At 72.7% G+C, this 55,953-nt stretch carries 49 protein-coding genes and 3 pseudogenes; 25 read left to right on the forward strand and 27 right to left on the reverse strand.

What is annotated here, in order from left to right:
• Positions 1–390 precede the first annotated feature (390 nt).
• Entirely contained in the window at positions 391–3,195 is a 2,805-nt protein-coding gene (locus IH61_RS0125635; RefSeq protein ID WP_031073840.1) for a hypothetical protein, read from the forward strand.
• A 9-nt stretch (positions 3,196–3,204) separates the two neighbouring features.
• Here IH61_RS0125635 and IH61_RS43185 read toward each other — a convergent pair whose 3' ends face one another.
• The 4 genes from IH61_RS43185 to IH61_RS0125655 form a co-directional block, all read right to left on the reverse strand.
• A complete protein-coding gene (locus tag IH61_RS43185) occupies positions 3,205–5,265 on the reverse strand; it encodes a caspase, EACC1-associated type (RefSeq protein WP_158845282.1) in 2,061 nt (686 codons plus the stop codon).
• Positions 5,258–5,602 (reverse strand): effector-associated constant component EACC1, encoded by a 345-nt coding sequence (locus tag IH61_RS0125645; RefSeq protein WP_051837966.1) that lies wholly within the window; start codon positions 5,600–5,602, stop codon positions 5,258–5,260. The genes IH61_RS43185 and IH61_RS0125645 overlap by 8 nt, the downstream gene beginning before the upstream one ends.
• Positions 5,603–5,789: 187 nt before the next feature.
• Positions 5,790–8,465, reverse strand: a complete 2,676-nt coding sequence (locus tag IH61_RS0125650) for a S1 family peptidase (RefSeq protein WP_158845285.1) — start codon at positions 8,463–8,465, stop codon at positions 5,790–5,792.
• A gap of 161 nt (positions 8,466–8,626) precedes the next feature.
• Positions 8,627–8,950: a hypothetical protein gene (locus IH61_RS0125655; RefSeq protein WP_031073844.1), complete on the reverse strand. Its 324-nt coding sequence runs from the start codon at positions 8,948–8,950 to the stop codon at positions 8,627–8,629.
• A 331-nt stretch (positions 8,951–9,281) separates the two neighbouring features.
• On the opposite strand from IH61_RS0125655, the gene IH61_RS0125660 reads away from it, so the two are divergent.
• The 4 genes from IH61_RS0125660 to IH61_RS0125675 all read left to right on the forward strand — a co-directional run bounded on the left by IH61_RS0125660 (position 9,282) and on the right by IH61_RS0125675 (position 13,871).
• Positions 9,282–10,208, forward strand: coding sequence for a SigB/SigF/SigG family RNA polymerase sigma factor (locus tag IH61_RS0125660; protein WP_234327331.1), 927 nt, complete (start codon positions 9,282–9,284; stop codon positions 10,206–10,208).
• A gap of 132 nt (positions 10,209–10,340) precedes the next feature.
• Positions 10,341–11,597 carry a GAF and ANTAR domain-containing protein gene (locus IH61_RS0125665; RefSeq protein ID WP_031073848.1) on the forward strand — a complete coding sequence of 419 codons (1,257 nt, stop codon included), beginning with the start codon at positions 10,341–10,343 and terminating at the stop codon, positions 11,595–11,597.
• A 205-nt stretch (positions 11,598–11,802) separates the two neighbouring features.
• On the forward strand, positions 11,803–13,479 hold the full coding sequence (ctaD, locus tag IH61_RS0125670; RefSeq protein WP_037973351.1) for a cytochrome c oxidase subunit I: 1,677 nt from the start codon (positions 11,803–11,805) through the stop codon (positions 13,477–13,479).
• A complete protein-coding gene (locus IH61_RS0125675; protein WP_031073852.1) occupies positions 13,476–13,871 on the forward strand; it encodes a cytochrome c oxidase subunit 4 in 396 nt (131 codons plus the stop codon). The genes ctaD and IH61_RS0125675 overlap by 4 nt, the downstream gene beginning before the upstream one ends.
• Here IH61_RS0125675 and IH61_RS0125680 read toward each other — a convergent pair.
• Together IH61_RS0125680 and IH61_RS0125685 are read right to left on the reverse strand one after the other, a co-directional pair.
• A complete protein-coding gene (locus tag IH61_RS0125680) occupies positions 13,837–15,564 on the reverse strand; it encodes a cytochrome b (RefSeq protein ID WP_234327332.1) in 1,728 nt (575 codons plus the stop codon). The two genes, IH61_RS0125675 and IH61_RS0125680, sit on opposite strands and share 35 nt — an antisense overlap.
• 163 nt (positions 15,565–15,727) lie before the next feature.
• On the reverse strand, positions 15,728–15,898 hold the full coding sequence (locus IH61_RS0125685; protein ID WP_031073857.1) for a hypothetical protein: 171 nt from the start codon (positions 15,896–15,898) through the stop codon (positions 15,728–15,730).
• Positions 15,899–16,363: 465 nt separating this feature from the next.
• On the opposite strand from IH61_RS0125685, the gene IH61_RS0125695 reads away from it, so the two are divergent.
• A complete protein-coding gene (locus IH61_RS0125695) occupies positions 16,364–16,717 on the forward strand; it encodes a helix-turn-helix transcriptional regulator (RefSeq protein WP_031073861.1) in 354 nt (117 codons plus the stop codon).
• Between the two features lie 30 nt (positions 16,718–16,747).
• Here IH61_RS0125695 and IH61_RS41400 read toward each other — a convergent pair.
• Positions 16,748–17,757: pseudogene (locus IH61_RS41400) on the reverse strand (NADH-quinone oxidoreductase subunit D); the annotation flags it as partial.
• Between the two features lie 278 nt (positions 17,758–18,035).
• Here IH61_RS41400 and IH61_RS0125705 point away from each other — a divergent pair.
• Positions 18,036–18,263, forward strand: a complete 228-nt coding sequence (locus tag IH61_RS0125705) for an alpha/beta hydrolase (RefSeq protein WP_031073863.1) — start codon at positions 18,036–18,038, stop codon at positions 18,261–18,263.
• Between the two features lie 26 nt (positions 18,264–18,289).
• Here the strand turns inward: IH61_RS0125705 and IH61_RS0125710 are convergent, their stop codons facing one another.
• The 3 genes from IH61_RS0125710 to IH61_RS0125720 form a co-directional block, all read right to left on the reverse strand.
• A complete protein-coding gene (locus IH61_RS0125710) occupies positions 18,290–19,090 on the reverse strand; it encodes an NAD-dependent epimerase/dehydratase family protein (protein ID WP_031073865.1) in 801 nt (266 codons plus the stop codon).
• A 133-nt stretch (positions 19,091–19,223) separates the two neighbouring features.
• Positions 19,224–19,733: a hypothetical protein gene (locus IH61_RS0125715; RefSeq protein WP_031073867.1), complete on the reverse strand. Its 510-nt coding sequence runs from the start codon at positions 19,731–19,733 to the stop codon at positions 19,224–19,226.
• 341 nt (positions 19,734–20,074) lie between these two features.
• Positions 20,075–21,715, reverse strand: a complete 1,641-nt coding sequence (locus IH61_RS0125720; protein WP_031073869.1) for an alkaline phosphatase family protein — start codon at positions 21,713–21,715, stop codon at positions 20,075–20,077.
• A gap of 409 nt (positions 21,716–22,124) precedes the next feature.
• Here IH61_RS0125720 and IH61_RS0125725 point away from each other — a divergent pair, with 409 nt between their 5' ends.
• Positions 22,125–24,197, forward strand: a complete 2,073-nt coding sequence (locus tag IH61_RS0125725; RefSeq protein WP_078911396.1) for a dynamin family protein — start codon at positions 22,125–22,127, stop codon at positions 24,195–24,197.
• A 249-nt stretch (positions 24,198–24,446) separates the two neighbouring features.
• Here IH61_RS0125725 and IH61_RS0125730 read toward each other — a convergent pair whose 3' ends face one another.
• Both IH61_RS0125730 and IH61_RS0125735 read right to left on the reverse strand, forming a co-directional pair.
• Positions 24,447–25,328, reverse strand: coding sequence for a hypothetical protein (locus IH61_RS0125730; RefSeq protein WP_031073874.1), 882 nt, complete (start codon positions 25,326–25,328; stop codon positions 24,447–24,449).
• A gap of 11 nt (positions 25,329–25,339) precedes the next feature.
• Positions 25,340–25,903 (reverse strand): papain-like cysteine protease family protein, encoded by a 564-nt coding sequence (locus IH61_RS0125735; protein ID WP_031073876.1) that lies wholly within the window; start codon positions 25,901–25,903, stop codon positions 25,340–25,342.
• Between the two features lie 511 nt (positions 25,904–26,414).
• Between IH61_RS0125735 and IH61_RS0125740 the strand changes: the two genes are divergently transcribed.
• Complete coding sequence (locus tag IH61_RS0125740) at positions 26,415–28,403, forward strand: LamG-like jellyroll fold domain-containing protein (protein ID WP_031073878.1); 1,989 nt, start codon at positions 26,415–26,417, stop codon at positions 28,401–28,403.
• A gap of 223 nt (positions 28,404–28,626) precedes the next feature.
• Here the strand turns inward: IH61_RS0125740 and IH61_RS0125745 are convergent, their stop codons facing one another.
• The gene (locus tag IH61_RS0125745) at positions 28,627–29,622 is read right to left on the reverse strand and encodes an alpha/beta fold hydrolase (protein ID WP_031073880.1); all 996 of its coding nucleotides are present in this window, start codon (positions 29,620–29,622) and stop codon (positions 28,627–28,629) included.
• A gap of 280 nt (positions 29,623–29,902) precedes the next feature.
• On the opposite strand from IH61_RS0125745, the gene IH61_RS0125750 reads away from it, so the two are divergent.
• The 7 genes and pseudogenes from IH61_RS0125750 (at position 29,903) to IH61_RS0125775 (ending at position 36,493) form a co-directional block, all read left to right on the forward strand.
• Positions 29,903–30,748 carry an S-methyl-5'-thioadenosine phosphorylase gene (locus IH61_RS0125750; RefSeq protein WP_031073882.1) on the forward strand — a complete coding sequence of 282 codons (846 nt, stop codon included), beginning with the start codon at positions 29,903–29,905 and terminating at the stop codon, positions 30,746–30,748.
• Between the two features lie 3 nt (positions 30,749–30,751).
• Positions 30,752–32,119 carry a glycosyltransferase 87 family protein gene (locus tag IH61_RS0125755; RefSeq protein ID WP_051837967.1) on the forward strand — a complete coding sequence of 456 codons (1,368 nt, stop codon included), beginning with the start codon at positions 30,752–30,754 and terminating at the stop codon, positions 32,117–32,119.
• 54 nt (positions 32,120–32,173) lie between these two features.
• Positions 32,174–32,887, forward strand: a complete 714-nt coding sequence (locus IH61_RS0125760) for a molybdopterin-dependent oxidoreductase (RefSeq protein WP_031073886.1) — start codon at positions 32,174–32,176, stop codon at positions 32,885–32,887.
• A complete protein-coding gene (locus IH61_RS0125765; RefSeq protein WP_031073887.1) occupies positions 32,871–33,482 on the forward strand; it encodes a cytochrome b/b6 domain-containing protein in 612 nt (203 codons plus the stop codon). Before IH61_RS0125760 ends, IH61_RS0125765 begins: the two co-directional genes overlap by 17 nt.
• A 385-nt stretch (positions 33,483–33,867) precedes the next feature.
• Positions 33,868–33,972: pseudogene (locus IH61_RS48820) on the forward strand (hypothetical protein); the annotation flags it as partial.
• 160 nt (positions 33,973–34,132) lie between these two features.
• A complete protein-coding gene (locus tag IH61_RS48825; RefSeq protein WP_031073894.1) occupies positions 34,133–34,360 on the forward strand; it encodes a DUF2264 domain-containing protein in 228 nt (75 codons plus the stop codon).
• A gap of 330 nt (positions 34,361–34,690) precedes the next feature.
• Positions 34,691–36,493, forward strand: coding sequence for a phospholipase C (locus IH61_RS0125775; RefSeq protein ID WP_031073895.1), 1,803 nt, complete (start codon positions 34,691–34,693; stop codon positions 36,491–36,493).
• A gap of 432 nt (positions 36,494–36,925) precedes the next feature.
• Here the strand turns inward: IH61_RS0125775 and IH61_RS0125785 are convergent, their stop codons facing one another.
• The 3 genes and pseudogenes from IH61_RS0125785 to IH61_RS47855 form a co-directional block, all read right to left on the reverse strand.
• On the reverse strand, positions 36,926–37,582 hold the full coding sequence (locus IH61_RS0125785) for a class I SAM-dependent methyltransferase (protein ID WP_037973352.1): 657 nt from the start codon (positions 37,580–37,582) through the stop codon (positions 36,926–36,928).
• Complete coding sequence (locus IH61_RS47850) at positions 37,579–38,211, reverse strand: TIGR04282 family arsenosugar biosynthesis glycosyltransferase (RefSeq protein WP_420714001.1); 633 nt, start codon at positions 38,209–38,211, stop codon at positions 37,579–37,581. Before IH61_RS47850 ends, IH61_RS0125785 begins: the two co-directional genes overlap by 4 nt.
• Positions 38,206–38,916: pseudogene (locus IH61_RS47855) on the reverse strand (glycosyltransferase family 2 protein); the annotation flags it as partial. The gene IH61_RS47850 and the pseudogene IH61_RS47855, both read right to left, overlap by 6 nt.
• A gap of 152 nt (positions 38,917–39,068) precedes the next feature.
• Here IH61_RS47855 and IH61_RS0125795 point away from each other — a divergent pair.
• Entirely contained in the window at positions 39,069–39,875 is an 807-nt protein-coding gene (locus IH61_RS0125795; protein WP_199823382.1) for a response regulator transcription factor, read from the forward strand.
• Positions 39,872–41,029, forward strand: a complete 1,158-nt coding sequence (locus IH61_RS0125800; RefSeq protein ID WP_031073907.1) for a sensor histidine kinase — start codon at positions 39,872–39,874, stop codon at positions 41,027–41,029. Before IH61_RS0125795 ends, IH61_RS0125800 begins: the two co-directional genes overlap by 4 nt.
• Before the next feature lie 57 nt (positions 41,030–41,086).
• Here the strand turns inward: IH61_RS0125800 and IH61_RS0125805 are convergent, their stop codons facing one another.
• A complete protein-coding gene (locus IH61_RS0125805; RefSeq protein WP_031073908.1) occupies positions 41,087–42,142 on the reverse strand; it encodes an NAD-dependent epimerase/dehydratase family protein in 1,056 nt (351 codons plus the stop codon).
• A 240-nt stretch (positions 42,143–42,382) separates the two neighbouring features.
• Between IH61_RS0125805 and IH61_RS0125810 the strand changes: the two genes are divergently transcribed.
• From IH61_RS0125810 to IH61_RS0125825, 4 genes are all read left to right on the forward strand, one after another.
• On the forward strand, positions 42,383–43,822 hold the full coding sequence (locus tag IH61_RS0125810; protein WP_078911399.1) for a molybdopterin-dependent oxidoreductase: 1,440 nt from the start codon (positions 42,383–42,385) through the stop codon (positions 43,820–43,822).
• Between the two features lie 2 nt (positions 43,823–43,824).
• Positions 43,825–44,319: a hypothetical protein gene (locus IH61_RS0125815; RefSeq protein ID WP_037973353.1), complete on the forward strand. Its 495-nt coding sequence runs from the start codon at positions 43,825–43,827 to the stop codon at positions 44,317–44,319.
• 168 nt (positions 44,320–44,487) lie between these two features.
• On the forward strand, positions 44,488–46,014 hold the full coding sequence (locus IH61_RS0125820) for an alkaline phosphatase family protein (RefSeq protein ID WP_031073913.1): 1,527 nt from the start codon (positions 44,488–44,490) through the stop codon (positions 46,012–46,014).
• A 205-nt stretch (positions 46,015–46,219) separates the two neighbouring features.
• Positions 46,220–47,113, forward strand: coding sequence for a hypothetical protein (locus IH61_RS0125825; protein ID WP_158845288.1), 894 nt, complete (start codon positions 46,220–46,222; stop codon positions 47,111–47,113).
• Here the strand turns inward: IH61_RS0125825 and IH61_RS0125830 are convergent.
• The 7 genes from IH61_RS0125830 to IH61_RS43190 all read right to left on the reverse strand — a co-directional run bounded on the left by IH61_RS0125830 (position 47,094) and on the right by IH61_RS43190 (position 51,859).
• Positions 47,094–47,627, reverse strand: coding sequence for a DUF2165 domain-containing protein (locus tag IH61_RS0125830; protein ID WP_031073917.1), 534 nt, complete (start codon positions 47,625–47,627; stop codon positions 47,094–47,096). The genes IH61_RS0125825 and IH61_RS0125830 overlap by 20 nt on opposite strands.
• Positions 47,628–47,637: 10 nt before the next feature.
• Positions 47,638–49,044: an Asp-tRNA(Asn)/Glu-tRNA(Gln) amidotransferase GatCAB subunit A gene (locus IH61_RS0125835; RefSeq protein WP_031073925.1), complete on the reverse strand. Its 1,407-nt coding sequence runs from the start codon at positions 49,042–49,044 to the stop codon at positions 47,638–47,640.
• On the reverse strand, positions 49,031–49,252 hold the full coding sequence (locus IH61_RS0125840) for a hypothetical protein (RefSeq protein WP_031073927.1): 222 nt from the start codon (positions 49,250–49,252) through the stop codon (positions 49,031–49,033). The genes IH61_RS0125835 and IH61_RS0125840 overlap by 14 nt, the downstream gene beginning before the upstream one ends.
• A gap of 66 nt (positions 49,253–49,318) precedes the next feature.
• Positions 49,319–50,254 (reverse strand): MBL fold metallo-hydrolase, encoded by a 936-nt coding sequence (locus IH61_RS0125845; protein ID WP_051837970.1) that lies wholly within the window; start codon positions 50,252–50,254, stop codon positions 49,319–49,321.
• A gap of 125 nt (positions 50,255–50,379) precedes the next feature.
• Entirely contained in the window at positions 50,380–50,970 is a 591-nt protein-coding gene (locus IH61_RS41405; RefSeq protein WP_031073930.1) for a TetR/AcrR family transcriptional regulator, read from the reverse strand.
• Positions 50,971–51,085: 115 nt separating this feature from the next.
• On the reverse strand, positions 51,086–51,295 hold the full coding sequence (locus IH61_RS0125855) for a hypothetical protein (protein ID WP_031073933.1): 210 nt from the start codon (positions 51,293–51,295) through the stop codon (positions 51,086–51,088).
• A gap of 27 nt (positions 51,296–51,322) precedes the next feature.
• On the reverse strand, positions 51,323–51,859 hold the full coding sequence (locus tag IH61_RS43190; protein WP_051837972.1) for an STAS domain-containing protein: 537 nt from the start codon (positions 51,857–51,859) through the stop codon (positions 51,323–51,325).
• Between the two features lie 129 nt (positions 51,860–51,988).
• Here IH61_RS43190 and IH61_RS0125865 point away from each other — a divergent pair, with 129 nt between their 5' ends.
• Positions 51,989–52,363, forward strand: a complete 375-nt coding sequence (locus IH61_RS0125865; protein ID WP_078911400.1) for a helix-turn-helix transcriptional regulator — start codon at positions 51,989–51,991, stop codon at positions 52,361–52,363.
• 80 nt (positions 52,364–52,443) lie between these two features.
• On the forward strand, positions 52,444–53,844 hold the full coding sequence (locus IH61_RS50370; RefSeq protein WP_420714000.1) for a SigB/SigF/SigG family RNA polymerase sigma factor: 1,401 nt from the start codon (positions 52,444–52,446) through the stop codon (positions 53,842–53,844).
• Positions 53,845–53,850: 6 nt separating this feature from the next.
• Here IH61_RS50370 and IH61_RS44830 read toward each other — a convergent pair whose 3' ends face one another.
• Together IH61_RS44830 and IH61_RS0125880 are read right to left on the reverse strand one after the other, a co-directional pair.
• The gene (locus IH61_RS44830; protein ID WP_031073941.1) at positions 53,851–54,024 is read right to left on the reverse strand and encodes a CsbD family protein; all 174 of its coding nucleotides are present in this window, start codon (positions 54,022–54,024) and stop codon (positions 53,851–53,853) included.
• A gap of 105 nt (positions 54,025–54,129) precedes the next feature.
• Positions 54,130–55,086 (reverse strand): TIGR03557 family F420-dependent LLM class oxidoreductase, encoded by a 957-nt coding sequence (locus IH61_RS0125880; RefSeq protein WP_031073942.1) that lies wholly within the window; start codon positions 55,084–55,086, stop codon positions 54,130–54,132.
• A gap of 174 nt (positions 55,087–55,260) precedes the next feature.
• On the opposite strand from IH61_RS0125880, the gene IH61_RS0125885 reads away from it, so the two are divergent.
• Complete coding sequence (locus IH61_RS0125885) at positions 55,261–55,719, forward strand: SRPBCC family protein (protein WP_031073945.1); 459 nt, start codon at positions 55,261–55,263, stop codon at positions 55,717–55,719.
• Here the strand turns inward: IH61_RS0125885 and IH61_RS47150 are convergent.
• Positions 55,706–55,861 carry a hypothetical protein gene (locus tag IH61_RS47150; RefSeq protein WP_158845291.1) on the reverse strand — a complete coding sequence of 52 codons (156 nt, stop codon included), beginning with the start codon at positions 55,859–55,861 and terminating at the stop codon, positions 55,706–55,708. The two genes, IH61_RS0125885 and IH61_RS47150, sit on opposite strands and share 14 nt — an antisense overlap.
• Between the last annotated feature and the right edge of the window lie 92 nt (positions 55,862–55,953).

Here is a 55,953-nt window from a genome sequence, read left to right on the forward strand (position 1 = left end):
CCCCCAACCCCCAACCCCCGAGATCACGACCCCCGAGATCACGACCACCAGACGGATGCGGTGAACGGATACGCCCGCCTCTCCGGTTCAGTATCCCGGGCGGGGAATTCGTGAAAGGAGAAGTCCCCAGGTCGGAAGGGGTGTGAGGCGGCCTCACCCGTGATGTGTCCATGGCCGTTCCCTGAATTTCCGTCGGCGGACCCGAGGGCAATTCGGGGAATTCGCAGATTGCACACGTGATTCGCGTAAGTCCCTTCCTTTCCCGGACCGAATCTGACAGCATCGTCCGCTATCCGGCGACCGGGGGTGACCGATCGGGCCGGGAGGCAATCGGGGGAGGAACTCGTGGCTCGGCTTCGTCGTGCGCAGGCTGCGCCAGGTGCAGGGGACGTGACCGCCGAGGCAGCTGAGACGGGTACGCCCGCCCACGGCCCCGCGCGGTGGGTCCGCACCAGGCTGCTGGCGAGCCCGTCGGCCGCGCTGCTCATGGCGGCGCTCGCCTTCGTCACCGTCTTCCTGGCGGCGGCCTTCCCCCGCGTCGCGGACCGGGGCGCGGACACGGCGTTCCAGGACTTCGTCAGCCGACGGGGCGTCAACCAGAGCAGCCTGCTCGTCACCTCCAAGACGCAGAACGGCGACAACGCCCCCGTCCTCGACCGCGTCCAGGAGCACCTCACCGGGATGGTCGGCCGCCGGCTGACGGTCAGCCGGACGGGCCAGGTCTACGGCACCCGCGCCCTCACCGACCACGGCATGGCCAACCCGGAGTACGTCCGGTTCGCCGAGAAGCACACCGACCCCACCCTCGGCCTGCTCTACCTGCACGACCTGGCCTCCCGCGCCACCCTCACCGACGGCACCTGGCCCACCCCCGGCGACGGCTCCGGCCCGCTGCCGATCGTGATCAGCAAGCAGGCCGCCGAGAGCATCCACATCAAGCTCGGCGACGTCATCGACAACGGCGTCGAGGGCTCGGGCAGGAAGCGCACCACCGTCGTCGTCGGCCTCTACCAGGTCAACGACCCCCGCGACCCGGCCTGGGAGGACCTCGGCTGCCCGGCCCGCGCCTGCCTGAGGACCGACCCCGAGCACGAGCACTGGGCGACCAGCGGATTCGTCGACGGCGCCAGCCTGCCCGCGCTCGCCCGCTGGGGCTCCGTCGCCGAGGACTTCTGGCGCCTGCCCGTCGACACCGCCTCCCTGCACGCCGACCGGCTCGACGGCCTGCGCGCCACCGTCACCTCCTTCCTGACCGGGCGCGACGCCACCGCCCTCGCTGACGAGACCGGGCGCCGCGACCTGCACGCCACCTCCAACCTGCCCGAGGTCCTCACCCGCGCCGACGAGCGCTACCGCGCCTCGCTGCCGCTGAGCACCATCGGCCCGGCCGGAGTCGCGGGCGTCGCCGCCGTGGTGCTGTTCCTGGCCGCCGCCCTCACCACCGACCGGCGCGCCGCCGAGATCAGGCTGCTCCGCGCCCGCGGCGGCTCACTCGCCGGGGTGCTGCGACGCCTGATCGGCGAGGGTGCCGTCACCGTCCTGCCCGCCGCTGCGCTCGGGACGGCCCTGGCGCTCGTCCTGCTGCCCACCCCGCGCTGGGGCCAGCCGGTGCTGGCGGCCCTGGTCGCGGCGCTGACCGCCGTGCTCGCCTTCCCGGCACGCGCCGCCCTGCTGTGGGCGCGCCCGCGCGCCGCCGGCAACCGGCGCCGACTGGTCGGCGAACTCACCGTCCTGGCGGTCACCGCGGCGGCGGTCGCGGAGGTACGGCGCCGGGGCGTCGGCACCGGCACCGGACTCGACCCGCTGCTGATCGCCGCCCCGCTCCTCCTCGCCGTCCTCGGCGGGCTGCTGCTCGCCCGCACCGAGCCCGTGGTGGTCCGGTGGCTGGCCGCGCTCGCCGGCCGGGGTCGCGGCCTGATCGGCTTCCTCGGCCTCGCCCGCGCCGCCCGCGACAGCTCGGGCCACCGAAAGCCCTCCGTCCTGCCGCTGCTCGCCCTGCTGATCGCCGTCACCACCACCGGCTTCGGCGCCACCGTGCTCGACACCGTCGACCACGTCCGCACCCGCGCCGCCCGCATCACCACCGGCGGGGACCTCGGCGTCTCCGTCCCCAACTACACCACCCTCACCGAGCCGTTCACCCAGGCCGCCGGCGCCCTGCCGGGCGTCCGGGCCTCCACCGCCGTCTGGGTCGAGCCCCAGGCCCGCATCCTCGGCGCCGACCAGACCTACACCGAGGCGTACCTGGTGATGGTCGTCGACCCGGCCGCCTACGCCGAGATCGCCCGCACCCTCGGCGCCGGCGAGTTCGACGCCGCGAAGCTGGCCACACCCCCCGGCGGCGGCCGGGACACCCCGGTGCCCGCACTCGTCAGCAGCGGCTTCGCCAAGCGCCTCACCACCGGGGCGTCCCAGGTGCGCACCCCCAGCGGCAACGACCTGCACCTCACCGTCGCCGCCGCCGTCGGCGCCACCCCCGCCTTGCCCGACCCGGGCAAGCCGTTCGTCGTCGTCCCCGCCGCAGCGGCCTGGGAGCGCCTGCCGGACGCGAAGCGGGTCAACAAGTGGTTCGCCGTCGGCGACACCGACCCCGAGGCCGTCCGGACGGCCCTGCGCGACAACGGCGGTGTCCAGCCCGTCGGCCTCGCCAAGATGATCGCCGACGACGCCGCCGCCGTCGGCAAGGACACCCACGACCTGCCCGCCGGCTACATCGTCCACAGCAGCCGGGAGACCGCCGCGGCCCTCGGCGACGACCCCCTCCAGCACGCCGCCGGGCGGCTGTTCTGGTACGCGGCGGCCGCCGGCGCCGGGTACGCCCTGCTCGCCGTGCTGCTGACGCTCTTCCGGGCCGCCCCCGACCGTACGGCGCTGCTCGCCCGGCTGCGCACCATGGGCCTGCGGCCCCGTCAGGGCCTGGCGCTGATCGTCACCGAGGCGCTGCCGCAGACCCTCGCGGCGGCGGTGGGCGGCGGGCTGGTGGCGGTTGCGGCCGTCGCGCTGCTGGGCGGGGCCTTCGACATCTCGACGCTCGTCGGCGCCAAGGTCGGGGACGCCATCACCCCCGTGCTGCTGCCGGTCCTGCTGCCGACGGCGGGCCTCGCGCTGCTGGTCGCCCTCGGCGTGGTGGCGGAGACCCTGGTCGCGGGGCGGCGCCAGATCGCCACCGAACTGCGGGCGGGGGAGCAGGCGTGAGGGCGCGTCTCACGGCAGGCTTGCGATCTTCTTCCGGAGCTCCCTGAGCTCCTCGTCGTCGGGATTGTGCTCGACCGCCTGGTGGATGAGCAGGCGGGCGCGGACCGTGTCCCTGCTGTTGGTGCACGCGATGGCGTGGGAGGAGTAGACGACACCGAGCTCCTGGCGAAGCGTCACGCGGGCCCTGGCGGATCTCGCCACCTGCAGCGCCTCCTCCAGGAGCCCGGCGGCGTCCTCGTAGCGCCTGGCGAGGTAGCGCTCGGCGGCCTCGGCGCGCCAGAGGCTCACCATCAGCTTGCGGATGTCCTCGCCGTCGTCGTAGGACCTGGCCCTGCCGATCACCTCGGCTCGTTCGGAGAACGGACGGTCCCGGAGGTCGTCCGCCACGTGGTTGGCCAGCATGACCGCCACCCTGCGCGGGGCCTCCCGCCGGCCGTCGCCGGTGAACTCGCGGTCCGCCGACAGCGCGGCGGCCATCCGGCTCAGCGCCGGCCCACGCCGGTCGGCCAGCGCGGCGGACCGGGCGAGCAGCCGCATGGTGTGCGCGTAGCCGTCCGTGTAGTCGTCCAGGCCGGGGTCGAGCGCGATCAGTTCCTGCCACAGCCCGGCTTCCTCCGGGGCCGGTTCCAGCGCCCGCTCCAGCAGGACGACCAGATCCTCCTGACCGTCGGCGCCATGGACCAGGGCCCGCGCCTCGCCCGTGACCGCTCCGGTGGGCCCCGTTTCCGCCGACTCCATCAACGTCCGGACCTGCTTCCGGAGGAGGCGCAGTTCCAGGGTGGCGATGTCGATGTCCGCCTGGCTGCCCTCGAGTTGGGGCGCGAGCCCCTGGTCCTCGGGCCGTTCCTGCAGGAGGCGGCGGGTCTCCTCGGCCGCCGCGAGCAGGCGCGCCATGCGGGCGACCTCCCCCGCGGCGAGCGCCCGCTCCGCCACACGCGTGTGCTGCACGGCCGCCAGCTGCCGGTTCACGTCCCCCACCAGCAGGCGCAGTTCCCTGATCGTCTCCTCCAGGTGGACGATCCGTTCGGCGGCGAGCGGGCTGGTGCGCTGCGCCTCACGGCGAAGCGCGTGCAGGGCGGCGCGCGCCTCCTCGTCCAGTCCGTGGCCGTGGGCGTCCAGGAGGTCGAGGAGCCCGTCGAGGAACTCCCTGGGGGCGGCCCGCTTCCCGAGGAGGTACCCGGTGACGACCTGCGGCGGTTGCCCCAGTGCCTCGGCGAGCCGCACCGCCGTGACCCCCCGCTGCGCGAGGACCGCGTTCAGCTGTACGGCGTAGGGCGAGTGCGGCGCGGGCCGGTGGGCGGCGTTGCGGGTGAAGCCGAACAGCTCGGCGGTGTCGCTGTTGCGCTGGTTGGGGTCGGGCAGTCCGAGCTGCTCCAGGCGCCCCCGGAGGTGCGGGTACAGGTCGCCGAGCGTGAGCCACTCCGGCGCGTCGGTGACTCCGTCGCGGATGAGGCCCAGCAGTTCGCGGGTGAAGGACGTGGCCGTCTCCGCCTGCTCGGCGAGCGGGACGACGTGGGCGGCCCGGTCGCTGGCGGTCAGGGTGTAGGCGCCGCGGATCTGGGTGGTGCCCGCCAGGTCGGCCGCGGGCGCGAGGGCCTCGATCGCCCGGCCCGCGTAGCAGCAGTCGAGGATGACGATCTTGACCCTCGCCCGGCTGTCCAGGAGTGCCTCGCGAATGCGCACGTAGTCCAGGCCCGTCACGTCCGCGTGCTCGGGCAGGGTGTCGGTCAGTGCGAGGCACAGCTGGCCCCGGGGCAGGATGAGCCCGTGCCCGACGAAGTAGACCAGCAGGACGTCCTCGGTCTCGCGCGCCAGACGACGCAACTCCTGGACGAGGACGGGCATGCCCGTGGGGTCCAGGAGCGTGGTGACCCGCTCCCGGGGCCAGCCGCACAGCTGCGGGTCGATGAGGACCTCCCGCATGCCCGTGAGGCTGTTGGCCGCCGCCGGGAGCTGCGGGAGATCCTCGGACCGGTAGGTGCCCGTGCCGATCAGGATCGCCCGCGATCTCGAGTAATCGGGCAGCCTCGAGTAGTCGGGCAGCATCGAGCAGTCGGGCAGTTCAGACACCGCTCCCGCCTTCGCCCTCGCCCAGCACCTCCCGGATCATCGGTACGACGTCGTCCGGCTTCACGTTGTGGGCGTTCACCTTGACCGAACCGGCGTCCGTCGTCACCGTGACCGAGACGTCCGCGCGCCGCGTCCGCAACCACGCGGTCAGCGAGCCGGCCAGGACGGCCCCCGCGCCGCCGGTGCCGAGCGCCACCACGAGCACATCCGTGACCCCGCCCATCTCGCCCTCGGCCGGAGGCCGCGACTCGGCCCGCACCAGCCCGGCCAGCCCCCGCTCGCCGCGCAGCCACGTCCACAGCGTGGCCGTCTCCCGCAGCTCGTCACCGCCGGTCACCCGAATCCGAGCGTCCAACCCACACCCCCAAGGTGCGCCAACTGTCCTACCCGCAACCGAAATCCGGGCCTCACCGGGGATGATGCCAGGTAATCGCCCCGCCGCGCGCCACGTACCGGATCAGATGCCGGGGAGCGCCGCCGCGGTTGCGGCGAACCCGGTCGCTGCTGCCGAGCGCACGCTTCGTTCAGGCCGGCCGCCGGTTGATCCTCCTGCGGAGCCCGGCCTGCGGCGGCGAACCGATCGGGAGGGCGCCCGCGCGATCGGTGACTTCGCGGTACTCCCCGAGCGCCGCCTCGCTTTCCTCCTGCCGTCCGAGGTCGTCCAGCTGAATGTGCAGGAGGTACAGCGCACGGCCGAGGCTCGGCCCGTAGGCCGGATTCGACCGCGCGAGCCGACGATAGATGCCGACCGACTCCTGCGCGGCCTTCACGCTGTCCTCGGGCCGGGACCGGCCGAGGCGGAGCGACAGGTCGTACAGCGCCAGCGCGAGGTAGGACGCGTCGGTCGTCGGATCGGTGCGTGCGAGCCGGCGCTCGACGGCGATGGTCTCCTTGAGCGAGGCCAGTGCCTCGGGCCGACCCGTCCTCGAATAGAGGATGAAGAGGTTGTGCAGCACGGTGGCCAGGGTGCGTTCGGCGAATCCGGGGTTCGTCGGCGCGTGTCGCCGCACGATGGCCAACGCTTCCTCGAATGTCCTCTGAGCCTCGGTGCTTCCTCCGTCCCGGTACTGGTCGGCCGCGAGGTCGTTCAGTGCCAGGGCGAGTTCGGTTTCGGTCTCGTGGTCACCGGGGTTCGCGGCGGCCAGCGCACGGAAGGAGGCGACGATGTCCAGGTGCAGGCGCCGGCTGATGGCCGACAGGGGGTGCTTGGGGGAGGAGGGGATCATCGCTGCGGCGGCTCGCATGACCCGGTGGCTGGTCCGTCCCGTGTCCAGTGCGGCGTTGAGGGCGTCCAGGATCTCGGAGACCGCGGCGGTCCTCCTGGCCGAGGCGTGCGCGGAGGTGGCGCGGGCCAGGACGACGAAGGCCCGGAGCTGCTGGTTGTCTCCGGCGATGCGCCACAGGGTCGTCAGGAACTCGGGGCCGGGGTGGGTGAGTTCGGCCGTGGCGTGGTACTCGGCGAGCCGGTCGGGTTGCAGTGAGCCCCAGTAGCGTCCGGTCGACGGCGGGTAGAGCGCCCGCAGCCATTCGGCGACGTCCCATTCCCGGCCGGGTGGCAGTCCCGGTACGGCCAGGGTGGTGGTGAGGGCCTCCGCCTGGGTGGCGGCCCCGCAGAGCGCCGCGACGGCCACCGCGCGCCGCAGGGTGGCCGGTCGTACGTCACCGAGTCGGAACATCGGGGAGGCGGCGGTTCCCTCCCAGTAGCGTGCCTCGTGGCTGAGCAGGAGGGCCTCGACGTCCTGGCCGGGGGCGGAGCCGACGGGGTCCGGGCCGTGCTGCAGGAGGGTGACGAGTGCGGTCATCTGCAGCGACAGGGCGGAGATGTGGCGGGCGCCGTTCAGGCTGCCGGGCGCCCCGGTGCGCGCGGCGATGGCCGGCCAGTCGGCTCGTGGGAGGCCGGGAACGTGTGCGAGGAGCCCGGCGAGGTCCCGCGTGGCGCCGGCGAAGGCGGCGGCGCGGGCCTCGGGGGAGGCGTCCCGGGGGAGGAGGGGGCCCAGCAGGGTGATCGGAGCGGTGGCCAGGATCGCCCGGGTGTCGGGCCCGGCGCCCAGCGTGTCGCTCATCCACTCGCCCTTGCCTCTGGCGATCAGCAGCAGGCGGGTCCGGTGCCTGGCGTGGCGCAGGTGCTCGATCAGTCGGCGGAGCTGGTGGGGCAGTGTCTCTGCGTAGTCGACGACGAGCAGCAGCGGAAGCGAGGTGTCCAGGAGGCTCCAGTCGGGGCCCGTGTCCCCCGGGGCGTCGGCCATGTCCGCGCGCAGCTGTGCCGCCACCCACCCGGCCTCGCGCAGGATCGCGGTGACGTGCCGCGCCAGGCGGCTCTTGCCCTGGCCGCCCGGGCCCGTCAGTACGCGGACCGCGAAGTCCTCCGGGCCCTCCCGGCACCAGTCGAGGAGGTCGCGCAGCTCCCGTTCCCGGCCCTGGAAGCCCACGGCCTCCGTGTCGGCGCGCAGCAGCATCGCGGGCGAGCGCAGATCGCGGGCGCGAGCGGCGGGGGCGAGCAGGCCCGCGGGTTCGACGGGTTCCAGCAGCGGCGGCCATCCGGTGTGCCGGGCGATGACCGTCCGGAACCCGTGGTCCGCGAGCAGGTCGCCGGCGCGTACGGCGGTCAGCCGACTGCCGGTGGGGGCCTGCCGGTCCTGGGACACCAGGCCGACGAGGAGGTCGCCGCAGATCACGGCGGCGCCCGAGAGCCCCGACCACTTGGTGGCGGTCGATCCCGGGGGCGCGTCGTACGGGAGGGCGGGGTTGGTGCTGAGGATCTCGTAGCGGTTGGCGAGCCGCCCGGTGCCGGGATGGATGTGGCCGGTCAGCTGTTCGTCCCCGCGGCCGGTGACGTCCTTCTGCATGCGGGGGTAGCCACAGACGGTCACGGGCTGCGGACGGCTGCCGATCAGCTGCCCCCAGCGTTGCGGCGGGCGGGTGTCCGGGCCGGTCAGGGAGGCAGGGACGGGCCAGTCGATGTCCTGCTCCACTTCGACCAGGGCGGCGTCGATCGTGCCGTCGCCGCGCTGCCAGAGGACTCGGGCGGCGAAGCGCTTCTCACTCGAGGAGGGGCGGCAGATGGTCACCCCGCCCACGTCCGGCCGAGGGCCCGACCCGAGCACGTGCGCGGTGGTCAGCACCAGACGGGGAGCGACGAGGTATCCGGTCGCGAAGGCCGCCCTGCCCGCGTTTCCTTGCCTTGTGACCCTGACCTGCACGATGCGATCGAACTCCACGCCCCGCCTCGCTGAGGGTTCCTTCCTGCATGACAGATCGTCAGCCTCTCATCTCCGAGGACGGCGTGACCAGCCGGGGTTCGGGCGGGCGCGATGCGGAACGGCTGGCGGGCGCCCGCCCGGGAGTCGGCATCGGGACACGCTCAGTGGCCGAGCGCGTTCGCGAGTTCGCGCTTGTTCATCTTCGACCGGCCCTTGATGTTGCGGTGCTTGGCCTCGTTGTAGAGCTGGTCGTACGTCGGGCCCTGCGAGCCGCTGTGCGAGCGTTTCCCGCCGCGGTGCCCGGAGGACACGTCGTGGATCGAGCTGCGGCTCGCGGTCTTGGACTCGCCGTGCCGGGCGCGTTCCTTGTTGACCGTCCGAGCGGCGATCTCCTTCGCCCGCTTCTCGCTCTCGCCGCGCTCGAGGGCGCTCTCCTTGATGTGCTCGTACTGGCGCTCGCGCTTGGGGCTGGATCCTCGCGGCATGACTCTCTCCTCTCTCTCCGCACTCACCGGATCACTCGACGGATCGCTCGAGGGCACACGGGGGATCCCTCGACGGAGCCCTCACGCGATCACGGGTACCCGGAGAACTCGCATCAAATCAGTCGAAACACGAATTTGATGTCGTGTGTCGGGGTAGAACCATCGTGCAGTGGCCCCGGGTGAACCCGGTGGCCGCGCCAGCACCCACCCGGTGCCACCGGGACCGTCGCTTGAAGAAGCCGAGCGAGGGTCCTGGGGAAGAAGCCCGCAGCGCGCGAGCGAGACCTCGTCCGCCGCGCAGGGTGACCGCCCCGATGCCCAGGAGAATCAGGTGCCCCCCCTTTCGCAGACCGCTCACCCCACTGAACGGCAAAGCGCCACGGATCTGCCCGACCTGCCCGCGACCGAGCTGCCGCCCCGCTACAGCAGGGCCGAGCTACGGGCCATGGGCACGACCACGGCGCGCGAGCTGAGCGACGCACTCTTCGAGCGCCTGGTGGGCCTCGCCCGCGAGACCCACGCCTACAGCCACGTGCGCGCCTCGATCATCGAGCTCAACATGCCGCTGGTGCGGTTCATCGCCGCCCGCTTCCGCCACCGCGCCGAGGACATGGACGACATCCTCCAGGTCGGCACGATCGGCCTGATCAAGGCCGTCGACGGCTACGACCCGCAGCGCGGCGCCGAGTTCGTCACCTACGCCCTGCCCACCATCGCCGGCGAGATCAAGCGGTTCTTCCGCGACACCTCCTGGCCCGTCCGCGTCCCGCGCAGCATGCAGGAGCTGTACCTGACGGTGACCCGCGGCTCCGACCGCCTGGAGCAGGAACTCGGCCGCCTCCCACAGCCCGAGGAACTCGCCGAGGACCTCCACCTCACCGTCGAGCAGGCCACCGAGGGCGTGGTCGCCGGCCGCGTCTACCGGCCCACCTCCCTGGACGCCCTGTGCGAGCGGAACACCGACGAGAGCGGCAGCACGCTGCTGGACCGCCTCGGCGACTGCGACCCCGGCGTCGAACTCGCGGACTTCCGCACCGCCGTGCGCCCGCTGCTCGCCGAACTGCCGCCACGCGAGCAGACCGTGCTCAAACTGCGCTTCTGGGACGGCTGCACCCAGGCCGAGATCGCCGAGCGCATCGGCGTCTCCCAGATGCACGTCTCCCGCCTGCTCAGCAGCACGCTGGCCGCGCTGCGCGACCGGCTGGAGGATCGCGACGCCTCGGGCTGGTCGGACCGGCCGCCGGACGAGGAGCCCTGAGCCCTTCGTGCCCCCGGAGTCCCCCGGGCGCCGCGGCGGACAGCCGCGCACCCGGGGGAAAGCCGAAGCGCAGCGGGTGAGGGCGTCTCCGGCCTAGCCTGGAGGGGGGCTCACACGGCGAGGGTGATCCGGATGACCGAGCAGCAGCCCCCCGGCGGCAGCACACGGGCGGACGAGGCGAGCGTGCTGCGGGAGGCCGTGGACCGGCTGCGTGCCGAGGCGGAGGGGCTGCGCCGGGCGATGCGCACCCGGGGTGTGATCGAGCAGGCGAAGGGCATGCTCACCGAGCGGCTGGGCTGCACGCCGGACGAGGCGTTCGGCCATCTGGTCCGGCTCTCGCAGGACACCAACCGCCGGGTCGCGGACATCGCCGCCGCTCTGGTCGGCCTCGCGGCACCGATCGAGCACCTCGCCGAGGACGAGGCCCTGCGCGCCGCCGTCGGGGAGCCCGTCCGGCCCGCGCCGCCCCCGGCCGCCCGCCCGCGTCCCGTCCCCGCGCCGCCCGGCGCCCCCCGACCGGCCCCGGCGCCCGACCTGGCCGCCCGCTACCACCTGGCCGTCTCCGCCCTGGCCGGCGCGGAGACCCCGGACGAACTGGCGCGGCTGCTGCACGAGGTGGCGCTGGCCCCGCTCGGCGTCGTCGCCGTCGTCCTCGGCCTGCTGGAGCCGGACGGCGCCCTCGCGCTGGTCGGCAGCCACGGCGTGGAGCCGGGCCGGGTCAGCCGGTGGCGGCGCGTCCCGCCGGAGACCGGGGTCCCGCTCGCCGCGGCCGCGCACGGCGGCGGCATGGTCTGGGAGTTCGACGCGGACGCCGCCGACGGCGGCCGACCGCCCGAGACCGGCCGGATCGTCCCCGGCCGCACGGCCTGCGCGGTGCCGCTGCGCAGTGGGGAGCGGATCGTCGGGGCGATGAGCCTCGGCTGGGACGGCCCGCCGGAGCGGGCCCGCGCGGCCACCCGGTACGTCGACGCGCTGGCCGGACTGGTGCCCGGGCACCTGCTGCGCGTCGCCGCGGCGGAGGGCGGGGAGCCGGGCCTGGTCGTGCCGGGCGGCGAGTACTGGTTCCGCGGCGTGTTGGACGCGATGTTCGAACCCGTCCTCGTCCTGTCCGTGGTCCGCGAGGGCGGCGGCGGGGGCGCCGTGACGGACCTGCGCGTCCGGTACGCGAACGCGGCCTCCGGCACCGACCCGGTGCCCGGACGGCGCCTCAGCGAGATCCTCCCCGGCCTCGTCACGACCGGTGCGTTCGCCCGCGTCCTCGAGGCCGCCGAGACCGGCGTCCGCTACGAGGGCCGGGCCGAGGACTTCACCGGCGCCGGGCCCGAGGCGGCGCTGACCGTACGGGCGGTGCCGTTCCTCGACGGTCTGCTGCTCACCTGGCGCGCGTAGGGCGTGCCCCTCCGGGCAATCCCGCCCCGAGCCACGCCGGAGCCCGGCGAGGCCCGGACACCGGGGTGCTCACCCGTGCGGGGGCCGGTCGGAGGGCGTGCCGCGTGGCTCGCCGGGCGGGTGGTGGGCCCGCGGCTAGGGTCGCCGGTGGCGCGCGAAGGGCGCCCGTCCCCGCGGACGCCGCCCGTCCCGCTGCGGAGGTTCCATGACCGCCCCGCCCGCCGCCGCGCGCCGCACCCAGGCGCGGCTCCACCAGGGCGGCACGGTGCTGCGCTGGCTGTTCACCACGGACCACAAGGTCATCGGGAACCTGTACCTGGTGACGGCGTTCGGGTTCTTCCTGGTCGGCGGGGTGCTGGCGCTGCTGATGAGGGCCCAACTGCTGGGCCCGGACACCGGATTCCTGTCGAACCAGCGCTACAACCAGATGTTCACCATGCACGGCACGATCATGCTGCTGCTGTTCGCGACCCCGACGTTCGCCGGCTTCGCCAACGCGATCATGCCGCTGCAGATCGGCGCGCCCGACGTCGCGTTCCCCCGGCTGAACGCCTTCACCTACTGGGCCTTCCTGTTGGGCGGACTGCTGGTCCTGAGCGGCTTCCTCACCTCCACCGGGGCGCCCGCGTTCGGCTGGTTCGCCTACGCGCCGCTCAACGGGCCGGTGTTCTCGCCCGGCACCGGCGGCGACCTGTGGGCACTGGGCCTGGTCGTGGCCGGCCTTGGCACCATCCTCGGCTCGGTCAACTTCATCACCACGATCACCTGCCTGCGGGCGCCGGGCATGACCCTGTTCCGGATGCCGGTCTTCACCTGGAACGTGCTGTTCACGTCGATCATGGTGCTGCTGGCCTTCCCGGTGCTGACGGCGGCCCTGCTCCTGCTGGAGGCGGACCGCAAGTTCGGCGCGCACGTCTTCGACCCGGCCAACGGCGGTGCGCTCCTGTGGCAGCACCTCTTCTGGTTCTTCGGCCACCCGGAGGTCTACATCGTCGCGGTGCCGTTCTTCGGCATCGTCAGCGAGATCGTCCCGGTGTTCAGCCGCAAGCCGCTGTTCGGCTACTACGGGATGATCGGCGCGACCATCGCCATCACCTCGCTGTCGATGTCGGTGTGGGCGCACCACATGTTCGCCACCGGCCAGGTGCTGCTGCCGTTCTTCTCCATGATGTCGTTCCTCATCGCGGTGCCGACGGGGGTGAAGTTCTTCAACTGGGTGGGCACGATGTGGAACGGCTCGCTGTCCTTCGAGACCCCGATGCTCTGGTCGATCGGCTTCCTGGTGACCTTCCTGTTCGGCGGGCTGAGCGGGGTGCTGCTGGCCGCGCCGCCGATCGACTTCCATGTCACCGACAGCTACTTCGTGGTGGCGCACCTGCACTACGTCCTGTTCGGCACCGTCGTGTTCGCGACCTTCGCGGGTTTCTACTTCTGGTGGCCCAAGCTGACCGGGAAGATGCTGGACGAGCGGATCGGGAAGCTGCACTTCTGGCTGGTGTTCACGGGCTTCCAGCTCACCTTCCTGGTCATGCACTGGCTGGGCGCCCAGGGCATGCCGCGCCGCTACGCGACGTACCTGGACGTGGACGGCTTCACCACGCTCAACGTGCTCGCCTCCTGCGGCGCGTTCGTGCTCGGGATCTCCAACCTGCCGTTCTTCTACAACGTCTGGATCACCACCCGGTACGGCCGCCGGGTCGAGCGGGACGACCCGTGGGGCTGGGGCCGGTCGCTGGAGTGGGCGACGTCCTGCCCGCCGCCCGGGCACAACTTCCACGTGCTGCCGCGCATCCGCTCCGAGTCCCCGGCCTTCGACCTGCACCATCCGGAGGTCCCGGCCGAGGAGAGCGGCGACGCGCGGCGGCGGGGGAGCGCGCGGTGAAGGCCGAGGGATGGCTGTTCTCGGTCATGGCGGCGTTCTTCGCCGTGACCGGGCTGGTCTACGGGTTCTGGGCCCGGGAGCCCGCCGGCAAGGCGATCCTGGCGGTGGGGTTCCTGATGTCGGCGCTGGTCGCCTTCTTCTGGTTCGTCCAGCACCGTCGGCGCGGCCGGGGCCGGCCCCAGGACCGCAAGGACGCCGAGATCGCGGACACCGCGGGCCCGATCGGGTTCTTCCCGGCGCGCAGCGGCTACCCGGTGCTCGCGGCCGTGGGGGTGACGGTCCTCGCGCTCGGGGTGGTGTTCGCCCTGTGGCTGGTGGTGGTCGGCGCCCTGGTGGTGGCGCTGGCCGTGTTCGGGTTCATCTTCCAGTACGGCGACGACGGCGGCGCATGACGTCGCGCAGCAGCCGGCGCAGGGGGCTCTTCGCCGCCTGCCCTGCTGTCCGCCCTCCTGTCCGCCCTGCTGTCCCGTCGCCCGCACCGCGGGGGTGTTCCGGAGCGGTGAGGACGGCCGCGACCTGCTCCGACTCCCCTTCGGAGGCGGGCAGTTCGACCCGGTCGCGGTAGAACCAGGAGCTCGCGGCGGCCCGGGCCCGCTCCCGGCGAGGCGCCCCCTGCGGGGCGGGCGGCGGCACCGGGGCGTCGCGCACCAGCATGACCTCGCGTTCGGCGGGCCGGACGGGCCGGCGGCGGCCCTCGTAGCCGCCGTCGAGGGACTGGACGATCCGCCCGGTCTCGTCCCCGGCCAGCAGCCGGGAGCGGTCGCGGCCCTGGAGGGCCAGGCAGAGCCGGCGGGTGAGTACGAACGCGACGGCCGGCAGGACGATCAGGGCCGCGCGCAGCACGACGGTGAGCGCGTTGACGGAAATCCCGAACGCGAAGGCGATCACGTCGTTGCCGCCCGCGACGAGCAGGACGGCGTACGCCGTGATCCCGGCGACCCCCAGTGCGGTGCGGACCGGCTTGTTGCGCGGCCGGTCGCACAGGTGGTGCTCGCCCGGCCCGGGGTCGAGCCACCGCTCGGCGAAGGGATAGGCGTACAGCAGTCCGAACATCAGCCCGGGCAGCACCAGCGCCGGGATCAGGACGTTCCACGACAGCGTGTGCCCCAGCGCCCCGGTCTCCACCGCGGGCATCAGCCGCAGCGCGCCCTCGATGAAGCCGATGTACCAGTCGGGCTGGGCCCCGGCCCCGGCGACGTCGGGCCGGTAGGAGCCGTAGCGCCAGATCGGGTTCATCTCCGCGAGGAAGGCGGACAGCGTCATGACGCCGCCGACCGTGAACATCAGGCCCACGCTGCGGGCCATGAACTGGGGGAAGAACGGCATGCCGACCACGTTGCGGTTGGTGCGCCCGGGCCCGGCCCACTGCGTGTGCTTCAGCACGACGACCAGGGTCAGGTGCGCCCCGATCAGGGCGACCAGCAGGCCGGGCACCAGCAGGACGTGCACGGTGAACAGCCGCGGGATGACCGCGTGCCCCGGGAACTCGCCGCCGAACGCGAAGAAGGTGAGGTACGTGCCGACCAGCGGCAGCGAGAGCAGGACGCCCTCGGCGATGCGCAGCCCGGTGCCCGAGAGCGTGTCGTCCGGCAGCGAGTAGCCGGAGAACCCCTCCAGCAGCGCCAGGTTGAACAGCGTCACCCCGATGACCCAGTTGAGCTCCCGGGGGCGGCGGAAGGCCCCGGTGAAGAACACCCGCAGCAGGTGCACGCCGATCGCCGCGGCGAACAGCAGCGCCGACCAGTGGTGCACCTGCCGGATCAGCAGGCCGCCGCGCACGTCGAAGCTGATGCGCAGCGTCGACGCGTAGGCGTCGGAGACCCGGACGCCCCGCAGGGGCAGGTACGAGCCGTCGTAGACGGCCTCGGCCATGCTCGGCCGGAAGAAGAAGGTCAGGAAGACGCCGGTCAGCAGCAGGACGACGAAGCTGTACAGGGCGATCTCGCCCAGCAGGAAGGACCAGTGGTCCGGGAACGCCTTGCGCAGCAGCGCGCGGGCGGCCTCCGTGACCGGCAGCCGCCCGTCCAGCGCGGCGGTTGCGCGCACCCCGGTGGACGGCTCGCTCGTGACCTCGGTTGGCTCCACGCGAGGCAACCTAGTGCGAGCCCCGGGGAGCGGGGCGGCCCTGAGCGGCGGCTACGCCGTGGAGTGGTAGGGGAACACTCCAACGGCGCAGCGTGCGGTGCCGGTGTCGGTGTCGGTGCCGGTGTCGGCGCCGGTCAGGGCCGGGACCGAGTGTTGTGGACGGTCACCAGCGGTACCAGCGGCCTCGACGGCCGCCTCCGGAGCCGGCGGTGAGGAAGAAGCCGAGGACCCAGACGACCAGAACGGCCAGCGCGATCCACCACAGAATGTGGATGGCGAAGCCGGCGCCGCCCAGGATCAGGGCCAGGAGCAGGACGAGCACGAGTAGCAGCATGGGAATCGGCCCTTCGTGGGGGGTGTCGGACGTTCGACCATGGCGGGTGCCCGGCTCTGGCCGTTCCATGCGGGTTCGTGCGAACTCGCCGGGCGGTCCTGCCGGGCGGTCCTGCCGGGCGGTCCTGCCGGGTGTCAGTCCGGGCCGATCCGCGCCCGCGTTTGGCATCGGCCCGCCCGGGGGACACGCGCGACTGGCGGGGGAGTCGGTGAGGAGGAGACCAGCGATGTCGAACGATGTCAGTGTCCTGCTGCGGGGGGACCACAGGGAGGTCCGCCGCCTGTTCCGCGAGTACCGCGCGCTCGCCGACGGCGAGGACGGCGCCGGAGGGGAAGACGGTGCCGACGGGCCTGACGGCTCCGACGGCTGGGTCCCGACGGCCTCCCCGCCGCACTCCAGCGGCGACGCGACGGGTCGCGGTCGTGGACGCCCGGAACTCGGCCGGACAGTCCGGAGGCCGGGGCCATGACGGACCGTGCCGCAGGCCAGGGGTGGACCTTCCTCACCAGCCACGCCCGGGTGCTGGTGCAGATCGCCCGTGATCCCGGCATCCGGATGCGGGACATCGCCTCCGACTGCCTGCTCACCGACCGGGCCGTCCAGCGGATCATCGCCGACCTCGAGGCCGCCGGCTACCTCAGCCACGAGCGCCGGGGCCGGGTCAACCACTACCAGGTGATCGCGGGCAAGCAGCTCCGCCATCCGGCGGACGCCGGCCCCACCCTCGCGGAACTGCTGGCGGTGCTGCTGCGCGAGAGCGGGCCCGACAAGGGGGAGCGCGCCCGGCGCGCGGTCGGCGAGGGGGGAGAAGGCGGTTGACGACCGGGCCGCCGGGGAAGGGGCGTGCTCTCAGCGGTCCACGCCACCCATCACCGGGTCGATGCTCGCCACCGCGACGATCACGTCGGCCACCTGGCCGCCCTCGCACATCGCGGCCATGCTCTGCAGGTTGGTGAAGCTCGGGTCCCGGAAGTGCACCCGGTAGGGGCGCGTGCCGCCGTCGGAGACGAGGTGCACGCCCAACTCGCCCCTGGCCGACTCGACCGCCGCGTACACCTGCCCCGTCGGGACGCGGAAGCCCTCCGTCACCAGCTTGAAGTGGTGGATGAGGGCCTCCATGGACTCGCCCATGATCTTGCGGATGTGGTCGAGGGAGTTGCCCAGTCCGTCCGGGCCGACCGCGAGCTGGGCCGGCCAGGCGATCTTCTTGTCGGCCACCATCACCGGGCCCGGGCGCAGCCGGTCCAGGCACTGCTCGACGATGTGCAGGGACTGGCGCATCTCCTCCAGGGCTTGTCGTACTCGTGCATTCGCGAGCGCAGCAACCGGACTCCCTCGCGGATCTGGTCCACCGCGCCGGGCGGCAGGTCCTGGGCGAGGCCGCCCGGCCGGATGTAGCCGTGGTTCATCCGCAGCCCCGTCACCAGCTCGAAGATGTCGAGGACGACCTCGCGGTCCCGGAACCCGTAGACCATCAGCGTGGTGGAGCCGATCTCCATCCCGCCGGCCGCCAGCGCCACCAGGTGCGAGGAGACCCGGTTCAGCTCCATCATCAGCACCCGGATCACGCTCGCCCGCTCGGGGACGTCCTCGGTGATGCCGAGCAGCTTCTCGACGGCCAGGCAGTAGGCGGTCTCGTTGAACAGCGGGGTCAGGTAGTCCATGCGGGTCACGAAGGTGGTGCCCTGGACCCAGTTGCGGAACTCCATGTTCTTCTCGATGCCGGTGTGCAGGTAGCCGATGCCGCAGCGGGCCTCCTTCACCGTCTCGCCGTCGATCTCCAGGATCAGCCTCAGCACGCCGTGCGTGGACGGGTGCTGGGGGCCCATGTTGACGATGATGCGCTCGTCGTCGGCGCGCGGCGGCACGGGCTTCTCCAACCAGCATCACGCACATCCGCCGGGGCCGCCCCCGCTCCCGATCCGGAACGCTCCGGCCCCGGTCGGCCCGTACGGGTTCCGACGATTCGGTCGCCCCGGCCCCGGCCCCGGCCTCGGCTTCGGCCGAACCAGCGCCGCACGGCGGCGGTATCACCGGGCAGGTCCCCTGCCCGGACGCACCTGAGTTCACCGCCCTCGGCCCGAGCGCCCGCCACTACAGCACGGCGGACACCGTCGCCGACATCGACTGGCCGCGCATGCCGGTGCCGCCCGCGCCGCCGGAGCACCGCATGCTCCCCGACGTCCCGGTGCTCCTCCTCGGCGGCGACCGCGACCTCGTCACCCCGTACGAACTGCTCTACGAGCAGGCCGAGTCGGCTCACCACCCCCAGATCGTCATCGTCCCCGGGGCGGCCCACTCGATCCAGAACCGGGCTACCAACCCGGCCGGGCGCCAGGCGGTGTACGAGTTCCTCCTCGCGTAGCCGAGGATCGGACCGGGGTCCGCTGCTCAGCGACCGGACTGGGTGAAACTCCCGCCGAGGTAGCGGTGTTCCGGGTCCTCGGGGGACAACTCGCCCAGTTCGGCGATCAGTTCGGCGGCGTAGGCTTCGGCGTCGTCCTTCGGCCGGTAACCGAGGGCCCGGGCGGTCGAAAGGTCCCACCAGGCACGGGTGTTGGCGGATATCCCGTACGCCACGGTGTGCCCGGAGGCGACCGGCCCGGTGAGCGCGGCGTGGGCGAGGCGGGCCCAGTCGCCGGGGCTGAGCCAGGTGGCGAGCATCCGGATGCTGCGGGGTTCGGCCGTGAAGGAGCCGATCCGCAGGGAGACCGTTTCGAGGCCGTGCCGGTCGGCGTACAGCGAGGCGAGGCTCTCCCCGAAACACTTGGAGACGCCGTAGTACGTGTCGGGCCGCTGCGGCGCGTCCACCGGGACGGTGGCGCCGTCGGCGGGCCGCTCCGTGAAGCCCGTCGCGTGGTTGCTGCTGGCGTAGACGATCCGGCGCACCCCGGCGGCCCGGGCCGCGTCGTAGAGTCGGTAGGTGCCCTCGATGTTGGTGGCCAGAATGTCCGCGAACGGCGCCTCCCCCGGGATCCCGGCCAGGTGGACCACGGCGTCGACCCCTTCCATCGCCCCGGCCAGCGCCTCGGTGTCCAGCAGGTCGCCGGTGACGGCGTCGGGCTCGCCGGGCACGGGCAGCCGGTCGAAGCTGCGCAGCCGGTGGCCGTAGCCGGGCAGCAACTCCCGCAGGCAGCTGCCCATTCGGCCGGCGGCGCCGGTGATCAGGACCGTTCCGGGCTGGTCTGCCATGTGTGTTCTCCCCCTGGATTCCTCACGGGCGTGGACGTGCGAGCGTAACCCGAGTTGACGCCAGGGGCAGTGCGATTATTCGGATGTGCTCGGCAACCCTGCTGCTGCCGCCGGTCCTTCGACCTCCCCGGCCTCAGGACTCGGCGGGGTTCTGCGGCTCCTTGAACGCGGCACCGGAGCGGAGGTCGTCCAGCGTGCCGCCGCCGGCGGTGAAGCCGAGGTAGCCGACGACGACGCCGCCGAGGCCCAGCAGCAGCCCGAGGTACGTGCCGAAGTCGGCACCGGCGGTGATGAACGAGGCCGCCTCGGCCGGGATCGACGGGTAGGACACCCAGCGGATCACCACGATCACGGTCGCGAGGAGGGAGACGGCCCCGTACGCGGCCCAGCCGCCGGGGACGGACACGGTGCGTCCGAGGACGGGCAGCGCGACGAGCACGCCGACCGCCAGGAGGAGCAGCATCGGCAGCCAGCCCCCGATACCGACGTCCCAGGCGTTGCCCGCCGTGGAGTACCCGTAGGCCACCCCGGGGTAGGGCGTCTTCTGGGAGACCGAGTACCAGGGGAGGAAGGAGTCGACGAGGGCCAGGAGGCCGATGGCCGCCAGGACCTTGGAACGGGTGTCGAGTTTGGTCAGATCCATGTCGTTCTCCGTTGAGCGATGAGATGTCGATGTTCACGCCGGGCTGCCCCGGCTGTCGGCGATCCGCTCAGGACGGCGGGTCGCGGGGAGAGGGGCGCGGAACCTCCAGGCGCCGGGCCCGCGAAGCCCGCGCCGCCCGAAGTGCTTGACGTGCCAATTCGGCTAGCGGGGCCAAGTGTTGGGGGCGCGGGCGGACGGCGGCAGACCATATGCGTCCATCGATACCAATCCGATACGTGATCGACCGCATCAGTATCGGACCGGCGGGCTGGGGCGCCTGCGAACGGCCGGGCGGCCGTATGCGCTCGGCGTACGGCCGCCCGGGGTGGGTCTGCGGCCCGTCAGCGGACCGGCAGGACCTTGGTGTGCTCCTCGCGGACGGCCTGGAGGTCGTGCGGCTTGAGGCCGAGCAGCTTGAGGATGGTCGGCGCGATCTGCTTGGTCTCGACCGCCTCGTCCTGGCGGACGCCGTTCGGGGTGCCTGCGCCGGAGACGACGAGCGGGACGTTCAGGTCGTCCGCGTGGGCGCCGCCGTGCTCGGCGATCTTGCTGCCGCCGGTGTAGACGACGCCGTACTGCGCGACACCGAAGACGTCCGGCACCCGCGGGTCGCCCGGGGCGACGCCGAAGTGGTCGGCGGCCTCCTCGCCGGCGTACACCTTGTCGACACCGCTCCTGGTGAACGGGCGGGCCTTGCCGTCGATGTCGACGCCGTTGCCGTGCTGTGCCAGCAGGTACGCCTTGGCGAAGCCGGTGGCCGCCTCGCTGCGGTCGTTGAGCCAGAGCAACACGCCGTCGTCGTCGACCGCGTGGGCGACCAGATCGCCCGCGCCCGGGTGGGCGGCCTTCCAGGCGGCGTTGAGGCCGTCCAACAGCGGGCCGTCGTCGATCCGGTTGAGCGCGGCCGGGTCGATCGGTGACTGGCCGTGCTTGGCGGAGAGGATGACGGTGGTGGAGCCGTCGAGGTGCTGCGTGCGCAGCTCGGCGGTCAGCGCGCCGATCTGCCGGTCGACGTACTCCAGGTTCTTCTCCACCAGCGGGCCGGGCACGCCCTTGCCGACGTAGCCGCCCTGCAGGCCGTCGGAGCTCTTGAGCTTCTGCGCGGTGGAGACGGACTGGAAGTTCATGCCGAACACGGCCGGGGTGCCGACCCGCTGCGCGCGGCTGTGGTCGTAGCCGTCGATCTCGTTGAGGACGGCCTGCACCTTGTACGAGTCGTACTGCTCGGTGGCCTGGTTGTCCTTCGTCCAGTCGCCCTTGTAGCCGGTGGCGCTGCTGTTGACCTCGGGCGTGAAGAGGTCCTGGATGCCTTCGCCGGAGGGGCCGTTGAGGATCTCGTAGGCGGCATGCTTGTCCGACCAGGCGGTGCGCAGGCCGGCCTGGCGGGCCACCTCGAAGACGGTGTTCACCTGGAGGTAGGAGTGCGGGCTCACCGGCTTGCAGGTCTGCGGGTCGACCGGCAGCTTGGCCGGGTCGAGCAGGGTCTGCGGGCTGCCGGTCATCCGCAGAATGGAGCCCGGCAGGCCCGACAGGCCCTGGCCGGCGTCGAGCGCGTCCTTGTTCCGGTCCAGGTCCTCGGTGAGGTCGACCTCGACGCCGGGCTTGGCGTTCCGGCAGTCGGTGGTGCCGGCCGGGAGCAGCGCGGCGTTGTAGGTGTCGTCGTAGTAGACGCCGGTGGTGCCGGGGCCGCCGCCGGTCAGCTGCGCGACCATGCCGGGGAAGGAGTCGGACGGGTCGGTGGTGCTGGCACGGGTGTACTCGACACCGCCGCGGACCAGCCGGGCCAGCGCCGACTGGGGGTGCTCGGCCACGAAGTGGGCGAGGTCCGACTGGTGCAGGCCGTCGACCGACAGCAGCAGGACGTGCCTGGCGTGGTTGCCGCGGCCCTCCTCGGCGGCGGCGGCGGTCTGGGCGACGGTGGATCCGGCCAGCACACCGGCGGCGCCCAGGGTGGCGGCCAGCCGGACATAACGACGGGTCACAGAGGTCTCCTGTGGAGGGGGGAGGGGAGGTGACTGCGGCGGTGCGGCCCCCAGGGTGGGAGGCGCCGGTGTACCGGCGGCAGCGGGGACGTGAACAGCACCGGTCCGCTCCGTCGGGCGGCCCCGGATTTTACCTGGCTCTCACCAACTCGTTGCGTCGTCATGGCACTTGATGAAGGCGTACGGTCATTTCCCGCTGCGCACGTGTGCTTCGATCCCGACGGCTGTCCACCGGCTGTCCACCGGCTGTCCACCGGCCCGCCCCGTGATCCGGACCATGATCCGGACCATGGGGCGAAACGGCGTCGGTCGCGGTCGGGGAGGACCGCCTGACGCTGCGTCAACATTTCCGGCGGAACTTCGGGAGTTCCGCTGCGCCTGGCCGCCGTAGTGCGGTATTCGTGCACTTATGGCGACAATTGACGTGCTGCGCGAAGACCTTGAGCGCCTCCTGAGTACCGCCGAGACCTGGTCGGAGAGCCTGGCCGACCAGCCGGACCTCGCCCTGACGGACGAACACCTCGGCGCGGACGTACGAACCATCCGCGGCCTGCGCGAGCGGGCGCTGTCGACGCTGCTCAACGTCGGTCTGCTCGGGCGGCAGTCGTCGGGGAAGAGCTTCCTGATCAGCGGACTCCAAGGCGGCCTGGAGTACCTCGAGGTGAGCGACGGCGAGGGCGGGTACGCCGACAAGTACCTCGGCATCCTGCCGTCCTCACCCACGCCCACCACGGCCTGCCCGTCGACCGTCGTGCCGGTGGCGGCGGGCGCGACCGAGGGCGCGGAAGGCCGGGGTCTGCTGCGGGTCAGGTTCGCCGACTCCGCCAACGAGGAGTGGGTCGAGATCGGCTCCGATCTCCCCCCTAGCGTGATCGCGGCCTACGGCGCGTCGGACGGCGACGTCACCAACCGCAAGCGCGAGCACATCAACCGCCGCGTGGCCGAGATCCAACTGGTGATCTCCCGGACGGTTCTCCCCGTCAAGTTCTTCGACCTTCCCGGCGCCGAGGCGCCGGACGCGACACACGAGGCGATCATGCGGCGGGCATGGTCCCAGGCGGACTGCTTCCTCTACGTCAGCCAGGGGACGGCCACGCTCACGACCAACGAACTCACGCTGATCAAGGACCTGTACAACCACCACCTGCAGACCGGCAAGCGCGTCCTGTGGGTCCTGACCGGCATCGACCGCGCCCACCAACTGGGCAACGACAACCGGCCGGCCTGGCGGGCGACCCTGGAGACGAACAACGCCTACCTGCGTGAGCGGTTCGGCAGCGCTCCGGGTGTTCCCGACACCTTCGTCGGCCCGGGCTTCGTGCCCGTCTCGCCCGCCTGGGAGGCGCGGGCCTCCTTCGACGAGGACGAGGGCAACGGCAACGCGGCCGCCCGGAACCGCGACGCGAGCCGGATGGCCGTGCTGCGCGAACTGCTGACCGAACTCATCGACAGCGGTGCCGGACACCGCCACCTGGCGAAGATCGCCGAGGAGGCCCGCTACCTGCTCCGCCGCCGGCACCGGCCGATCGCCGACCTGGTCGCCACGCACCAGCTCTCCGTCAACGACCTGAGGACGCAGCAGAACGACCTTCGCGAACGGCTCAAGCGCGCGGCCGAGTCGGCGACCCGCATCAGGGAGCAGCTCGGCGCCGACCTCGAGCGCGAAGTCCGAAGCGCCAGCACCCCGTTCAGGACCCTGGCCAAGGACCTCCACGAGGGCCTGGACACGCTGATCGACTCCGGCGGCATGGACGCCGAGCACCGCAACCGCATCGACGTCCAGCAGCTCCGGCTCTTCACCGACTGGATGACGACGGCGCACGGCCCGGCCACCCTCTGGCAGCAACGCCTGGCCGAACTCGAGGACAGGGCACGCACGTCGCTGCGCACGGAGTTGGGCGCCGAGGGCGAGGGCGCCCAGCTCGTGGAGCCCGAGGCGCTCAACCTCAACGAGATGCTCTCCAGCACGTCCGAGCGGCAGCCCCATGACGTCTACGGCCTGGTCCAGGCCGCCGCCGCCGCAGTGGGCGCGGCCGGGCCGATCGTCGGGGGCGTCGCCTGGGTGATGACCAGCCTCTCCCTCACCACCGTCGCGCTGCCCGTCGGTATCGCCGTGTTCGGCAGCGCCGCCGCCGTCGCGGGAGCCAAGGCGCTCAAGGGGCGCAGGACGATCATCGAGCGCGATCGCAGTGAGCGCAAGGAGAAGATCAAGCAGCAGGCCGCCGCCGTCGAAGCGGACTTCGTCACGATCGCCCGCCACCAGGGGCGCCTGCTCATCGACGCGGTCGACGCGCACATCGAGCAGTACAGCAGCCGCCTGCAGGACGCCCTGCGAGAGGTGACCCGCCGGGTCGACTCCCCGGACATCGTGCACAGCCGCGAGGTCGTCGAGCGCCTCGACCCGGTGGAACGGTCGGGCAGTGCGCTCATCAACGACCTCCAGGACTTCGAGGACCGGATGCGGGGAACGACACACGGCTGAGTCCTCGCCCCCGGCGACCGCCTCAGGCCGGCGCGCAGCCGGCTCGTCGGCGGCCGCCTTAGGAGGCTGGGGCCCAGGTGTATCTCTGCGGCGTCACAACCTCACCCACGGCATGGGCAGCTTCTTCAAGTGCGAGCACCCCGAGAGCCGCTGGCCGCGGTGCCCACACGCGTACACGATCCGGTACCGCAACTCGGCGGGCCCCGGTCCACGGCAGGGGGCCGGGAGCCGGGGCACATGGAGCCGGATTCAGTGGGTGGTGCCTCGCCGGCGGCGGCGGAGGGCGAAGGCGCCGCCCGCGAACACCAGGGCCGCGCTCGAACCGGCGACGAGTACTGGCGTCGAGGACGAGGCGCTCTCCGTCTTCACTGACTGCGCCGCGATGCCGTAGCCGCTGGACATGCCGGTGGTGTCGTACTCCGAGCCGGGCAGTTTGTCGGCGTAGCGGGCCTTGACCAGTTTCTGGTAGTCGAGCAGCGGGACCGAGGTCTGGCCGTTGAGGCCCTGCCGTGCCTGGTCGTTGAGCGGCTCGACCGTGGTGAGCTTCAGCTGGTACCAGCCGCGGATCTGCGGCTCGGTGAACACCAGGGTGCCCGCCGTGGCCTTGCCGGCGTACGTGGCGTCGCTGTCGCCGTCGCGCACAGCGGCAAGGTGCCAGCCGCCCCCCTGGGTGGGGGCGAGCATGACGGTGGCGTTCCGCCCGTTGACCGGGGCGTTCAACGCGGCCACCAGGTAGCTCAGCTTGGCCACTTCGGAGGGGATCGGCAGGGCCGTCCCCGCGATGAAGCCGGCGGTGATCTCGTTCAGCGCCAGGGGGTCCTTGACGGTGAACGCAGGAAGGCCCTCGCACGGGTCGGCCTTGTCAGGGATCGGCTGCGATGTCCCGGCCCCGTCGCCCTGTGGCACCGGGACGCTGAGGAAACGGCAGACCGCGTTGCGGACGTCGGCCGACTTCACCAGGTCGAGGGCGGCCTGGTAGTCCGGGATGTCCGCCGGAAGCCCCTTGGCCGGGGCCGCCTGAACCGGGCCGGCGACGGACAGCACCGCGGACGCGCCCAGCACCAGGACGGTGGCCAGGCGGGAGAAGCGGCGGTTGACCGCCTGCTCGCTGGAGGTTCTTGTTCCGTGCATTGCCGCCTGCCTCAACGGGAGATACCGATCCGGGAGTGGGTCCACTTGAACGAGCTGTTGCTGACGTAGTCGTTGTAGTTCCACCACGTGTAGGTGGCGGTGTCCGGCCACGGGTCGGCGACACCGATGGTGTTGTTCGAGGTGTCGAAGCCGTAGACCACGTTCATGTGGCCGCCGCCTGACGTCCAGCCGATGCGGGCCGCGATCGGACGCGCCGCCTTGACGTCGGTGTAGACCTGGTTGAACGTGGCCGCGCTGTTCAGGCCCGAGCCAGGTTGGGTCATGCCGAGGCTGTTCCAGCCCCTGGCCATGTCGTCGAGCGTGGCGGGCTGGTTGTTGCAGCCGTAGTAGGGCTGGGCCCGGCTGCAGAAGTCCGTCTGCGTACTGCCGTAGCCCTGGAACTTGGCGATGGTCAGCCCGGAGGCGACCCAGCACCACTGGGATTTCTCCTGCTTGTACATGCTGATGGTGTCCTGGCCGGCCTCGGCGTGGGCCTGGCCTGCTGTGGCGGCGAGCATCGCCGAAACCGTCAGTGCGACAGCCGTCGCCGTGGTCGCGAATGTCGATCTGCCCATGGTTCTGCCTTCCCGCGCAAGTGCGATGTGTGCCGGGGGATCTGGCAGAGCTATGACAGCACGAGTTCGTATCGTCACGGATGGTAAGTGTAGGAACTTAACCTGGATGGGTGAAAGGGCAAGCGCTGAAGGCACGATCTGATCGTCAGCTGCGGGCCGCCCGCGACGTGCTTCGGCTGTCGGGGCTTCGGTGAACTCCACTCGGCTCACCGTTCAACAGCCGGACCCAGTGCCGCCGCCTTGAGTCAGTGCAGGACCCGAACGGAGACTTCGGGCTCGCTGCGGATCGGTCCATTCTCATTGAGCAGGCCGTCCTGGACTGCTGAACATGCAGAAGCCGCTGAGAGCGTCCCTGCGCGGGCGCCCCGCCCGACCCTGGGGGCGCATCCCGGATCGGCATCCACGGCCGGTCGGCGGTTCGGCCGCTGTTCAGCGGCGCGTGGCTCGGCGGATGATCTGCGAACAGACCCGGTACGTACGGTCAGGGCCCACACCACTTCCGGGAGCGAACATGCACGACATCCACGAGTCCGGGCAGGCGTGCGACTGCCCGCGCACGGCCGACCTCGACGGGGACGGACCGGCCGCGGCCGGTCGGCGCCGATTCCTGCGCGGCGCCGGTCTGTTGGGAGCCGGGGTCGGGACCGGAGGGCTGGGCCTGCTCGGCGCGACGCCGGCGTCGGCGGCCTCGGGGGACGCGTCGGAGAAGGCGGAGAAGGCGGAGAAGGCGAAGAAGGCCAAGGGTGGTGGGCGTTGGCAGCCCGACCCGGACGCCCGGCGGTTCACCGTCGCCGTCATGCCGGACACCCAGTACCTGTTCGACCAGGACCGGATCCACCCGGCCCCGCTGGAGGCATCGATCCGCTACGTGCTCGACGGCGGGGTCAACCGGGAGGACGGGACGGACGACAACATCGTCTTCCTGGCCCACCTCGGCGACGTCACCGAGAACGGACTGGCCGTCGAGTACGCCGCCGTCACCAAGGTGTTCGGCCTGCTGGACGACGCCGGCGCGGCCTACGGCGTGCTCGCCGGCAACCACGACGTCCGCTCCTCGACCGACGACCGGCGCGGCAGCACACCGTACCTGGAGACTTTCGGCAAGGAGCGCGCCGCCCGTACCTCCGGCTACCACAGCTCCAGCCCGGACGGCTACAACACCTGCCACATCTTCACCGCGGGCGGACGGCCGTGGATGCTGCTCTCGCTGGACTGGAGGCTCTCGGACGCCGGATTCGCCTGGGCCAACGCGGTGATCGCCGCCAACCCGAAGGTCCCGGTGATCCTCACCACCCACGAGCTGGCGTACGCCGACGACGGCGGCCGGGCCGAGCTGTCCGACTACGGCAAGCGGCTCTGGGAGCGGCTGATCAGCGGCAACGACCAGATCTTCCTGACCGTCAACGGGCACTACTGGCCGCCCGGGCGGACGGTGCTGCGGAACAAGGCGGGCCACGACGTCCACGTCCACATCACCAACTACCAGGACCGCTACTACGGCGGCGCCGCGATGATCCGGACCTACCGCTTCGACCTCGACCGGAACACGGTCGACGTGTCGACCTTCTCGCCGTGGATCCAGGAGATCGCGGCCGAGGAGCGCAACACCCTGGCCGCGCAGGAGGTCGAGCTGACCTCGGACGTGGACCGCTTCTCGCTCGCGATCGACTTCGACCGCCGCTTCGCCGGCTTCGCGCCCGTTCCTCAGCGGCCGGCCCGCCGGGCGGCCGAGTTGCTGGTCCGGGACACCGCGGCGTACTGGCGCTTCGACGGCGGCGGTGCCGACGGCACGGCGGTCTCCCCGCAGCAGGCCGTCAAGGACCTGACGGGGCAGGGCAACGACCTCGTCTGGCAGAGCGCCCCGGGCACCCCGGACGGCGCGCTCACCTGGTCCGCCGACCACCACCCGGACCAGCCGGGCCACGGCAGCCTGCTCTTCAAGGGCACCCGCTCGCCGGTCCACGGCAGCTACCTGCAGACCGTGCCCACCGCGCCGATCAACCGGGAGACCTTCGAGCGCGGGTTCACCGTCGAAGCCTTCTGCAAGCTGCCCGCCGACTGGGACTCGGCGCAGAGCCGCTGGTCCGCGCTGCTCAGCCGGTGGGGGACGGCGAGCGAGGCGGGCCGGAGCGGCCCGGGAACGGACCCGGACGAGCCCGTCCTCACGCTCAGCGTCAGCGAGGCGCCCGCCCTGCAGTGGTGCGTCTACCCGGTCAACCAGACCGGGCCGTCGACCTGCTGGGGCCACCAGTTGCCGCTGGACCGGTGGTGGCACGTGGCGGTGGTCAACGACGGGCAGCTCAGCCGGATGTACGTCGACGGCTGCGAGGTGGCCCGCAACCCGGCGACCCCGGCCGTGGGGCTGGTGACGCTGGGGCGGCCGTGGATGCTGGGCGGCTACTCCTACGCGGGCGTGCTGGACAAGGTGTTCCACGGGTACGTCGGCGACGTCCGGATCGTGAAGCGGGCGCTCCGGGTCGGCGAGTTCATGACCGCCTGACCGCCTGACCGCCCCACCGTCCGACCGCTCAACCCCGTCCGCATCGGGTACGCGGACATCGCCGGGTCCTCCTCGGGAGGAGGACCCGGCAGTGTCGCGCCTCGCTCCTGGCGGCGCACCTCCGTGCCGAGGCACCGCGACGGGAACACCAGGCGCGGCGGCCGCGCTTGCGACGGGCGAGGAACACCACGCTGCCGCCGACCGCGAGCGCGGCCACGGCGGGTCATGGGGTGGGGTTCAGGGAGTCGAGCCAGCCGATCAGGAGCTGGTTGACCTCGTCGGGGCGTTCCTGCTGGAGCCAGTGGCCGCAGCCGTCGAGGATGTGGGAGGAGACCAGGCCGGGGAGTGTCGTCGGGTAGGCGTCGATCGCGTCGGCCATCCAGGTCGTGGAGGCGTCCAGGCCGCCGCCGATGAACAGGGACGGCTGTTTGACGGGGGCACCGCTGTACGGGGCGAGGTCCTCCCAGTCGCGGTCCATGCTGCGGTAGCGGTTGAGTGCCCCGGTCATGCCGGTGCGCTCGAACTCTCCGGCGTACACGTCGAGGTCGCCCTCGGTCAGCCAGGAGGGCAGCCGACCGGCGGGGAAGCGGTCGCGCAACTGCCCGCCGGCGCGGTTCACGAAGTGCGGGTCGGGCTCGGCCCGCGTGGGCATGGTGTCGGCGGACAGGGCCGCGTAGAAGCCGGCGAGCCAGCCCCGGACGTCGGGCTCGATCTCCGCCTCGGCGCGGCCGGGCTCCTGGAAGTACGAGACGTAGAACTCCTGGTCGCCGCCCATGTGCGCGAAGACGTCGGTGGGGCGGGGCCCGCCGGGCGGGGCGTAGGGGACGCTCAGCAGCCCGACGGCGCGGAAGACCTCGGGGTGGAGCAGCGCGGAGGTCGCCGCGATGTTCGCACCCCAGTCGTGCCCGACGATCACCGCCGTCTCCTCGCCCAGGGCACGTACGAGTGCGAGGTTGTCCTCCACCAGGGCGAGCATCCGGTACCCGTCCGTCGCGGTCGGCTTGGAGGATCGGCCGTAGCCGCGCACGTCGAGGGCGACGGCGCGGTACCCCGCCGCGGCGAGTGCCGGGAGCTGGTGGCGCCAGGAGTACCAGGACTCGGGGAAGCCGTGGACGAGCACGACCAGCGGCCCGGTGCCCTGCTCGACGAGGTGCAGCCGCCCGGCGGGTGCCTCGATGGTGCGGTGGCGCAGGTCAGTTGACGGTGTGGGCAGGTGCATGGCTTCTCCTCGGGATCGCTGGGGCCGCGTCTACGCACCGATCATGCGGTGCGACGTGAGGGAGGGGCGACCTGCCTTGCCGTTCTGGCAAACTCGCAGGCCAGGGCGGTGGGCGCGGAGCCAATGGAAGGAGCGGCGACGATGGCGGATGGCGGCGCAGGCGACCCTGCCGCTACCGGACACGGGTGACGTCCGTGAATCGTAAGGCCGTGGTTCACGGAGTGCGCCGCGGTCGACTCCTACAGTGGCCGGGACGTTCTTCCTCTGAGAGGCGGTAGAGATGACGGTGCATCAGGAAGAGCCGCGGGCCGAGGTGGGTGTGATCGGCGGTTCGGGGCTGTACGCGCTGCTGGACGAGGTGCGCGAGGTGCGGGTCGAGACGCCGTACGGGCCGCCGAGCGACGCCCTGTTCGTGGGTGAGGTGGCGGGGCGGCGGGTGGCGTTCGTGCCCCGGCACGGGCGCGGCCACAAGCTGCCGCCGCACCGGATCAACTACCGCGCGAACCTGTGGGCGCTGCGGTCGCTGGGGGTGCGGCAGGTGCTCGCGCCGTGTGCGGTGGGCGGGTTGCGGCCGGAGTACGGGCCGGGGACGCTGCTGGTGCCGGACCAGTTCGTGGACCGGACCTCGGGGCGGGTGCAGACCTTCTTCGACGGGCTGCCGCTGCCGGACAGTTCGGTGCCCGAGGTGGTGCACGTGTCGATGGCCGACCCGTACTGCCCCGTCGGCCGGCGGGCCGCGCTGGAGGCGGCGCGCGGGGAAGCCTGGGAGCCGGTGGACGGCGGGACGCTGGTGGTCATCGAGGGGCCGCGCTTCTCCACCCGGGCCGAGTCGCGCTGGTTCACCGCCAACGGCTGGTCGGTGGTCGGCATGACCGGGCACCCCGAGGCGGTGCTGGCGCGCGAACTCGGGCTCTGCTACACCTCGGTGGCAGTCGTGACCGACCACGACGCCGGTGTGGAGGCCGGCGAGGGTGTCACCCAGGCCGAGGTGCTCGAGGTCTTCGCGGGGAGCGTCGACCGGCTCCGCACGGTGCTGTTCAAGGCGATTGGGATGCTGCCCGTCGACCGCGCGTGCGTCTGCTCGCACGCCCTGGACGGCCTCACGACCGGCCTTCCCGGCGACTGACCCGTGCTCACCCGTACTTCCCTGACCTGCGCCCTCGCCGTCGCCGCCCTCGCGGTGGCCCTGGCCCTGACCGTGACCGGCGGCGGGACGCTCGCCGACCGGTCGCCGCTCTACGGCTGGTACGCACTCGACGCCGTGCTCTTCGTCCTCGCGCTGCTCCTGCTGCGGAAGGTGAGCCGTCGTCACGTGGTGCCGCTGGTGCTGACCGGGAGCGTCCTGGTCGCCGCGGCCGGGCTGCTGGCGCCTCCGCGTACCAGCGACGACGCCTACCGGTACGTGTGGGACGGGCGGGTCCAGGCGGCGGGCATCTCCCCGTACGCGTACACCCCGGACGACCCGGCGCTGGTCCGGCTGCGTGACGGCGGCCTGTTCCCGGTGGGGGACGGCTGTGCGGCCTGGGACGAGCGGCGGACGGCGGCCGGGGACTGCACCCGCATCAACCGGCCCGCCGTGCACACCGTCTACCCGCCGGTCGCGGAGGCGTGGTTCCTCGCCGCGCACCCCTTCGGCGGCGGGGTGCGCGGTGCGCAGGCCGCCGGTGCGCTGCTGGCGGTCGCCACCACCGGCGTGCTGCTGGTGGTCGGGCGGGGCAGCCGGCGGGCGGCGCTGTGGGGGTGGTGTCCGGGCGTGACGGTGTGGGCGGTCAACGACGCGCACGTGGACACCCTCGGCGCGCTGCTCATGGTGGCCGGGTTGGGCTGTGCGGCCCGCCGCCGGGCCGGTGCCGGGGGCGCCCTGCTCGGGGCGGCGGCCGCGACCAAGCTGCTGCCGGCGCTCGCCCTGCCCGGTGCGCTGTCCGGGCTGCTGGCCCGGCGGCCGACGAGGAGTGACCTGCTGGTGCCGGCGGCGGCCCTCGGGACGTTCGTGCTGGCCTACCTGCCGTACGTCGCCGTCTCCGGTGTCGGCGTCCTGGGCTACCTGCCCGGGTACCTGCGGGAGGAGGGGTACGCGCAGGGGCACCTCGACCGGTTCGGGTTGCTGCGGGTGGTGGTGCCGGACCGGTGGGCCGCCTGGGCGGCCGTCCTGGCGCTGGGCGCCGTGGTGCTGTGGGTGCTGCGACGCGGTGACCCCGACCGTCCGTGGCGGGGCGCGCTCCTGGTGACGGGGACCGCCCTGCTGCTCGTCGCGCCGAGCTACCCCTGGTACGGACTGCTGGTGGTGGCCCTGGTGGCGCTCGACGGGCGGTGGGAGTGGCTGGCGGTCCCGGCCGCCGGACAGGTGCTCTACCTGGTGGGCGGGCCGCAGGCGCAGCGCACCGCCTACGCGCTCGCGCTCGCCTGCGTCCTGGCGGTGCCGGTGCTGCGCAGGCTCGTGAGCGCCGCGCCGGTCCGCGCGGGGCGCGGCGCGGCGCCGGAGATGACGAAACCCTGACGGATCCACGCCGTCACTGGCCGAGCCCCGGGCCGACCTGGTCGAATCGGGGCCGTGGACAGAAAAGCGGAACACCCCGACGGCACCCCGGTGGGTCGGCGGGTCGTGCTGGGGCTGCTCGGGCTGGGCGCCCTGGGCGTCGCGGCAGGCCCGTACCTGCAGCGCGCCGAATCGGCGCTGGCGGAGAAGGACCCGATCGGGATCAGCGGCCTGCTGCCGGGCAACAACGGCTTCCGGTACTACTCGGTGGTGACCTCCGTCCCCGAGCGGACCGCGGCCGACTACACCCTCACCGTGGACGGACTGGTGGAGCGCCCCTCCAGCCACCGGCTGGCCGACCTGCAGGCGATGCCGCAGCGGCGGCTCGTCAAGGACGTCCAGTGCGTCACCGGCTGGCGGGTGCCGAACACGCCGTTCGAGGGGGTGCCGCTGGCGCACCTGCTGGACGCCGCCGGGGTCAAGCCGGGAGCCAAGGCGGTGCGCTTCAACTGCTTCGACGGCGAGTACACCGAGAGCCTCACCATGGAGCAGGCGCGCCGGGACGACGTGCTGATCGCCCTGCGCATGCGGGACGAGCCGATCGGCCACAACCACGGCGGGCCGGTGCGGCTGTACGTCGCGCCGATGTACTTCTACAAGTCCGCGAAGTGGCTCTCGGGCATCACCGTCACCGGCTCCGTCGAGCCGGGCTACTGGGAGCAGAACGGCTACGACGTCGACGCCTGGGTCGGCCGCTCGAACGGGAGGTCCGATGCGCCGACGAGCTGAACTGATCGTCCGCTTCACCCGCGCCGAGCGCTGGGTGCACCGGACGACCGCCGCGCTGATGGGCGTCTGCCTGGCCACGGCCGCGTGCCTGTACCTGGCGCCGCTCGCCGAACTGGTCGGCAACCGGCCGGTGGTGGTCACCGTGCACGTGTGGTGCGGCCTGGCGCTGCCGGTGCCGCTGCTGCTCGGACTCGCCTCCCGCGCGGTGCGGGCGGACGTCACCAGGCTGAGCCGCTTCACCCCGGCGGACCGGCAGTGGCTGCGGGCCGTGCGCACCCGGGGCGCGGACCGGCCGGCGGGCAAGTTCAACGCCGGTCAGAAGCTGTACGCGCAGTGGACGCTCGGGTCGATGCTGGTGATCGTCGGCACCGGGCTGATCATGTGGCTCACCCACCTCGCCCCGGCGGCCTGGCGCACCGGCGCGACCTTCGTCCACGACTGGCTGGCCGCCGCGATCGGCGTCGTCGTCGCCGGGCACATCCGGATGGCCTGGCGGGATCCGGAAGCGCGGCTCGGGATGCGCACCGGCCTGGTCGAAGGGCACTGGGCCGAGCGCGAACACCCGCAGTGGCAGGCCACGGACGCGGAGCGGTAGGTGTTCTGACCCGTGAGGTCGATACGCCCAAGTGGGGGAGGCGGACCGCCGAGCGTTTCGCTGACCGGCGGCCGGGTGTCGTCATCTCGTGACCGCCTTCGATCAGAGTCAAGGGAATGAGATCGAATAATCGATATCGATCCAGTGGTGCGGCCTTAAAGGATGACCAAATCGGACAAACTGGCCGAAGAAGGGTGGATCAAGCGAGATGATAGATCATTCACTCTGATTGTCTTGACGTTTGATCTGGTCATCCCTAGATTCGATCCGCCGTTCTGACCAAGGAGCGTCGGCCATGACATCGATCCCCTGCTCGCAGGAAGACCGCTCGCTCAGCCCGCACACCGGGCTGACCAGATCCCGCTGGGAGGCGGTCGCGGACGGGATGCTGACCGCCGTCCGACGCCACACGGGCCCCGGGCACGCACTGATCAACTTGCCCGGACCCCGTCCGAACATCTCGGGCTCACGCTCGGACGGGCTGGAAGGCTGTGCCCGCACCTTCCTGCCGGCCGCCTTCCGCGTCGCCCAGCGCCGCGGGCGAGGACCTCGCCGTACTGCTGCCCCGGTAGGCCGAAGGCATCGTCACCGGCACCCGTACCCCCGCCGCCGAGCGCGAGCTGACCGATCGGGACCCGCTCTCCTGGCCGATGATCGGCCATGGTCGAGGCCACCTCGATTGCCCTGGCGCTGCGCCTCACCCGCCCCTGGCTCTGCGCCTCACCCGCCCCTGGCTCTGGGACCGGCTCGACGACCGGGCCCGCGACCAGGTCCGCAGCTGGCCGGCCGGCACCCTGCTGCACACCCCGGTCGGCAACAACTGGTGGCTCTTCCCCTTCACCGTCGGCGGATTCCTGATCGAGGCCGACATGAGTTGAGGAATGAAACCATATTTCCTCCGGTCACCCGCCGACCTGATCCCACCTCCATCCCCGTCGACATCCAGGGCTGATACCCGCAGATGCTCGACGTGCTGCGAGCTGCGCCTGTTGGGCCCAGGGACGGCCGTCGCGTGTGAACGCAGAGGCGCCCCCACCGGAACCCGCGCTCATTCCCCGGACAATGCCCGGGACCTCGTCGGCCCGATCCACCCGAGCGCACACGTCCGACCAGGCGCCCGTGATCGCGGCGCACGCCGGACGGGCGCTGCCCCGCGCGGACAGACCAACCGCCCGACCCGAACCAAACTCGCGTCCGAGGAGAACCACATGCGTACCAGAACCACCCACAGGCGATGGCTCCGCGCGGGAGCAGCCATCGGCTCCGCCGGTGTGGCCGCCCTGACCACCCTGACCGCGGCCGCTCCGCAGGCCCTGGCCGCCGGCGCACCGGCGACCGCCACGCCGATCCAGCACGTGGTGGTGATCTTCCAGGAGAACGTCTCCTTCGACCACTACTTCGGCACCTACCCGAACGCGGCCAACACGGCTGACGACAAGGTGAAGTTCACCGCCAAGCCGGGCACCCCGCAGGTGGACGGCCTGACTCCCGACCTGCTGCAGCACAACCCGAACAAGGCCAACCCCAAGCGGCTCGGCCCGGCCCAGGCGGTCACCTGCGACCAGGGCCACGAGTACAAGGACGAGCAACTCGCCTTCGACGGCGGCAAGATGGACCAGTTCATCGAGCACACGGACCGCGAGAACTGCACCAAGCCGATGTACAGCGAACCCGGCCTGGTGATGGACTACTACGACGGCAACACCGTCACCGCCCTGTGGAACTACGCCCAGCGCTTCGCGATGAGCGACAACTCCTTCGGCACCACCTTCGGCCCCTCCACCCCGGGCGCGCTCAACCTGATATCCGGCCAGACCCACGGCGGCTACGCGGTCGACCCCAAGACCGGCAAGAAGACCACCGACCCCAAGGTCGTCTCCTCCGCCGACGCCAACGGCATCGGTACGGTCATCGAGGACCCGGACCCGGCCTTCGACGACTGCGCCAACACCTCGAACCACGCGGCGATGACAGGCAGGAACATCGGCGACCTGCTGACCGAGAAGAAGGTCAGCTGGGGCTGGTTCCAGGGCGGGTTCCGGCCCACCACGGCCGCCACGGACACGACCCCGGCGGTCTGCGCCACCGCGCACGCCAACGTCGTCGGCGCCTCGCGCAGCGACTACAACGCGCACCACGAGCCTTTCGAGTACTACCGGTCGACGGCCAACCCGCACCACCTGGCGCCCAAGTCGGTGGACGAGATCGGCCACGACGGCCAGGCCAACCACCAGTACGACCTGGGTGACTTCGATGCCGCGCTGAACAACGGCACGCTGCCAGCCGTCAGCTACCTGAAGGCCGCCAACTACCAGGACGGCCACGCAGGCTACTCCGACCCGCTGGACGAGCAGAAGTTCGTCGTCGACACCGTCAACAAGCTGCAGCAGTCCAAGGACTGGGCCTCCACCGCCGTCGTCATCGCCTACGACGACTCGGACGGCTGGTACGACCACAAGTTCGCCGCCCCGGTCAACGGTTCCCAGGACGCCGCCAACGACGTGCTGAACGGCGCCGGGCAGTGCGGCAACAACGCGGCCTGGGGCGGCTACGCGGACCGCTGCGGCTACGGCCCGCGCTTGCCGCTGCTGGTCCTGTCTCCCTACGCCAAGTCCAACTTCGTGGACCACACCCTGACCGACCAGTCCTCGATCCTGCGCTTCGTAGAGGACAACTGGAAGACGGGTCGGATCGGTGACGCCTCATTCGACGAGCACGCCGGCTCCATCGAGTCCATGTTCGACTTCAAGAGCCCGCTGAGCGCCACGCTGCTCCTCGACCCGGCCACCGGCCAGGCCACCCAGGCTGCAGCCACCAGCACCCCCACGGCGGCCGGTGCTTCGGCCACCGCGTCGGCCAGTGCCAGCGCCTCCACCCAGCCGGGCGCCGGCGCCGCGCTGGCCTCCACAGGTAGCAACACGGTTCCGGTCGCGGTGGGCGCGGCCGTGCTGTGCGCCGTCGGCGCCGGGGTCGTCCACACCGTGCGCCGCAAGGGCCGTCGCCGAGCCTGAGCGGCACTGACCCCAGCCTGCCCCGGCGGGGACGCTGATCCTGACGGCGTCCCACCACCTGTGCGAAACGGCCGTGCCCGGCAAGGGTACGGCCGTTTCGACATGGTCGGCGGTGCCGCGTGACGGGGACGACCGAGGACACGGTGCCCGCCGGCTCCTCGGTGACGGCCGTCAGGTCCCGCACCCCCGCGGCCTCGGGCGCCCCCAGCTCGGTGAAGATCCGCATTGACCGCGTCAGGTGTGCGGGGGCCGCCTCCGGTTACTGACAACAGCTCTTCGGGGTGGTGGAGCCCGGACACCCTCGCGCTGTCTCCGCAGCTATCCCTTGGATCAATCATCCAGGCGAGCGGCAACGTGCCGGAGCCCCTGGACCGCGCTGCCCGTCATCGGCCGCGTCGCGTCCAGGGGCTCCCACGCTTTGCGCGGCGCCGTTCACCCCTTGCGCAGCGCGAGGAAGCGGCGGCCGTGCGAGGTCCAGCGCTCCGCCTCGACGAGGCCCGCGGTGCGGGCCCGTCGCAGGGTGGCGGCCGTGCCGAGACGGGCCCAGGGGAACGGCGGGCCGAGGCGGCCGTCCGGGCCTTCCACCCGGACGACGGCGCGTTCGTCCACCTCCTCCGGCTCCACCTCCACCAGCAACAGCCCGTTCGGTGCGATGAGTTCGGCGCCTCGGAGGAGGAGGGCGTCGGGGTCGCCGCCGATGCCGAGGTTGCCGTCGGCGAGCAGCGCGGCGCCCCAGCGGCCCTCGGCGGGCAGGCGGTCGAAGACCGATCGGCACAGCGCCGGACCGCCGAGGTGCCGGGTCCGCGCCACGGCGGCGCCGGTGATGTCGACACCGAGCGCCGGGACGCCGAGGGCCAGCAGGGCGGCGACCAGGCGGCCCGGCCCGCAGCCGAGGTCCACCACCGGCGCGTTGAGCCGCAGGCAGCGCCGCAGCAGGCTGTGGTCGCTCGCGGCGGCGGGCGCGCACCAGCGTTCGACGTCGAGGGGGATGCGAGCCCCGTCCTCCCGGCGCAGCCACAGCGGGCCGTGCCCGGCGCGGACGGCCTCGGCGAACGGATCGTCCACCCACGCGGTGGCCGGGGCGGTCATCCGGCCGCCTCCGGTGCGGTGTCGATCGAGCGCAGGTGCGCGGCGAACGTGGTCCGCGGCGCCTGGGCGGCGACCCGGCGCGCGTCGAGGATGGTGTCCACGTCGGTGGCCAGGTCGAGGTGGTGGACCGTCAGTCCGGCGGCGGCGAGGCGGTCGAGCAGGGCACGCCCGGTGCCGGGCGTGGACATCGGTACGCCCAGCAGGAGCCGCCGGGCGAGCCGTTCGGTGGGGTTGGCCAGCCCGAGGGCCCAGAACCCGCCGTCCGCCGCGGGCCCGTACCAGGCGTCCACGCCCGGGCGGCGGGCGGCCGACAGCGGCTCGGCCAGGGCGGCCGCGTCCACCTGCGGGGTGTCCATGCCGACCAGCAGGGCGGGTGCCCGCGGGGCCACCCGGGCGGCGTGCACGAAGGCGGCGGCCAGGCGGTCGTCGAGCCCGCCCGCGCACTGCGGCACCACCTCCCAGCCGGGTGGCAGCCACCGTCCCGGTTCGCCGTCCAGCACCAGCAGCCGCCGCCCGGCGGGCACCCGGCTCAGGGCGGCGAGGGTGTCCTCGAGCGCGGCCGCCGCCAGTGTCGCCGCCTGTTCGGGGGTGCAGGGAGGGGTGAGGCGGGTCTTCACCCGCCCGGGCACCGGGGACTTCGCGATGACCAGCAGGGTGGGCGGCGGCGCGGCCAGGACGGCCCGCATGTCCCGTACGGCCTGCCGGGTGCCGCGCAGCGTCCCCGTCACCTTGGAGCGCCCGGTGCGAGGGAGGTAGTCGACGGAGGTCTCGGCGATCCGCATCCCGGCCGCCGAGGCGGCGAGCACCATCTCCAGGGGATAGCCGGAGCGGCGGTCTCCCAGCCCGAGCGCGAGCAGCCGCTCGCGGCGCGCGGCGCGCATCGGCCCCAGGTCGTGCAGCGGCGCGCCGGTACGGGCGCGCAGGCGGCGGGCCAGCAGGGCGTTGGCGAGCCGGGCGTGGGCCGGCCACGCGCCGGCCCCCGCGGGGCGGCGCCGGCCGAGCACGAGGTCCGCCGCGCCCGCCGCGACCGGTTCGGCGACCCGCGGCAGTTGGGCCGGGTCGAGCGAGCCGTCGCAGTCCATGAAGCAGACCAGCTCGGCGGTCGCGGCGAGGAGTCCGGCGTGGCAGGCGGCACCGAAACCGCGCCGGCTCTCCTCGACGACGGTGGCGCCCAGGGAGCGGGCCAGTTCCGCGGAGCCGTCCCGCGAACCGTTGTCCACGACGATCGCCCGCCAACCGGCGGGGACGCGTCCGAGCACCCAGGGGAGGGCCTCGGCCTCATCGAGGCAGGGCAGAACGACATCAGCGACGAAGGGTGGGATCACGTCGGTCACGCTAACCGCGGCCGGGCCGGTGGCAGCCGAACCGCGCCCTTACGGAAGTGCGACGTCCGGGCACCGGTGGCCCGTTCGGGGGATCTTACGGAACCAGGACGTCGGACCCGGCGTGGCGCCCGGTGCCCGCCGGGGCTCGTATCCTCGGCGGGGTGAACGAGAGCCCCGCCACTCCAGGACCGCCGTGCCCCGGCCGCATTCTGGTGATCGACGACGATCCGACGGTCGCCGAGGTCGTCGCCGGCTACCTCACCAGGGCGGGCCACCGGGTGGACCGCGCCGCCGACGGCGACGGGGGCCTTGCCCTGGCCCGGGCCCATCGCCCGGACCTGCTGGTCCTGGACCTCATGCTCCCCGGCATCGACGGCCTGGAGATCCTGCGCAGGTTGCGCGCCTCCGAGGACGGGGCCGGGCTGCCGGTCGTCATGCTCACGGCCAAGGGTGACGAGGCCGACCGCATCCTCGGCCTGGAACTGGGTGCGGACGACTACGTCACCAAGCCCTTCAGCCCGCGCGAACTCGTCCTGCGGGTCCAGTCCGTACTGCGCCGCTCCCGGGCCGCCGCTCCCGCGTCCGCCGCCGGCGGCCCGGTGGTCTCCGGAGACATCGCGCTCGACCCGCAGGCCCGCCGTGCCTACCGCCGTGGGCGTGAACTGCTGCTCACCCTGCGGGAGTTCGACCTCCTGGCGTTCCTCCTCCGGTACCCGCGGACGGTGTTCTCCCGCCGGGAGCTGATGGAACGCGTGTGGGGCTGGGACTTCGGGGACCTGTCCACCGTCACCGTCCATGTCCGCCGACTGCGCGAGAAGATCGAGGACGACCCGGCCGCGCCGGTCCTGATCACCACCGTCTGGGGTGTCGGATACCGCTACGACCCGGCCACCGGGCAGGAGAGCGGCTCGGAGACCGGGCAGCAGAGCGGCCCGGCAGCGGAGCGGGAAGGCGGCGGCGCGGCATGAAGGACCTGCTGCTGATCGCCCTGTTCGCCGCGCTGGGCGCCGGCGGGGCCGGCCTGCTCGGCTGGGCGGCCGTCCGGCTGCTGCGCCGGCGCTCGCTCGCGCTGACGCTGTTCTGCGTCGCCGCCGTCACCGTGCTGGCGGTCACCTCCGGCACCTTCGCCGTCGCCCAGGCGATGTTCCTGTCCCGGCACGACCTCGGGGTGGTGATAACGGTGCTGGCGATGGCCTCGGTGGTGTCACTGGCGACCGCCGCGCTGCTCGGCCGCCAGGTCGTGGCCGGGGGCAGGGCGCTGACCGCGGCCGCCCGGACGGTGGGCAGCGACACGGGGTTCACCGCCCCGGCGGCCCCGCTGGGCCTGGAGCTGGCCCAGCTCAGCGAGGAACTCGCCGCCACCAGCGCCCGCCTGGCCGAGTCCAGGGCCCGCGCGCAGGCCCTGGACGCCTCCCGCCGGGAGCTGATCGCCTGGATCTCGCACGACCTGCGCACCCCGCTGGGCGGGCTGCGCGCCATGGCCGAGGCGCTGGAGGACGGCATCGCGGAGCATCCACAGCGGTACCTCCAGCGGATGCGGACCGAGGTCGAGCGGCTGACCGGGATGGTGGACGATCTCTTCGAGCTCTCGCGCATCCAGGCGGGGGCACTGGCCCTGTCGCTGTCCCGGGTGTCCGTCTACGACCTCGTCGACGACGCGCTGGCCGGGGCCCACCCCCTGGCCCGCAAGCGCGGCGTCCGGCTGGAGGGCCGACAGGTCGCCGCCGAGCCCGTCGAGGTGGACAGCGGCGAGATCACCCGGGTGCTCGGCAACCTCCTCGTCAACGCGATCCGTTCGACCCCCGAGGACGGCGTGGTCGCGGTCTCCGCCCGCCGGGAGGCCGACGAGGTGGTGCTCTCGGTCACCGACGGCTGCGGCGGCATCCCGGAGCAGGACCTGCCCCGGGTGTTCGAAACGGGGTGGCGCGGCAGCGCCGCCCGCACGCCCCGGCCGGCCGACCAGGGGGATGCGGGCCGGCCGGGCGAGGGCGGTGGCAGCGGAGCCGGGCTCGGGCTCGCCATCGTCCGCGGCATCGTCGAGGCGCACGCCGGGCACGCCCGGGTCCGCAACGTCGCCGGGGGCTGCTGCTTCGAGATCGTCCTCCCCGCCGCGCGGAGCTGAGGTCACGCGCGCAGGGGCGCCGCGGTGTCGTCGCCACGGTCGCACAGCGGCCTGAGATCACGCGCGCAGGGGTGCCGCCGCGAACTCCGTCATTCCCTCGGTGAAGGGGATCCGGGCGCGCCAGTCGAGCTCCTCGCGCAGACGGGAGGAGTCCGCGGTGACGTGCCGGACGTCGCCGAGCCGGTACTCGCCGGTCACCACCGGGGCCGGACCGCCGTGAGCGGTGGCCAGCGCCCGGGCCATCTCCCCGATCGTGTGCACCTCGCCGCTGCCCACGTTGTAGGCCCGGGCGCCGCCCGGCGGCCGATCGCCGACCGCCTCGAGCGCGGCCAGGTTGGCGGTGGCGACGTCCTCGACGTGGACGAAGTCCCGGCGCTGGCCGCCGTCCTCGAACACCCGGGGCGCCCTGCCCCGGGCCAGGGCGGAGCGGAACAGCGAGGCCACCCCGGCGTACGGCGTGTCGCGCGGCATCCCCGGGCCGTAGACGTTGTGGTAGCGCAGCGTCAGCACTCGGCCGCCGCAGGCCCGGGCCCAGGCGCCCGCCAGGTGCTCCTGGGCCAGTTTGGTGGCCGCGTACACGTTGCGCGGATCGGTGGGCGCGTCCTCCGTCACCAGGCCGGGGTGCAGCTCGGCGCCGCACCTCGGGCAGGGCGGCTCGAACCGGCCGGCGTCCAACGCGTCCGGGCGGCGCGGACCGGGCGAGACGTCCCCGTGCGCGGGGCACCGGTAGCGGCCCTCGCCGTAGACCACCATCGACCCGGCGAGTACGAGCTTCCGCACCCCGTATCGCGCCATCTCGGCGAGCAGGACGGCGGTGCCCAGGTCGTTGCAGCCCGCGTAGGCGGGCGCGTCGTCCAGATCCAGCCCCAGGCCCACCATCGCGGCCTGGTGGCAGACCGCGTCCACCCCGGCCAGCGCCTGCCCGACGGCGACCGCGTCCCGCACGTCACCGTGCCGCGCTTCCACGCCGTCCGGCAGCACGGGCATCTCCCCGGAGGGGTGAACGGCGGGCAGCAGCGCGTCCAGCACCCGGACCTCGTGTCCTGCCGCCGCCAGGGCCTGTACGACCGCGGAACCGATGAACCCGGCACCGCCGGTGACCAGAATCCTCATGGCCGCAGACCCTACCGGCCGACGCCGGCACGACCCGGCCGAAAGGCGGGCGCCGCGTCACGGACGAAGCGTCAGATCCCGGGCGGGGCAAGCCCCGTACGCGATTGCCGTACGAACCGGCCGTCACACTTCCTTAAGCACCGCAATCCGCCGACGTGCGCGGCCCGCCGAGTAGCGTCCCGTACGGGCCGGTCGAAACCGCGCCCACGAGCATCCGACACGCGGACGAGGAGACGGTGGATGGGCAGCAGCGGACGGCCGCCGGCCCCGGACGGGCCGCAGCGCCCGAGGCCGGACGAGGAGCACACGCCGGGGCGCCTCGAGCGCGTCCGCGTCGCCGCGGCGACGCGGGCCACCAAGGGGGCGGCCGCGGGGGCCGCTCGGGCCCGGGCCCTCGTGCGGCGGGTCGAGCAGGCTCCTCCGCCCCCGGGGCCGTTCCGTTCCGGCTTCTGGCGCAGCCCGATCCGCGGCCCCTGGCTGACCTCGGTGTTCGGCCTGGTGCTGCTCATCGGCATCCCGGTCCTCTTCGTGACCGGCGCGCTGTCCTACGCCGCCTACAACCCCGGTCTCGGTGGACCCAACGACCAGACACCGGACAAGGGCCTGCTGGGCTTCTACCTCTTCGACTGGCCCACGCATCCCTCCTGGCTCTACCGGCTCACCCAGGGCGTGCACGTGACCCTCGGGGTGGTCCTGGTGCCGGTGGTGCTCGCGAAGCTGTGGTCGGTGATCCCGAAGCTGTTCGAGTGGCCGCCGGCCCGCAGCGTCGCCCATGTGCTGGAGCGGCTGTCGCTGCTGGCGCTGGTGGGCGGGGCCGTCTTCGAGTTCGTCACCGGGATCCTCAACATCCAGCTGTACTACGTCTTCCCGGGCTCCTTCTACACCCTGCACTTCTACGGCGCCTGGGTGTTCATCGCGGCCTTCGTCGTCCATGTGAGCCTCAAACTCGGCCGGATGACCCGCGCCCTGCGCTCCCGCAACCCGCTGACGGAGCTGCGCACCGGCCTCGCCGACACCCGGCCCGAGCCACCCGACCCCGGGGGCCTGGTCCCGGCCGCCCCCGCGGTGCCGAGCATCAGCCGGCGCGGCGCGCTCGCCCTGGTGGGCGGCGGCTCGCTGCTCCTCCTGGTGGTCACCGCAGGGCAGAGCATCGGCGGTCGGCTGCGGAGCACCGCCCTGCTCGCACCGCACAACCGCGCCCCGGGCAGCGGCCCGAACGGCTTCCAGATCAACAAGACCGCCGCGGCCGTCGGCGTCACCGCCGCGCACGTCGGCCCCGACTGGCGGCTGGAGCTCCACGGCGCCGGACCGGTGATCGTCCTCACCCACGCGGAGCTCCTCGCGATGCCCCAGTTCGCCGCCGCACTGCCGATCGCCTGTGTGGAGGGATGGTCCACCTCCGACCAGCAGTGGAGCGGCCTTCGGCTGGCCGACCTCGCCGCCCTGGCGGGCCTGCCCGACGCCGGGAGCGTTCTGGTGGAGTCCGTCCAACCACCCGGCCCCAACAGCTCGGTGATCCTGCGGGGCAACCAGATCCACGACGCCCGGTCGCTGCTCGCCCTGCACGTCAACGGCGCCGAACTCTCCCTCGACCACGGCTACCCGGCCCGCGTCATCGTCCCGGCCAACCCCGGTGTGAACAACACCAAGTGGGTGCACCGGCTCACCTTCAGGAGCTGACCGTGACGCGCCTCGTCCGCTGGTACGGTTCCAGCCCCCTCCACCTGCTCGTCCTGATCGCCTCGTTCGCCGTCACCGGCTACGCCCTGGTGCGCCTGTTCGCCGTCCGACCGCTCGAGGTCGCGATCTGGTTCGTCGGTGCGGCGGTCCTCCACGACCTGATCCTGCTGCCCCTGTACTCGCTCGCCGACCTGTCGACACAGGCCGTCCTGCGGCACCGCGCGACCCGCGTCCCGCAGGTGCCGTGGATCAACTACCTTCGCGTGCCCGCCTTCCTCGCCGGCGTGCTGCTGCTCGTCTGGTTCCCGCTCATCCTCGACCTGTCGGCCCCCTACCCCGATGCCGCAGGACTGCCCGAAGGCGTCTACCTCGGCCGGTGGCTGGCCATCACCGCCGTGCTCTTCGCCGCCTCCGCCCTGGCCTTCGCCGTCAAGCTCCGTCGCGTCAGGCGGGCCGCCCGCGCCACCGGGGAACGGCGGGCACCGGGCAGTTCATAGTTGGCCATACATCTTTCCGGAACTTCATCGACGGCCCCCTGATTCGACACCAGCCGTCCACCGGACGCCGGGAAGGTACCGGGCGGCCCGTGCTCCACCCTGTCGCGGGCCCCCGCCGGTCGCGGCCGCCCCACGGCCACGGCCCGTCCCCCGGAAGGACCGGTTCGGATGAACAGGCCCACCACCGCCCGCCGTCTCGCGGTCACCACGGCGAGCGCCGCGCTCCTGCTCGCAGCCACCTCGCCCGCTCTCGCCGGGCCCGTCGGCGCCGCGACCGCCGCGGTGCAGAGCGGCAACCTGATCGTCGACGGCGACGGCGAGTCGGTCGCCCAGTGCTCCTCCACCGGGCAGGACGGCATGACCGTGCCGGGCTGGCAGATCGCGAGCGGCGAGCCCAGCGTCGTCTGCTACGGCGCCCCCGGCGGCTACCCGAGCGTCAGTACCCCGGGCTCACCCACGCGCGGCAAGGCGTTCCTCACCGGCGGCGGCACGGGCAACTCCTCGCTCACCCAGACCGTCGACCTCTCCTCGGCCGCCGCCGCGATCGACACCGGCACCACCGGCTACAACCTGTCGGGCTGGCTGGGCGGTTACGCCTCCCAGAACGACCGGGTCGCGCTCACCGCCACCTTCCAGGGCGCCACCGGCACCACCCTCGGCAGCACCCAGATCGGCCCGGTCACCAACACCGACCGCGCCAACACCACCGAGCTCCTCCAGCGCACCGCCACCGGCACCCTCCCCGCCGGCACCCGCACCGTCAAGCTCACCCTGGCCTTCACCTGGGCGGCCGGCGGCGTCATCGACGGCTACGCCGACGACCTCTCCTTCACCGTCTCCACCGCCGTCCCCGCCCCGGTCCTGACCGCACCCGCCTCCAGCGTGCCCGGCTACGACCACGTCTTCGTCGTCATGATGGAGAACGCGAACTACGGCGACATCATCGGCAACAAGGCCAAGGCGCCCTACCTCAACCAGCTCGCCTCGGCCAACACCCTGCTCACCCAGTCCTACGGCATCACCCACCCCAGCGACCCCAACTACGTCGCCCTCGCCGCCGGCGGCCTCTACGGCCTCACCGACAACTCCATCCTCACCACCACCATCGACGCGCCCCACCTCGGCACCCGCGTCGAGGACGCCGGTAAGACCTGGAAGACGTACGTCGAGAACCAGAACGGCAACTGCGACACCGCCGGCCACGGCTCCTACTACCCCGACGACGTGCCCTTCTACTACTTCAAGGACATCAAGGCCGACCCGGCCCGCTGCGCCGCGCACTGGCAGCCGCTCGGCGCGATGACCACCGACCTCGCGTCCACCGCCACCACGCCGAACTTCGTCTGGTTCGCCGCCGACGGCTGCGACGACATGGAGGGCTGCGGCATCACCGCCGGCGACACCTGGCTCAGGAACACCCTGCCCACCATCTTCAACTCGCCGGCCTGGACCACCCAGCGCTCCCTGCTGATCGTCACCTTCGACGAGGACGCGGTGAAGGCGTTCGGCCCCGGCTACCCCAACCACATCCCCACCATCCTCATCGGCTCGCAGAACACCGTGAAGACCGGCTACCAGAGCAACGGCCGCGTCGACCACTACGGCATCCTGCGCACCGTCGACCAGGCCCTCGGCCTCAACCCGCTGACCAACAACGACCGTTACGCGGCCCCCGTCAACGACGCCTGGCGGTAGCCGCGCCGCCCGGCCCCGGCGCGTCACCCTGTGGCGAACGGGCCGAAACACCCGGTGGGCGGATGGCGTCGTCCGCGTCATCCGCCCACCGGCGTTGCGTCATTCGCCCACCGGCGTTGCGGCGCCGCCCGGCCGGCGACTGACGGCCGGGTTGGCCGTTGGCCGGACGGCGGGTGGGCCGCGGGGGTAGCGTGCGGTCATGCGGATGGCTGAACGCCTTTGGGCGGCAACGGTCCTGGGGCTCACCGGCCTGGCACTGGCCGGCTGCTCGGGCGGGAGTGCCCCGTCGGCGGGCCCGGCCACGGGCACGGGCACCGTCGAGGCCACCGCGGTGGCCGACGTCGAGGGTACCGAGTTCGGGTCCGCGCACATCCGGCAGATCGTCGAGTCGGTCTACGTGCCCGGCACGGCGGGGCTGCACGGCGGGGAGGTGCTCCGCCCCGGGCCGGGGAAGCCGCTGGCCCTGTCCCCGTGCCGGGTGGAGCAGCCGAAGTCCGGGGTGCGGGTCGACGACAGGGTCCGGATCGGGACCCCGACGGTGCCCGTGCCGGCGGCGCTCTACGAGTTGCGGGTCCCGGCGGAGTCGGACGGGCTGTGGGCGAGCGTGTACGTGCTCCCGCCCGGCGCGGACACCACCAAGGTGCTGGCGGACCTGCGGGCCGCGGGCCGGGGCTGCGGGCCGCGCACGGTGACGGCCGCGGACTCCTCCTCGCGGGCCTCCGCGCAGGTGGTGACCACCGCGTGGACCACCACCGGGACGGACGGCCCGGGGGTGGCCGTGGTCAGCGCGTCGGCGCTCGCCGCCGCCGGTGCCACGGCCCCTCCGAAGGGGCCGAACTGGACCATCGGGCCGAACGGGAAACTCGCCCCCGACGGCTCCCTGACGGCCTCCGCCACGCCCGGCCCGGGGTCCGTGGACTACGGCGAGGCGGTGTTCTACGGCACCAACGGCCGGATCCTGGTCGAGGTGGCCGTGGTCGGCCGCAACTACCCGCCGCCGGGCTCGGCGCCCGCCGTCGCGGCCGTCGAGGAGGCGTACCCGGCCGCGCAACGGGCCCTGAAGGAGCTGCTCGCCGGGTTCAAGGGCCTGGGGCACTGACCCGGGGGTCGGCCTGCGGGCGGTGCGGCAGGTTGACCACGACCAGCGCCAGGCCGGCCAGGGTGACGTTGCGGATCGCCGCGTCCAGGCCGTTCCAGCTCTTGGACTGCCACATCGCGAACCACTCGCCGCCGATGCCGATGAAGCCCGCGCCGAAGAGCAGCAGCACCAACAGCAGGCCGAGGGTGCTGAGCCGGCGGGCCAGGTGGGGGCGCATCCACCAGGCGAGGGTGGCGGCGGTGAGGGCCAGGGCGCTCAGCGCCTCCCAGGCGATGACGGCGAGGTAGGCCGCGTTCTGCAGGCCCGGGGAGGTGACGGCGCGCCACATCAGGTCCGGGTCGCGGAAGGTGGTGTCCATCGCGAGGACGTGCTGGACGAATTTCTGGTTGGTGCCGTAGTCGGTGACGTTCCCGAGGACCACGAGCAGCAGGTAGAGCGCGTTCACTCCGGTGAGGACGGCTGCGGCCGCCCTCGGCGAGCCTAGGGCGAGGAGGCGTTCGCGGGTGTTCGGCATGGTGAAGAGGTTAGCTGTGAAGGGGAGTCGGCAACTGGGGAAGGGCGGGCCGGGTCTGCTCGTAGGCGTGGCCGACCCGCAGCAGGGTGGCTTCGGCGAGGGGGCGGGCGAGGAGTTGCAGGCCGATGGGCAGGCCGTCGGGGTCCTGGCCGGCCGGGACGGTGAGGGCGGGCAGTCCGGTGATGTTGGCGGGGGCGTTGAGCCGGACGTAGGCGTCGGAGACGCTCTCCTCGGTGCCGTCCGGCCAGGTGAGGGCGGGCCGGTCGGCGGGGGCGGCGGTGACCGGGACGGTCGGGGCGGCGATCAGGTCGACGTCCTGGAGCAGGCTCTCCCAGGCGGCGCGGATCAGGGCGCGGGAGCGCTGGGCGCGCAGGTGGTCGCCGGCGCTCATCAGCTGGCCGGCTTCCAGCAGGATGCGGACGTCGTCCTGGTAGAGCTCGGGGGCGGTGCGCAGGGTGTGCTCGTGGTAGGCGGCGGCCTCGGGGACCATCAGGCCCCACTGGGTGGCCTGGAGGTAGCGGGTCATCGGGATGTCGACGTCGACGAGCCGGGCGCCGAGGGCTTCGAGCTGCCCGAGGGCGCGCCGGACGGCGCTCTCCACGTGCGGGTGGACGCGGTCGAAGTAGTGGGTGCGCGGCACGCCGACGCGCAGCCCGGTGAGGTCGGTTCCGGGACCGGGGCGGTAGTGCGGGGCGGCGGCGGGGGCGGGCAGCGAGGCGGGGTCGCGCGGGTCGGGTCCGGCCAGGACGGTCAGGACCAGGGCGGCGTCCTGGACGGTGCGGGTGATCGGGCCGACGTGGTCCAGCGACCAGGACAGCGGGGTGACGCCGTGTCGGGGGACGAGGCCGTAGGTGGGCTTGAGGCCGACGACCCCGTTGAGGGCGGCGGGCACCCGGATCGAGCCGCCGGTGTCGGTGCCCAGGGCGAAGGTGGCGGCGCCGGCGGCGACGGCGACGGCGGAACCGCCGCTGGAGCCGCCGGCGACCCGGTCCTGGTCCCAGGCGTTGCGGGTCTGCGGGGTGGTGAGGCCGAAGGCGAACTCGTGGGTGTGGGTTTTGCCGAGCAGGATCGCCCCGGCGGCGTCCAGGCGGGCGGCGACGGTGCTGTCGGCGTTCGCCCGGTGGCCGGTGCGGACCCGGGAACTGGCCGTGGTGGGGAGGCCGTTGACGTCGATCAGGTCCTTGAGGGCCATCGGGACGCCGTGGAGCGGGCCGCGGTGGCGGCCGTGCGCCACCTCGTGCTCGGCGTTGCGGGCGGCGAGGCGGGCCCGCTCGGCGGTGACGGTGACGTAGGCGCCCAGGTGGGGCTCGGTCCGCTCGATGCGCGCCAGGACGGAGTCGACCAGTTCGACGGGTGACAGCCGGCGGGCGCGGATCTCCTCCGCGGCGGCGGCGAGGGTCAGTTCATACGGCTGCATCGGGCTGCTCCTGCACGGCTCGGTAGGTGGTGGCGGGCGGGACGTCCGCGAAGTCCAGCTCGCGCAGGACCGAGACGACGCCGTGGATGTGCGCGGCGACGGCGGCGACCGCGGCGTGGCGTTCGGCGGGCAGGGTCAGGCCGGCGCGGGCGGCCCAGCGGGCCGTCTCCGTCGGGGTGGGTGCAGGGGTGGGTGCGGTGTCGGGCACGGGGGTGCTCCTTCTCGGGTTCTCCGGCGACGCGAGCGGACGCGAGGGGACGGGAGGCGACGGCGGTCAGGCCCCGGCGGTGGTGGGCTGCTGGGTGCCCGGTTCGGCGAGCAGCCGGTAGCGGCCGTCCTCGCGGCGGACGGTGCCGGCGGTGGGGTGCGGGAAGTGGGTGCCCAGGAGCAGCGCGTCGGTGTCGGCCAGGCCGTCGAGCAGGCCGGCACGGGTGCGGACGGCCTGGGCGGAGTCGGCGTCGACGCAGCTGTGCACGTGGGGGTGGGACAGCTGGACGGGGTGGTGGATGCTGTCGCCGGTGATCACGGCCCGGCGGTCGCTGCCGCACAGTTCGACGGCGACCTGGCCCGGGGTGTGGCCGGGGGCGGGGACCAGTCGGACGCCGGGAGCCACCTCGTGCCCCTGCTCGGGGACGGCGACGGTGTCGTACAGCCCGGCGTCGCGCACGGGGTGGACGGAGTCGCGGAACATCTGGGTGCGGGCCTCGTCCAGGTCGACGGCGGCCCAGTGGTCCCATTCGGTGCGGCTGGTGAGGTAGCGGGCGTTGGGGAAGGCGGGGACCCAGTCCCGTCCGTCCAGGCGGGTGTTCCAGCCGACGTGGTCGGTGTGCAGGTGGGTGGTGATCACCAGGTCGACGGACTCGGGCGGGAAGCCGGCCGCCGCCAGGCGCGCCATGAAGTCGGTGTCCAGGCCGTTCCAGGCCGGGTTGGCGCGCGGCTTGGCGTTGCCGATGCCGGTGTCCACGAGGATCCGCAGTCCGCCGGCCTCCACCGCGAAGCTGTGGCTGGCCAGGCGCGGGACCTCGGCGTCGGCGAAGTCGGGGCGCAGCCACGGCGCCTGGTCGAGGACCTCCTTGGTGGCGTCCGGGAGCAGCCAGGGGCCGGTCCGGCGGGGCAGTTCGATCTCGTCGACGCGGTGGACGGCGATGTCGCCGAGGTGCCAGGTCGCGGTGGTGGCGGGGGCGGCCGGGCGGGGGGTGGCGGTGCTCATCGGAGGATCCTTTCGGCGGTACGGGCCGGTGCGGGTCGACCAGCCGGGCACCTCGAGTCTTAAAGCGAACGCTTTGCGTTAAGTACTCTAGGCAGTCGGGCACCCGTAACGCAAACGCTTTGCTTTTAGGCTCCCGGGGTGGACCACGGGGGCGGCACGGTACCGCCCAGCGCCGCCGCGACCAGGTGGTCGGTGTAGGCCCGGGACAGCTCCGAGGAGCGGAACAGGATCCGGTACACCAGCGGGGCGACCAGGGTGTCCAAAAGGGTCTCCACGTCCGGCACCGCCTCCCCCCGCCCGGCCGCGCGCACCCCGACGGCCTTCAACTGCTCGGCGGCGTAGTCGGAGCAGCGCGCCGCGTTGCCCTGCTCGGGGTCGCCCAGCAGGGCGTCGCGCAGGTAGGTGCGCCCTGCCGTGGAGTCCATCTCCTCGGCGAACTGCTCGGCCCACGCCTCGAGGTCCGCCCGCAGGCTGCCGTGGTCGGCCGGCGGAGCGTCCGGGCGCAGCCGCTCCACGGCCACGTCCGACAGCAGCTCCCGCAGGTCCCCCCAGCGCCGGTACACGGTCGAGGGCGTCACCCCCGCGCGGGCGGCGATCATCGGCACGGTGAGCACCTCCCGCCCCACCTCCGCCTCCAGTTCGCGGACGGCCTGGTGCACGGACTGCTGGACGCGGGCGCTGCGCCCGCCGGGGCGTGTGGCGGCTCGGGGAGTCATGCCGCCAGCTTAACGCGAAGGATTTGCGTACGGCCGGACGCGCGGCTTGCCGAGCCGGCGGGACGTAGGAGTGCCGGGAGGCCGCCGCACGACCGCCGGGAGGCTGCGGGAGCCGTCAGCCGCGGCGCGGGGTGGCGCGCCTGGGCAGGCGGCCGGCGCCGAGGGAGGCGCCGAGAAGGGGGCGCAGCGCCGGGCGGCCGGGTGGGTGTTCCAGCCGCCACTGAGCGGCGATGGTGGCGAGGGCGAGGGTGGCCTCGACGGTGGCGAAGGTGTCGCCGATGCACTTTGGAGCCTCGCCGACGGGAACCTCGCCGACGATCTGCAAGGCGCTCAGCGTGGACGGCGGGTCGGGTCAAGGTCGGTTGCGTTTGAAGCAGGTGTTCCACACATGGCGACCTTGAGCCAACGCGGAGAGCTGGCGAAACTCGAGCGAGCCTCCACTGCGAGTGCGCGTGGCGGGGCTCGGGCTACCAGAGGCTCGCGGGTCGTCCGGGGAGATCGAGTCGGCGAGGAGTGCGCGAGTGTCGGTGAGCTCGCACAGCCGAACCACTTGCCGACTGGCGGCTCGGACCCGCAGGCGCCGACCCGCCGCCATGGCATGTTGTCGTGCCCTCAACAGGGCGTTCAAGCCGCCGCAGTCGCAGAACGTGACGGCGCTGAGGTCGACCTCGACCGTCGTGCCGTGCTCGGTGACGGCGTTCTCCAGTGCCCGTTCGACGCGGTCCGCATTGCAGTGGTCGATCTCGCCGGCGACGGTGACCGTGACCACGTGGGGAGGAGTGAGCCGGACGGTGATGACGAGCTCTGAGTCGAGGATCGCCGTGGGCACCGTGTTGGCCGACACGGAGAGGTGTGGCCTGAAGCTGTGCGGGGCGCGGCGGTGTGACATGGCCGTTCTCCCTCCCGCCGAGACGGATCTTCAACCAGATCATCTGACTGGCCCAATGACCTGTCAATAGATACGCGAATAAAATTGCGCCCATTGAAAAGCGCGAATTACTTTTCGTATGATGGAGGCATGGAAGCGAAGCCTGACACTCGGACCAAGTGGACGTTCCTGACCAGCCACGCCCGTGTGCTGCACCTGCTCGCCCGCGACCCGGGGATGCGGCTGCGCGATGTCGCCGAAGCCTGTCAGCTGACCGAACGCGCGGTGCAGGCCATCGTCGCCGACTTGGAGACCGGGGGTTATCTGAAGCGGTCTCGTGAAGGACGACGCAACCGCTACGAGATCGCGTCCGAGGGCATGCTTCGCCATCCTGCCGAGGCGCGCCACACCATCGGCGCCCTGCTCGCCCTACTCACGGAGGAGCCCGACCCCGACAACCTCGATCCCTCCGCCGAACCGGCCGGCACCGACGAGGGTGGAACACGGAGCGTGAACGAACCATGACCTCAGGGGCAGACTTCGCACCACCACCCACGGCCTCGGCGCGGTCGGCCGAACTTCCGGTGATCGACCACCCGCTCGCCGTGAGCACCGACGACGCGCGCGAGCTGTCCAGGGCGCTGCTGCGGCGCCTGCGGCAGCTGGAGCAGGGCAGCGCGGCGCACTCCTACGTGCGGGGCACGCTGATCGAGCTCAACGTGTCGCTGGTCAGGTTCGCGGCCCGCCGCTTCCGCGGGAGCCATGAGTCGATGGACGACATCGTGCAGGCCGGGACCGTAGGTCTGATCAAGGCCATCGACCGGTTCGACCCGGATCGAGGCGTGGAGTTCGCGACGTTCGCCCTGCCGACCGTCATCGGCGAGATCCGGCGGTTCTTCCGCGACACCACCTGGCCGGTCCACGTCCCCCGGCGCCTGCAGGAAGCGCGACTCACGGTCGCCAGAGGCTGCGACGAGCTGGAGCAGGAGCTGGGGCGGGCACCCACCGTGGGCGAACTCTCCGAACGCCTCTCGCTGGCGCCGACCGAAGTGGCCGAGGCGATTGAGGCGGCGCAGGCGCGGACCACGCTGTCACTGGATGCGCCCTTCTCGGACGGCGCCACCGAGGGGGCACTTGAAGGCCGTCTGGGTTCCTGCGATCCGGCACTGGCAACTGTGGAGGACGTACAGTCCCTCAAGCCGCTGATCGCCGCGCTCCCGGAGCGCGAGCGCAGGATCCTTGCTCTGCGGTTCACCGAGGGCCTCACCCAGGCCGAGATCGGGCACCGGCTCGGCATCTCCCAGATGCAGGTCTCCCGCCTACTCGCCCGTTGCCTCGAAGACCTGCGGGCCGGCCTCACCGGAGAGGACAGCACCGACGACAGCGAACCGCCGCCGATCACTCCAACCGGGTGCCCAGCTCGCCGGCCGCCCGGCGGAGGTAAGCCCGCCGTACCCAGAGCCGACCCCGTCCGCTCACACCGACCACCCCGGGCCGACGCAGCTGCTGGCCGTCGCGGCCCGGAAGCTACTGGTCGCGCTGCTGACGACGATGCCCATCTCACGCTCCTGAGCCCGCGGTCCATCGACCGGGCGGGCGAGCAACGGCTGACCGCGCCGCGCTGCGTGACCGCCGAGGACGTGTGTGCGGCCCGGACTCGGGGACCGCCCGCCCGAAGGAGCAGGACCTCGGGCACGGCCAGGCCGCCGACCGCCGGCCGCATGTCGAGCATGACCTCGGCGGACTGTGGTCACGCCTCGAGCCGGCAGGAGGAGCTGCCGGCTCGGAAGCAGCACGCCCACGGCCAGGCTCGCCAGCAGGAGGACCCCTGGCACCAGTGTCATCGGCCACGGCAGGCGTCTACCGGGGTCGCGGATCTCCGGCTCCTCGCCCTCCCCGCTGGTCTCCGGCCTGCCGGGACGTTCACGCGGGGTCGGTCCCGCTCCGGCGAAGACCCGCAGTGCGGCCCGCAGCCCGGCGCTCCGCGGCGCCTACCGCCCAGTTGAGCCGTGTCAGTGCTCGGTCGCGTCCTTGACCTTCTCGCCGGCCTGCTTCAGGTCGCTCTTGACCTGTGTGCCCTTGCCCTTCGCTTCCATGGTCCTGTCGCCCGTGACCTTGCCGGCGGCCTCCTTCACCTTGCCCTTGGCCTTGTCCGCCGCGTTGCGCAACTTGTCCTCGGTGCCCATCACAACCACCTTCCGTCCGTCCGTCCGGCGGGGGCCGTTCCCGCCTCGCGGCTGCGCCTGCCCTGTCCGCGCCGTTCCAACTCCCGATTTGCGCGGGACTGCAGGTCAGTGGTGCAGGGCGGGCAGGACCAGCTCGCGGTAGGCATCGAAGAAGACCTCCTGGTCGGGGCCGACCTGGCCGACGTACACCTCGTCGAAGCCGGCTCGTGCGTAGGCGCGCACCGTCTCCACGTGCTCCTCCACCTCGTCGCCGCAGGTGACGGCGTCCGCGACCATGTCGCGGGTGACCAGCTCACTGGCCTGCTCGAAATGCGCCGGGGTCGGCAGGAGCTGGGCGAGCTCACCGGGTAGCAGCTCGGTCGGCCACAGCCTGTGCACCACGTCGACGGCCTTGTCCCGGTTGCTGCTCCAGCACACCTTCACTCCTCCCACCACGGGCTTGCCCGCACCTGCGCCGTCGCGGAACGCGCCCACCAGGTCAGCGTCCGGGCTCATGGTCACGAACCCGTCGCCGATGCGGCCGGCCAGCTCGGCGGCCTTCGCCCCGAAACCCGACACGAGAATCGGCAACGGACCGTCAGGCACGGTGTAGAGGCGGGCGTTGTCGACGGTGTAGTGCCGGCCGCGGTGGCTGATCTGCCGACCGGTGAACAGCTCCCGCATCACCTCGACCGCCTCCTGCAGCATCTCGGCGCGAACCTCGAAGGAGGGCCACCGGTCGCCGTGGATGTGCTCGTTCAGGGCTTCCCCGGTGCCGACGCCCAGGGCGAACCGGCCACCGAGAAGGACGCTGGAGGTGGCGGCGGCCTGCGCGGTGACCGCCGGGTGCAGCCGCACGGTCGGACAGGTCACCAGCGTGGTGACCGGCAGGGCGACGGCCTGTGACAGCGCACCGATCATCGACCACACGAACGCGCTGTTGCCCTGCGCGTCGTTCCACGGATGAAAGTGATCGGAGATCGCCAACCTGGTGAACCCGGCCTGCTGCGCCCGCCGGGCCTGCTCGATCAGCTCGGCCGGGGTGAACTCCTCACACGACAGGAAGTAGCCGTACTCGGTCATCGGATCCCGCTCCTTTCCAGGCAGGTCGCCCCCCTTCCTCCACAGGGGCGGGTACCCCGGACGGCGCCGGAGCACCACGGTAGGCCGAAGCTCCCCGCAGCCTGGCGTTAGCCCTCGGTCCGCCGGGGCACACGCACGAGCGGACGCCACAACGCGAGCGATGAAGGAGCAGCTATGAGCATGGTGCAGGAATCCGTCGAGGTGGCGGTGCCACTGCACACCGCCTACAACCAGTGGACGCAGTTCGAGGACTTCCCCCGCTTCATGGAAGGCGTCGAGGAGGTCACCCAGCTCGACGAGCGGCACAACCACTGGAAGTCCAGCGTCGCCGGGGTGACCCGGGAGTTCGACACCGAGATCGTCGATCAGCTGCCCGATGAGAAGATCGCCTGGCGCACCGTCGGCGGTGACGTTCAGCAGATGGGTGTGGTGACGTTCGAGCGCTTGGATGACCAGCACACCACCGTTCGCCTGGCTATGGACTTCACACCCGAAGGCGCGGCCGAGAAGGCTGCGGACGTCATGGGAGTGGTGGACCGACGCGTCAAGGGCGACCTGCGACGCTTCAAGTCATTCATCGAGGGCCAGGGCACGGAAAGCGGAGGTTGGCGGGGACGGATCACGCCCGCCTGACCCCGGCACTCGCACCGAAGAGCTTGGGAGCGCTGCCGGGGTAGGAACGGTGTCCTGCCAGGTGCGTCGTGCGCTGATCGGGGTCGACCAGGAGGAACTCCTCCTCCACGCCGAAGCGCAGTGCTCCGGTGGTACGGGGCATCGCTACCTCCGTGTTCTGACGTTGGCGCTGGTGCGTGGGTTGCCGAGCGCCGTCAGGGCGCGTGTTTCCGCCCACCTGGAAGGCAAACGGCC

Origin of the sequence: Streptomyces sp. NRRL WC-3742 (assembly GCF_000720635.1) — a bacterium.
Lineage (GTDB): Bacteria > Actinomycetota > Actinomycetes > Streptomycetales > Streptomycetaceae > Kitasatospora.

Excerpts from the sequence above, each read along its gene's own strand:
- IH61_RS0125655 (WP_031073844.1), bottom strand. The coding sequence starts at position 8,950 with ATGCCGCGAGGATCCAGCCCCAAGCGCGAGCGCCAGTACGAGCACATC.
- IH61_RS0125665 (WP_031073848.1), top strand. The coding sequence starts at position 10,341 with ATGACCGAGCAGCAGCCCCCCGGCGGCAGCACACGGGCGGACGAGGCG.
- ctaD (WP_037973351.1), top strand. The coding sequence starts at position 11,803 with ATGACCGCCCCGCCCGCCGCCGCGCGCCGCACCCAGGCGCGGCTCCAC.
- IH61_RS0125685 (WP_031073857.1), bottom strand. The coding sequence starts at position 15,898 with ATGCTGCTACTCGTGCTCGTCCTGCTCCTGGCCCTGATCCTGGGCGGC.
- IH61_RS0125695 (WP_031073861.1), top strand. The coding sequence starts at position 16,364 with ATGACGGACCGTGCCGCAGGCCAGGGGTGGACCTTCCTCACCAGCCAC.
- IH61_RS0125705 (WP_031073863.1), top strand. The coding sequence starts at position 18,036 with ATGCCGGTGCCGCCCGCGCCGCCGGAGCACCGCATGCTCCCCGACGTC.
- IH61_RS0125710 (WP_031073865.1), bottom strand. The coding sequence starts at position 19,090 with ATGGCAGACCAGCCCGGAACGGTCCTGATCACCGGCGCCGCCGGCCGA.
- IH61_RS0125715 (WP_031073867.1), bottom strand. The coding sequence starts at position 19,733 with ATGGATCTGACCAAACTCGACACCCGTTCCAAGGTCCTGGCGGCCATC.
- IH61_RS0125725 (WP_078911396.1), top strand. The coding sequence starts at position 22,125 with ATGGCGACAATTGACGTGCTGCGCGAAGACCTTGAGCGCCTCCTGAGT.
- IH61_RS0125730 (WP_031073874.1), bottom strand. The coding sequence starts at position 25,328 with ATGCACGGAACAAGAACCTCCAGCGAGCAGGCGGTCAACCGCCGCTTC.
- IH61_RS0125735 (WP_031073876.1), bottom strand. The coding sequence starts at position 25,903 with ATGGGCAGATCGACATTCGCGACCACGGCGACGGCTGTCGCACTGACG.
- IH61_RS0125740 (WP_031073878.1), top strand. The coding sequence starts at position 26,415 with ATGCACGACATCCACGAGTCCGGGCAGGCGTGCGACTGCCCGCGCACG.
- IH61_RS0125745 (WP_031073880.1), bottom strand. The coding sequence starts at position 29,622 with ATGCACCTGCCCACACCGTCAACTGACCTGCGCCACCGCACCATCGAG.
- IH61_RS0125750 (WP_031073882.1), top strand. The coding sequence starts at position 29,903 with ATGACGGTGCATCAGGAAGAGCCGCGGGCCGAGGTGGGTGTGATCGGC.
- IH61_RS0125765 (WP_031073887.1), top strand. The coding sequence starts at position 32,871 with ATGCGCCGACGAGCTGAACTGATCGTCCGCTTCACCCGCGCCGAGCGC.
- IH61_RS48825 (WP_031073894.1), top strand. The coding sequence starts at position 34,133 with ATGATCGGCCATGGTCGAGGCCACCTCGATTGCCCTGGCGCTGCGCCT.
- IH61_RS0125775 (WP_031073895.1), top strand. The coding sequence starts at position 34,691 with ATGCGTACCAGAACCACCCACAGGCGATGGCTCCGCGCGGGAGCAGCC.
- IH61_RS0125785 (WP_037973352.1), bottom strand. The coding sequence starts at position 37,582 with ATGACCGCCCCGGCCACCGCGTGGGTGGACGATCCGTTCGCCGAGGCC.
- IH61_RS0125800 (WP_031073907.1), top strand. The coding sequence starts at position 39,872 with ATGAAGGACCTGCTGCTGATCGCCCTGTTCGCCGCGCTGGGCGCCGGC.
- IH61_RS0125805 (WP_031073908.1), bottom strand. The coding sequence starts at position 42,142 with ATGAGGATTCTGGTCACCGGCGGTGCCGGGTTCATCGGTTCCGCGGTC.
- IH61_RS0125810 (WP_078911399.1), top strand. The coding sequence starts at position 42,383 with ATGGGCAGCAGCGGACGGCCGCCGGCCCCGGACGGGCCGCAGCGCCCG.
- IH61_RS0125820 (WP_031073913.1), top strand. The coding sequence starts at position 44,488 with ATGAACAGGCCCACCACCGCCCGCCGTCTCGCGGTCACCACGGCGAGC.
- IH61_RS0125825 (WP_158845288.1), top strand. The coding sequence starts at position 46,220 with ATGGCTGAACGCCTTTGGGCGGCAACGGTCCTGGGGCTCACCGGCCTG.
- IH61_RS0125830 (WP_031073917.1), bottom strand. The coding sequence starts at position 47,627 with ATGCCGAACACCCGCGAACGCCTCCTCGCCCTAGGCTCGCCGAGGGCG.
- IH61_RS0125835 (WP_031073925.1), bottom strand. The coding sequence starts at position 49,044 with ATGCAGCCGTATGAACTGACCCTCGCCGCCGCCGCGGAGGAGATCCGC.
- IH61_RS0125845 (WP_051837970.1), bottom strand. The coding sequence starts at position 50,254 with ATGAGCACCGCCACCCCCCGCCCGGCCGCCCCCGCCACCACCGCGACC.
- IH61_RS41405 (WP_031073930.1), bottom strand. The coding sequence starts at position 50,970 with ATGACTCCCCGAGCCGCCACACGCCCCGGCGGGCGCAGCGCCCGCGTC.
- IH61_RS43190 (WP_051837972.1), bottom strand. The coding sequence starts at position 51,859 with ATGTCACACCGCCGCGCCCCGCACAGCTTCAGGCCACACCTCTCCGTG.
- IH61_RS0125865 (WP_078911400.1), top strand. The coding sequence starts at position 51,989 with ATGGAAGCGAAGCCTGACACTCGGACCAAGTGGACGTTCCTGACCAGC.
- IH61_RS44830 (WP_031073941.1), bottom strand. The coding sequence starts at position 54,024 with ATGGGCACCGAGGACAAGTTGCGCAACGCGGCGGACAAGGCCAAGGGC.
- IH61_RS0125880 (WP_031073942.1), bottom strand. The coding sequence starts at position 55,086 with ATGACCGAGTACGGCTACTTCCTGTCGTGTGAGGAGTTCACCCCGGCC.
- IH61_RS0125885 (WP_031073945.1), top strand. The coding sequence starts at position 55,261 with ATGAGCATGGTGCAGGAATCCGTCGAGGTGGCGGTGCCACTGCACACC.
- IH61_RS47150 (WP_158845291.1), bottom strand. The coding sequence starts at position 55,861 with ATGCCCCGTACCACCGGAGCACTGCGCTTCGGCGTGGAGGAGGAGTTC.